Source organism: Phycisphaeraceae bacterium (genome assembly GCA_019636735.1).
In the GTDB taxonomy this organism is placed as follows: Bacteria; Planctomycetota; Phycisphaerae; order Phycisphaerales; family SM1A02; genus VGXK01.
Map to the genome: position 1 here is coordinate 288,357 of JAHBWY010000001.1, position 57,671 is coordinate 346,027.

At 65.4% G+C, this 57,671-nt stretch carries 40 protein-coding genes and 1 tRNA gene (2 of these 41 cut by a window edge); 28 read left to right on the forward strand and 13 right to left on the reverse strand.

Annotated features, from left to right (window positions below; genetic code table 11):
* The 4 genes from KF724_01125 to KF724_01140 all read left to right on the forward strand — a co-directional run.
* Nucleotides 1–529: the 3' end of a hypothetical protein gene (locus KF724_01125; protein ID MBX3354281.1), read on the forward strand. It extends 1,253 nt beyond the left edge of the window; the window shows 529 of its 1,782 coding nt (coding positions 1,254–1,782); the start codon falls outside the window, past its left edge; the stop codon is at nucleotides 527–529.
* A gap of 126 nt (nucleotides 530–655) precedes the next feature.
* Entirely contained in the window at nucleotides 656–1,582 is a 927-nt protein-coding gene (folP, locus tag KF724_01130) for a dihydropteroate synthase (protein ID MBX3354282.1), read from the forward strand.
* Between the two features lie 57 nt (nucleotides 1,583–1,639).
* Nucleotides 1,640–1,969, forward strand: coding sequence for a thioredoxin (trxA, locus tag KF724_01135; protein ID MBX3354283.1), 330 nt, complete (start codon nucleotides 1,640–1,642; stop codon nucleotides 1,967–1,969).
* A gap of 124 nt (nucleotides 1,970–2,093) precedes the next feature.
* Nucleotides 2,094–2,166: transfer RNA gene (locus KF724_01140), tRNA-Ala, on the forward strand.
* Nucleotides 2,167–2,323: 157 nt separating this feature from the next.
* Here the strand turns inward: KF724_01140 and KF724_01145 are convergent.
* Entirely contained in the window at nucleotides 2,324–4,291 is a 1,968-nt protein-coding gene (locus tag KF724_01145) for a CRTAC1 family protein (GenBank protein ID MBX3354284.1), read from the reverse strand.
* 68 nt (nucleotides 4,292–4,359) lie between these two features.
* On the opposite strand from KF724_01145, the gene KF724_01150 reads away from it, so the two are divergent.
* Nucleotides 4,360–5,175 (forward strand): rhomboid family intramembrane serine protease, encoded by an 816-nt coding sequence (locus KF724_01150; protein ID MBX3354285.1) that lies wholly within the window; start codon nucleotides 4,360–4,362, stop codon nucleotides 5,173–5,175.
* 304 nt (nucleotides 5,176–5,479) lie between these two features.
* A complete protein-coding gene (locus tag KF724_01155; protein ID MBX3354286.1) occupies nucleotides 5,480–7,078 on the forward strand; it encodes an HD domain-containing protein in 1,599 nt (532 codons plus the stop codon).
* 15 nt (nucleotides 7,079–7,093) lie between these two features.
* Here the strand turns inward: KF724_01155 and KF724_01160 are convergent, their stop codons facing one another.
* Nucleotides 7,094–8,197 carry an AI-2E family transporter gene (locus KF724_01160; GenBank protein MBX3354287.1) on the reverse strand — a complete coding sequence of 368 codons (1,104 nt, stop codon included), beginning with the start codon at nucleotides 8,195–8,197 and terminating at the stop codon, nucleotides 7,094–7,096.
* A gap of 120 nt (nucleotides 8,198–8,317) precedes the next feature.
* On the opposite strand from KF724_01160, the gene KF724_01165 reads away from it, so the two are divergent.
* A complete protein-coding gene (locus tag KF724_01165; protein ID MBX3354288.1) occupies nucleotides 8,318–9,622 on the forward strand; it encodes a PQQ-dependent sugar dehydrogenase in 1,305 nt (434 codons plus the stop codon).
* 363 nt (nucleotides 9,623–9,985) lie between these two features.
* On the opposite strand, the gene KF724_01170 is transcribed toward KF724_01165, so the two are convergent.
* Together KF724_01170 and KF724_01175 are read right to left on the reverse strand one after the other, a co-directional pair.
* The gene (locus KF724_01170) at nucleotides 9,986–10,261 is read right to left on the reverse strand and encodes a hypothetical protein (protein ID MBX3354289.1); all 276 of its coding nucleotides are present in this window, start codon (nucleotides 10,259–10,261) and stop codon (nucleotides 9,986–9,988) included.
* A gap of 275 nt (nucleotides 10,262–10,536) precedes the next feature.
* Nucleotides 10,537–11,142 (reverse strand): metallophosphoesterase, encoded by a 606-nt coding sequence (locus tag KF724_01175; protein MBX3354290.1) that lies wholly within the window; start codon nucleotides 11,140–11,142, stop codon nucleotides 10,537–10,539.
* Nucleotides 11,143–11,259: 117 nt separating this feature from the next.
* Here KF724_01175 and KF724_01180 point away from each other — a divergent pair, with 117 nt between their 5' ends.
* The 14 genes from KF724_01180 (at nucleotide 11,260) to KF724_01245 (ending at nucleotide 33,031) form a co-directional block, all read left to right on the forward strand.
* Complete coding sequence (locus tag KF724_01180) at nucleotides 11,260–13,293, forward strand: hypothetical protein (protein ID MBX3354291.1); 2,034 nt, start codon at nucleotides 11,260–11,262, stop codon at nucleotides 13,291–13,293.
* Nucleotides 13,290–14,237: an aspartate carbamoyltransferase catalytic subunit gene (locus KF724_01185; protein MBX3354292.1), complete on the forward strand. Its 948-nt coding sequence runs from the start codon at nucleotides 13,290–13,292 to the stop codon at nucleotides 14,235–14,237. Before KF724_01180 ends, KF724_01185 begins: the two co-directional genes overlap by 4 nt.
* A gap of 84 nt (nucleotides 14,238–14,321) precedes the next feature.
* The gene (locus tag KF724_01190) at nucleotides 14,322–16,091 is read left to right on the forward strand and encodes a polysaccharide biosynthesis/export family protein (protein MBX3354293.1); all 1,770 of its coding nucleotides are present in this window, start codon (nucleotides 14,322–14,324) and stop codon (nucleotides 16,089–16,091) included.
* Nucleotides 16,092–16,209: 118 nt separating this feature from the next.
* Nucleotides 16,210–17,163, forward strand: a complete 954-nt coding sequence (locus KF724_01195; GenBank protein ID MBX3354294.1) for an exosortase/archaeosortase family protein — start codon at nucleotides 16,210–16,212, stop codon at nucleotides 17,161–17,163.
* A complete protein-coding gene (locus tag KF724_01200) occupies nucleotides 17,153–18,004 on the forward strand; it encodes an exosortase-associated EpsI family protein (GenBank protein ID MBX3354295.1) in 852 nt (283 codons plus the stop codon). Before KF724_01195 ends, KF724_01200 begins: the two co-directional genes overlap by 11 nt.
* Before the next feature lie 11 nt (nucleotides 18,005–18,015).
* On the forward strand, nucleotides 18,016–22,785 hold the full coding sequence (locus KF724_01205) for a tetratricopeptide repeat protein (GenBank protein MBX3354296.1): 4,770 nt from the start codon (nucleotides 18,016–18,018) through the stop codon (nucleotides 22,783–22,785).
* 19 nt (nucleotides 22,786–22,804) lie between these two features.
* Nucleotides 22,805–24,997, forward strand: coding sequence for a hypothetical protein (locus KF724_01210; GenBank protein MBX3354297.1), 2,193 nt, complete (start codon nucleotides 22,805–22,807; stop codon nucleotides 24,995–24,997).
* Nucleotides 24,998–25,012: 15 nt separating this feature from the next.
* On the forward strand, nucleotides 25,013–26,026 hold the full coding sequence (locus KF724_01215) for an NAD-dependent epimerase/dehydratase family protein (protein MBX3354298.1): 1,014 nt from the start codon (nucleotides 25,013–25,015) through the stop codon (nucleotides 26,024–26,026).
* The gene (locus KF724_01220; GenBank protein ID MBX3354299.1) at nucleotides 26,023–27,417 is read left to right on the forward strand and encodes an undecaprenyl/decaprenyl-phosphate alpha-N-acetylglucosaminyl 1-phosphate transferase; all 1,395 of its coding nucleotides are present in this window, start codon (nucleotides 26,023–26,025) and stop codon (nucleotides 27,415–27,417) included. Before KF724_01215 ends, KF724_01220 begins: the two co-directional genes overlap by 4 nt.
* Nucleotides 27,414–28,334, forward strand: a complete 921-nt coding sequence (gene rsmH, locus KF724_01225; protein ID MBX3354300.1) for a 16S rRNA (cytosine(1402)-N(4))-methyltransferase RsmH — start codon at nucleotides 27,414–27,416, stop codon at nucleotides 28,332–28,334. The genes KF724_01220 and rsmH overlap by 4 nt, the downstream gene beginning before the upstream one ends.
* A gap of 77 nt (nucleotides 28,335–28,411) precedes the next feature.
* Entirely contained in the window at nucleotides 28,412–29,233 is an 822-nt protein-coding gene (locus KF724_01230; GenBank protein ID MBX3354301.1) for a LysM peptidoglycan-binding domain-containing protein, read from the forward strand.
* A 32-nt stretch (nucleotides 29,234–29,265) separates the two neighbouring features.
* On the forward strand, nucleotides 29,266–29,604 hold the full coding sequence (locus KF724_01235) for a hypothetical protein (GenBank protein ID MBX3354302.1): 339 nt from the start codon (nucleotides 29,266–29,268) through the stop codon (nucleotides 29,602–29,604).
* On the forward strand, nucleotides 29,601–31,445 hold the full coding sequence (locus KF724_01240) for a penicillin-binding protein 2 (protein MBX3354303.1): 1,845 nt from the start codon (nucleotides 29,601–29,603) through the stop codon (nucleotides 31,443–31,445). Before KF724_01235 ends, KF724_01240 begins: the two co-directional genes overlap by 4 nt.
* A gap of 5 nt (nucleotides 31,446–31,450) precedes the next feature.
* The gene (locus tag KF724_01245; GenBank protein ID MBX3354304.1) at nucleotides 31,451–33,031 is read left to right on the forward strand and encodes a DASS family sodium-coupled anion symporter; all 1,581 of its coding nucleotides are present in this window, start codon (nucleotides 31,451–31,453) and stop codon (nucleotides 33,029–33,031) included.
* Nucleotides 33,032–33,147: 116 nt separating this feature from the next.
* Here the strand turns inward: KF724_01245 and KF724_01250 are convergent, their stop codons facing one another.
* The 4 genes from KF724_01250 to KF724_01265 all read right to left on the reverse strand — a co-directional run bounded on the left by KF724_01250 (nucleotide 33,148) and on the right by KF724_01265 (nucleotide 40,170).
* Complete coding sequence (locus tag KF724_01250; protein ID MBX3354305.1) at nucleotides 33,148–33,849, reverse strand: DUF1579 domain-containing protein; 702 nt, start codon at nucleotides 33,847–33,849, stop codon at nucleotides 33,148–33,150.
* Between the two features lie 133 nt (nucleotides 33,850–33,982).
* On the reverse strand, nucleotides 33,983–35,722 hold the full coding sequence (locus KF724_01255; GenBank protein MBX3354306.1) for a diguanylate cyclase: 1,740 nt from the start codon (nucleotides 35,720–35,722) through the stop codon (nucleotides 33,983–33,985).
* 169 nt (nucleotides 35,723–35,891) lie between these two features.
* Nucleotides 35,892–37,169 carry a 2-oxoglutarate dehydrogenase complex dihydrolipoyllysine-residue succinyltransferase gene (gene odhB, locus KF724_01260; GenBank protein ID MBX3354307.1) on the reverse strand — a complete coding sequence of 426 codons (1,278 nt, stop codon included), beginning with the start codon at nucleotides 37,167–37,169 and terminating at the stop codon, nucleotides 35,892–35,894.
* A 67-nt stretch (nucleotides 37,170–37,236) separates the two neighbouring features.
* Entirely contained in the window at nucleotides 37,237–40,170 is a 2,934-nt protein-coding gene (locus KF724_01265) for a 2-oxoglutarate dehydrogenase E1 component (GenBank protein MBX3354308.1), read from the reverse strand.
* A 265-nt stretch (nucleotides 40,171–40,435) separates the two neighbouring features.
* Between KF724_01265 and KF724_01270 the strand changes: the two genes are divergently transcribed.
* The 3 genes from KF724_01270 to KF724_01280 all read left to right on the forward strand — a co-directional run bounded on the left by KF724_01270 (nucleotide 40,436) and on the right by KF724_01280 (nucleotide 43,417).
* Entirely contained in the window at nucleotides 40,436–41,884 is a 1,449-nt protein-coding gene (locus KF724_01270) for an MBL fold metallo-hydrolase (GenBank protein MBX3354309.1), read from the forward strand.
* Nucleotides 41,885–41,904: 20 nt separating this feature from the next.
* Nucleotides 41,905–42,471, forward strand: a complete 567-nt coding sequence (locus KF724_01275; protein ID MBX3354310.1) for an N-acetyltransferase — start codon at nucleotides 41,905–41,907, stop codon at nucleotides 42,469–42,471.
* 310 nt (nucleotides 42,472–42,781) lie between these two features.
* Nucleotides 42,782–43,417 (forward strand): hypothetical protein, encoded by a 636-nt coding sequence (locus KF724_01280; GenBank protein MBX3354311.1) that lies wholly within the window; start codon nucleotides 42,782–42,784, stop codon nucleotides 43,415–43,417.
* Nucleotides 43,418–43,730: 313 nt separating this feature from the next.
* Here the strand turns inward: KF724_01280 and KF724_01285 are convergent, their stop codons facing one another.
* The gene (locus tag KF724_01285) at nucleotides 43,731–44,954 is read right to left on the reverse strand and encodes a hypothetical protein (GenBank protein ID MBX3354312.1); all 1,224 of its coding nucleotides are present in this window, start codon (nucleotides 44,952–44,954) and stop codon (nucleotides 43,731–43,733) included.
* 355 nt (nucleotides 44,955–45,309) lie between these two features.
* On the opposite strand from KF724_01285, the gene KF724_01290 reads away from it, so the two are divergent.
* The gene (locus KF724_01290) at nucleotides 45,310–47,115 is read left to right on the forward strand and encodes a hypothetical protein (GenBank protein MBX3354313.1); all 1,806 of its coding nucleotides are present in this window, start codon (nucleotides 45,310–45,312) and stop codon (nucleotides 47,113–47,115) included.
* A 256-nt stretch (nucleotides 47,116–47,371) separates the two neighbouring features.
* On the opposite strand, the gene priA is transcribed toward KF724_01290, so the two are convergent.
* Both priA and carA read right to left on the reverse strand, forming a co-directional pair.
* Entirely contained in the window at nucleotides 47,372–49,807 is a 2,436-nt protein-coding gene (gene priA / locus KF724_01295; protein ID MBX3354314.1) for a primosomal protein N', read from the reverse strand.
* 15 nt (nucleotides 49,808–49,822) lie between these two features.
* Nucleotides 49,823–51,055 (reverse strand): glutamine-hydrolyzing carbamoyl-phosphate synthase small subunit, encoded by a 1,233-nt coding sequence (gene carA / locus KF724_01300; protein ID MBX3354315.1) that lies wholly within the window; start codon nucleotides 51,053–51,055, stop codon nucleotides 49,823–49,825.
* Between the two features lie 237 nt (nucleotides 51,056–51,292).
* Between carA and KF724_01305 the strand changes: the two genes are divergently transcribed.
* From KF724_01305 to KF724_01315, 3 genes are read left to right on the forward strand one after another with little or no spacing between them, the layout of a single operon-like run.
* Nucleotides 51,293–54,262: a hypothetical protein gene (locus KF724_01305; protein MBX3354316.1), complete on the forward strand. Its 2,970-nt coding sequence runs from the start codon at nucleotides 51,293–51,295 to the stop codon at nucleotides 54,260–54,262.
* A gap of 37 nt (nucleotides 54,263–54,299) precedes the next feature.
* The gene (locus KF724_01310) at nucleotides 54,300–54,659 is read left to right on the forward strand and encodes an STAS domain-containing protein (protein ID MBX3354317.1); all 360 of its coding nucleotides are present in this window, start codon (nucleotides 54,300–54,302) and stop codon (nucleotides 54,657–54,659) included.
* Nucleotides 54,656–55,108, forward strand: a complete 453-nt coding sequence (locus tag KF724_01315; protein ID MBX3354318.1) for an ATP-binding protein — start codon at nucleotides 54,656–54,658, stop codon at nucleotides 55,106–55,108. Before KF724_01310 ends, KF724_01315 begins: the two co-directional genes overlap by 4 nt.
* 223 nt (nucleotides 55,109–55,331) lie before the next feature.
* On the opposite strand, the gene rsmA is transcribed toward KF724_01315, so the two are convergent.
* Together rsmA and KF724_01325 are read right to left on the reverse strand one after the other, a co-directional pair.
* A complete protein-coding gene (gene rsmA, locus KF724_01320) occupies nucleotides 55,332–56,306 on the reverse strand; it encodes a ribosomal RNA small subunit methyltransferase A (protein ID MBX3354319.1) in 975 nt (324 codons plus the stop codon).
* A gap of 25 nt (nucleotides 56,307–56,331) precedes the next feature.
* A protein-coding gene (locus KF724_01325) for a DUF4139 domain-containing protein (GenBank protein ID MBX3354320.1) crosses the window boundary here: on the reverse strand, nucleotides 56,332–57,671 show its 3' portion. Its footprint extends 280 nt past the window's final position; the window shows 1,340 of its 1,620 coding nt (coding positions 281–1,620); its start codon lies beyond the right edge, outside the window; its stop codon occupies nucleotides 56,332–56,334.

Here is a 57,671-nt window from a genome sequence, read left to right on the forward strand (position 1 = left end):
GAAGGCCGCCCAGGACGCCGAGGGTGCGACGGTAACCACGCGCATGGCCCAGCAGCTCATCGTGGGGCCGCGTGGCTTCCGAGGCTTCGTGCGCGTGGTTCCGGGCGGCGTGGTCATGACACTGAGCCATCGCACCGATGTGCTCGGTCGAGCCACCGATGCGGCGGCGGGCAAGGGCACCCTCGCCGAGAGCGGGACCGTTCGAGCGCTCCGACGATGGCTGCTCCCTGAAGCGGACATTGAGGGCTTTATCGGCATCGGCCCCATCGTGCGCATGGCGTACTCCGCGGCAGCGGCGTTCGGTGTGGCTCCGGCGAACATCGAGATTCCCGAGAGGCTCGAGCCCGTGGCGTTCGCGCTCTCGGTGCACGAGGGGCGCGTCGAGACGGCGGCGATGGTCCCCACGGGCGTCCTCGCCCTCATGTGGGATCAGGCCATGGCGATCAACATGCCGGGCGGCGCCGGGGCGCGTCGCGGCGCGGGGCAGGCGGCGCCGCGTCAGCAGGAGAATGGTGGCACCGAACCTTGAGGCGCGGGCGCGACGGATGATGGCCACGCGCGCGAGGTGCCGTTTCGAATCCAACGGGCGTCGTCCCTGCAAAGTCGGGCGCGCGGCCTTGAAGGCGCATGCCACGCGAGACTCGATGAGGGTGTCATGAGCGATCCGCGCCTCGTGCGATGGTCACTTGGCGCGGAGCGCTTCCTCGACCTGCGTCCCGGGGCACCGTGCCTCATGGCCATCATCAATGTGACGCCCGACAGCTTCTCCGATGGTGGGCTTGCGCTCGATCCGGCGCGGGCCATTCACCTCGCGGAAGAGGCCATTCATGAAGGCGCCGCCATCATCGACATTGGTGGTGAGAGCACGCGGCCGGGTGCTCAAGCGGTCGCCGACGATGAGCAGATCTGCCGCGTGGAGCCGGTGATCCGCGGGCTGCGGAGTCGGAGCGATGTGATCATCAGTGTCGACACCACGCAAGCGGCGGTGGCCGCTGCGGCGCTTGATGCAGGCGCCGACATCATCAATGACACGAGCGGCGGGCTGGATGACCCGATGCTCCTTCCGCTGGTGGCTGCTCGGCGCTGCGGTGTTGTCCTCATGCATCGGCGATCGGCACCGGCCCAGGAAGCGTGGAGCCACGAGCTCTTGAGCGACGCGTCGCGCGGTGCTCGGTCCATCGTCGAGCGTGTGCGACAGGCGCTCGACGGGCGCCTCCGCGCCGCGCGTGAGAAGGGCATCCACCCGGAACAGATTGTGCTCGACCCCGGACTCGGCTTCGGGAAGAGCGTGGATGAGAATCTCGAACTGCTGCATCGACTTCCTGAGTTCGCGTCGCTCGGCCGACCGCTGCTGATCGGCGCAAGTCGCAAGAGCTTCATCGGCGCCGTGACCGGTGTCGAGAAGCCATCGGAACGACGCGCGGGGTCGATTGCGGCTGCCGTGTTGGCAGCCTTGGGCGGGGCGGCGATTCTGCGAGTCCATGAGGTTGCCCCTCATCGGGAGGCCATGAGCCTGCTGCCCGGGCACGAGAAATGCAGCCGTCAGGTCGCCGCGGAGCGCGTCGGCGATCGTCCCCGATGAGGACCCGCGCACGCGTGCTACCATCTTCACCCCAAAACTGATTTTCAGGAGACCTTCATGGCCGGCACTTCGACACTGACCTTCACCGATGCGAACTTCGACAAGGAAGTTCTTCAGAGCAATGTTCCCGTTCTCGTTGACTTCTGGGCGGAGTGGTGCGGACCCTGTCGGGCCATCGCGCCGTCGATCGACGAGATCGCCCAGGAGTTCGAGGGCCGCGCGAAGGTCGGCAAGTTGGACATCGACTCGAACCAGCAGATCGCGCTGAAATTCGGCATCCAGTCGATCCCCACGCTGCTGATCTTCAAGGGCGGACAGGTCGCCCAGAAGCTGGTTGGCGGCCGGCCGAAGAAGCAGATCGCCGACGCCGTCGCCAGCGTGCTCTGAGCGCGTCGGGCGCGGCTGGTGCTGGCGCTGCCCCGTGGCACGGTTGCACCGTGGCTTTGCTGGGAAGGACCCCTGCGCGTAGACTCTCCGTCCCCGAGCGGCCGACGCCGGGCACAAGTTGACCGGGCCTGTAGCTCATTTGGGAGAGCGCTTCCATGGCATGGAAGAGGTAGTCGGTTCGAACCCGATCAGGTCCATTCGCCACGAGATGCGGTTGGGGGGACATGTGACGGCATGAGGCCGCCAAGGGGCCGTTCGGCGTCATGCCGTCATGCGACACCATGAAATGCCAGGGAAACATGAGGTGCCATGCCACGCCACGGCTTGCAAGGCCATGCGGCGCCAATTCGCGTCTCATGGCGGGTCCGGTGAGATCGTGATGGACTGACCGGCGCTTTCAATGGCGATCCATGCGTCCTGCCGAGGCGGAGTCGATGGCCATGTCACTCGAAGTTGCAGGGGGCGATCGGGCTCGAGCCCGAACACGATCAGCGCTTCCGACTGCTTCCCCGCGTGTCCGCCGGGTCCGGCGAGCTGCCGTTTCTGAAGGTGTTCGCGACCATCACCCCGAACCTGGCGCACCTCGACGATCGCGCCATGCGGAGTCGTGGCAATGCCGAGCGAAGGATCGCCCTTGAGTCGCACGATGAGTGCGCTTGGATCGATGGTGCGCGGCGACGGGAGTGCGGAGCCCGGCGCGCTTCGATCAAGCTCACGATGCTCATTCGCGCCTCCATCGCTCGGCGGTGACGCACTCTTCGCCGAACTCTCGGTGGTCATCTCATTCGAGGAACTCGCTCGATTCAGGAAGATCCGAAGCTGTGGCGTTCCTCCAGCCGCCGCGATCATCTCAGGTGTGAATCTCGTGAAGCTCTGTCCGGCCACGAGGTCGATGCGACCGTCGCCATCGAAGTCGGCCCAGGCGATCTGGCCGCAGCCCGGGTGATCGATGCCGAGTTCCGCAGTTCGGTCGATCAGGCGCCGCGGAGACTCGGCGCCTTCGTCGACATCGACCTGCATGAAGATCCGAAGCCGCTCATCGAAGGGCGGAGGATCGGGGTAGTCGCCACTGGCCAGAATGACATCAAGACGCCCGTCGAGATCGAGGTCGGCAACCTCCACGAAGAGGTCGCCCTGGTTCCAGCGTCGCGCGTCGGGCGAGTCGTTTGGAGGAATGCGATCGAGGCACCACTCAGGCTCCGCCACGAAGCGCCCGCCGAGCTGGAGCAGCGTGCGCGTGCGGTCACTCGAAGGACCCGCCCACGCATGCGTGATCTCGGCGATGACAAGATCAAACGCGCCATCACCGTCGAGGTCGCCGATGGCGGCGTCGAAGGTGTTGCCGTTGGCACGGAAGGGGAGTTCATCCTTGCGATCAAAGCGAGGATCGGTGCGAGCCCGCTCACGCAGCCACTCCGGGTAGGCGCCCGAGCGCTCTGCATCGCCATCGAGGCCGAGCGCCGGCGCTTCATCACGCCACCCCTCCGTCGAGCCCACATAGAGACGATTCCAGCGGCGTCCGTACGCGAGCATCAGGAGTTGCGGTGGCGGAGCGATCGATCGATCGAGCACTTCCGCGATCAGCACTCCATAGAGCGGTCGGCCGCCTGCATCGAGCGCTTCCGTGAACTCGGCGTCATCTTCGGGCAGTGCCGTGCGAACGAACTCAGGCGCGCCGCTCGGTGCGGCACGGTTGAGAAGCAGGTCCGCCGGGAAGGCGTCCAGCGAACTTCCATAGGCGCGATACCAGCGCCCGATCAGCACATCGGTGCGACCATCGCGATCGATGTCGCCCGCGGCCATCGCCGCCACGGTGCCAGGTCGCGCGGCTGCGATCTCGCGGGGCGCTTGGAAGCTTCCATCGCCTCGTCCCGGCTGCCACCAAGTGGCGCCCATGGAGCGCGAAGCGACGGCATCGAGCACGCCATCGCCATCGAGGTCCGCGAAGATGACCACGCCATCAGAACCGGGGTCGTCAAGACCGGACTCGACCCGCTCGAATCGAAACCCAGGCTCGTCCTCTGGCGCCGAGCGGAGCAGCCACACTTCCGTGCGCTGCACGATGAGATCGGGGCGACCGTCCCCATTGAGGTCGGCCACGGAGACGCGCGCCGCGTTGACCCCGCTCAGGCCGACCTGCCGCGAAACCTCGATGAATCGCGGTTGGGGCGCCTCATCTCGCGGCGTCGCGATGGGAGAGCCGCTCGATTCGTTGCTGGGCGAGACAGCCGACCGGGCGCTCATCGACGCGCTTGGAACGGGACTCAACGGAGCGACGAGTTGAGCGCCAAGCAGAATCGCCAGCAGTCCCGTCCATGTCATCCACGCGATGGTACTCGCGTGCATCGTGGGGTCGAGCAGGGCGCCAGGGCCTACACTCCTCACCTCGCATGAGCCCGCTCGACACCATGGAACGCTGGCTGCGTCCCGTTGCCATGCCCTACCTGGCGGCGGTGATTGCCGGTGCACAGATGGTGATGTGGCTTTGGGTGCTGATCAGCGCACCGTCGACGCCCGGCGCGCTGCTCGATCCGATCACGCTCGTGCCGTCGCAAGTGATGGCGGGGGAGTGGTGGCGCCTGCTCACCTTCCTCGCCGTACCACCGAATGTGCACCCGCTCTGGCTGGCGCTGATGTGGCTCTGCCTGGTGGCAATCGGCAGCGAACTCGAGCGTGGATGGGGCACCGCGCGCTTCAATCTCTACCTTCTCATCGGGTGGCTGGCCACCTGCGCCGCCGCCTTCGCTCGACCCGATCAGTCCACGACGAACGGCTTCATCCTGCTCTCGGTCTTCCTCGCCTACGCGACGCTCTTTCCCGAAGCGACCTTCCGGCTCTTCCTCATCATTCCGGTGAAGGCGAAGTGGATGGCGCTCTTCACTTGGATCGTGCTCGGCATTGGGTTCGTTCTGGGTGATGGCGCGGCGAAGCTGGCGATCCTTGCTTCGGTGGCGAACTGGTCGGCGTTCTTCCTTCCGATGGTCATTCGACGGACTCGCAGCCGCACGGTGCAGGCGGCGCGCCGAGCCGTGCCGAAGAAGCGCGAGCCCTTCCATCGTTGCGTTGTTTGTGGAAAGAACGATCTCTCCCATCCCGAGCTCGAGTTCCGATACTGCGACAAGTGCGAGGGGGCTCCCGGGTACTGCCTTGAGCACCTCGCGACGCATCAGCACATTCGTCGCGAGGCACCGCTTCACACGCCCTGAAATGGTGCGTCCGGGCCGCTCATGCGCGCGAGCTCGCATGGCCCCGCCCGAGTCGGATGGCCTGCCGCCTTTCGGGAACGCTCGTTGAGGGAAACACTCACGCGCTGGTGATCGGTCCATGTCAGCGGACAAGCGCGGGCCCGCATGCCGCGTCGTGGGCCGCCAAGGCATCATCGCCAGCCGTCGAGGCGGGTTGTGCGGAGTGGACCAGCACAATCTTGATGAACCCGGCCCAATGGGGTCATGACTGCGGGGGATGGGGCCGATCGGGCGTCAGGTCCGTCTTTCCGAGGAGGTTCCACCAATGAGCGACTTTTGGCTGATTCCACGAGGCGATGCAGGGGGCATGAGGCTCAAGCTCGAGCCGCCCGGACCTGTCACCATTGGTCGGGCGCCGGGGTTGACCGTCACGCTTCCCGATCGCGGGGTCAGCCGGAATCACGCCGTGCTGCAATGGAGCTATCCGTCGGGTGATCAGCCCGGACACTGGCGCCTCACGGATCTCGGCAGCCAGGGTGGCACCTTCGTCAACGGCGTTCGACTGCGCGGCGAGCGATCGCTTCGCGTCGAGTCGGGCGATGTGATTGAGATTCCGCCCTATAGCTTTGAGCTCATCGATCGCTCGGAGCGCCCGCGCAGCGATGCGACATTCGCACTCCCGGAACAGATCGACTCCACGAACTCGGTGCTCGCCGTCGAACCGGAGGGTGCCTCCGGACTTGCTCAGGATCAGCTCCTCGCCATTCTCTCGACCAGCAACACGCTGCACCAGGCTGCGGACGAGCGTTCCGTCTACGAGATCCTCGTCGATGGCGTGGTGAGCCTGACGGGCTTCCCGAATGCCGCGCTGGTGCGCCTTGAGAACGAAGGCGAGTCGGCGGAACTACTCGCCGCGAGGGGCCAGGTCGTGGATCGTTTCGGACGCCCGTCGATCAGCCGCTCGATCGTGCGACGCGCGAGCAGCGGTCCGATCGTGATTCGGGATGCAGGCTTCGAAGAGGGACCGCAGAACGGAACGATCAACACGCTCCACATCAGCCGAGCGATCTGTCTCCCCGTGGAACACGGCGCGGTTCGATTCGGCTTCCTCTATCTCGATGACCGCGACTCAGCCGACACCACACGCGACATCGCGGCCGTGGCAAATGCGGCACATGTTCTGGTCCGCCTCGCGGCGCTCAGCCTTGCGAACTTGGCGCGACTTCGCATGGAACAGCGGCTCCAGGAGGAGCAGCGCCTCATGTTCGGCGGCACCATGCATGCCCTCATCTCCGCCATCGATGCCAAGGATCGCTACACGCGCGGTCACTCCGACCGAGTGTCCGCCTTCGCAGCGCTCCTGGCCGAGCAGGCAAACCTTGGCACCGAGATGATCGAACGAGCGCGGCTCTGCGGATTGGTCCACGACATCGGCAAGATCGGCGTTCCGGAGTCGATCCTCTCCAAGCCCGGCCGCCTCACCGACGAGGAGTTCGCGGCCATCGCCGCGCATCCGCAGATCGGCTTCGACATCCTGCGCGACATTCCGCAGATGCGCGAAGTGCTCTGCGGAGTGCTCGAACACCATGAGCGCTGGGATGGCACCGGCTATCCGCAGGGCAAGAAGGGCGAAGAGATCTCGCTGCTTGGCAGGATCATCTGCCTCGCCGATTGTTTCGATGCGATGACCAGCGCCCGAACCTATCGACCCGCGCGCACCATCGACGAGGTGCTCGAAGAGATCCGTCGCTGCCTCGGCACACACTTTGATCCGAAGTTGGGCGAGGCTTTCCTGTCGATTCCAATCGAGCGCCTTCGTCCGCATGTTGCGCCGCCACCGGCGCCGGTCGACGAGGTCCCCTCGGGCGAGACGCGAGCGGTCCCCATGCCGTCGCCATCGGCAAGCCGAAGCGCGGCGGCCTGACTCATCAGTTGTCGCTCATCGCGGGATTGAGCCCGTCGCCGAGGCGGAGGTTCGTGCGCCTGCATCGGGTGCGATGATCGTCTCGGAGCCGGTGCCGAGCATGACCGCAAGCCAGCGGAACTCGCGCGTGTTCGCGAGGAGAATCTTGGCGACCATCGTCAGAGGCACGCTCAGGAACATGCCGACGGGCCCGAGCAGCCAGCCCCAGAAGACGAGGCTCAGCAGGACCACCAGCGGGCTCAGGCCGAAGCGCGATCCGAAGAGGCGCGGCTCGATCAGGCTTCCCACGATCACATTGAGGGCGACTTGGCAGACAATCATCCACATGGCCGCCATGGGTCCGCCCTGCGCCAGCGTCAGCAGCACGGCCGGCACCGCGGCGATGATGGGACCGAAGACCGGCACATAGTTCAGGAAGAAGGCGAAGATCGCGAGCGGGAGCGCGTACGGCGTTCCGAGCAGCCAGCAGGAGAACCAGACCAGCAGCGCCGCGAGGAGATTGGTGCCCGACTTGAAGGCGAGATAGCGCTGCACATCCTGCATCATGCCGCGATAGCGCGAGAGATCGGAGGCGCTTGAACCGAACGCGCGGTGCAGCTTGTCCGGGAGCGCCGCCGCTTCCGCGATGATGAAAGTCCAAGTCAGCAGCACGAAGAAGCCGGTCTTCGCCACACCCACCATCGCGGTGAGGAAGTTCCCCATGTAGGCGAGAATGCGCGACGCGTCGAGCTGCTCCTTCACCATCTCCGGTGGGATGTCGATCTCGCGCTCGCGCAGCCAGTCGACGATCTTCGAGATCTCCTGTTGCAGGATGACCTGATAGCGCGGCAGTTGCTGGGGGAAGCCGAGCAGCCCTCGCGCAAGCAACCAGCCGAAGATGACGAGAATCGCCAGGACCACCACGAGGACGACGGCGAGGCTGGCCCACTTCGGAAGGCCAGCGCGGTGGAGCGCTGCCATCGGCGGCAGCGAGATGATGGCGAGGAACACCGCGCAGAGGAAGGGGACGACCAGCTCTGCACCGGCACGCAAGCCGGCGCAGACGATCATGAACATGGCCAGCACGACCAGTGCGCGGGAGGCGGCGCCGCCGCGAGTTGAACTGGAGGAGTCGCTCATGCTCGGCGGGAAGGATAGCGGGCGACCTACGATGGCCCCATGCGAACTTCCCCCGGAGACCGCCCGCCTCTCGTCCTGCCCCGAGGCGACAGGTGCCGGCGATCTCTCTCCCTTGCCTTGATGGGTGGCCTGCTCCTCCTCGCATCCGGTGCCCACGCCGACTCGCCGGCCCTCGATCAAGTGTCGACCACCACGCCCGCCTCGTCCGCCCAGGGCGCGGCGTCACCAGCGGCGCCCCCTGCACCGACACAGGGCTCCGCGTCGGTCGAACTTCCTGCCATTCCCGAAGTCCGGGTGCGGCGCATCCTTCCATCGCTGGTTCTGAAGCGACCACTTCAAGTGGTGCAGGCGCCGGGCGATGAGTCGAGGATCCTCATTCTGGAACAGGCTGGTCGAGTTCTGCGCGTGGACCCGAGCGATCGTTCAGTGCGCCAAGGCGACATCTTCCTCGACATCCGCAAGCGCGTGAACGATCGCAACAACGAGGAGGGCCTGCTCTCGCTCGCCTTCCACCCGGAGTATGAGAAGAACAGAACCTTCTTCGTCTACTACACGGCCGAGCCGCCCAAGCGCAGCGTCTTGAGTCGCTTCCGCGCCAGCGACGACGGATCGCGTGGCATCGCCGACAGCGAAGAGATCCTGCTTGAAATCGAACAGCCCTACTGGAACCACAATGGTGGAACCGTCTGCTTCGGCCCCGATGGAATGCTCTACCTCGGTGTCGGCGACGGCGGAGCCGCGAATGATCCACTTCAGGCCGGTCAGGACCTCGGGCAGTGGCTCGGCAAGATCCTCCGGATCGATGTGAACCGCCGCGATCAGGGGCGTCGCTACGCCGTCCCGCAGGACAACCCCTTTGTCGGTGTGCGCGGCGCGCGGCCGGAGATCTGGGCCTATGGCCTGCGTAATCCATGGCGCATGGCCTTCGATCGCGAAACGGGAGAGTTGTGGACCGGCGATGTCGGCCAGAACGATTGGGAGGAGATCGACATCATCGTGCGCGGTGGCAACTACGGGTGGAATGTGCGCGAGGGCAAGCACAGCTTCCCCCGTGGCAAGCCCGGCAGTTTCGGCTCGGAGTACATCGATCCGATCATCGACTACGGCCGTCACGAGGGCATCTCCGTCACGGGCGGCGCGGTGTGGCGCTCGACGAAGTTTCCCGCGATGAACGGTGTCTACATCTATGGTGACTTCGGGAGTGGCGCGCTTTGGGGATTGCGCCACAAGGATGGCACGACGCTGGGCCCGAAGGTCTTCGTCAAGAGCGGCCGAAGCAAGTGGTCGAGCATTGACCAGATCAATGACGGCACCATTCTGCTCACCAGCATGGAGGGTGGAGAGCGAGGGCCGGGCGCGATCTTCGAGATTGTTCCGGCTCGCGGTGAGTCCGGTGGCAGCGAGCCGGCCGGCGATGAGGAGTGAGGGCGCGGGATCACGCGTGGCAATCGGTCAGCCAGTGTGATCGCGCGGGGCGCTCGAGACATGGCGCGGCAATCGGTCAGCCAGTGTGATCGCGCGGGGCGCTCGAGACATGGCGCGGCAATCGGTCAGCCAGTGTGATCGCGCGGGGCGCTCGAGACATGGCGCGGCAATCGGTCAGCCAGTGTGATCGCGCGGGGCGCTCGAGACATGGCGCGGCAATCGGTCAGCCAGTGTGATCGCGCGGGGCGTGTGAATGGATGGTCCGCTGCGGCGCTCGCGCGATGGCATCATGCAGCGCGCCACGACCGCACGCAGCTCGTCGTCGATGCATGGGCGCTCTCGTGCGCCGCCCGGGTTCGTGACTCAGCCCTGGAGATAGCCTGGCTGCGTGTACCAGGGACCCGAGGGATATGGGTAACCCGGCTGATCGAAGCTCGGGTCCTGGTTGTCGCCCTGCTCCACATTGATGTAGCTCGGAGCAGGCCAACCCATCGACTGGGATTGCACCTGCGTCGGCGCTTCCATGCCGGGGAAGAGCTCCTGCTGCTGGCATGCCGCAAGAAGAGCGGACCCCAGAAGAAGTCCCGCGGCTCGGATGATGGTGGCTCGCCGAAGTGAATCGCCTGAAGCGGAGTTCATGGCCGGAAGAATACGCCGCGATCGAGTTCTCGTCTCGCCTGCGCCCGGGCACTGACCGCGTCGGTGTCGGCGGTGGTGGCCCCGTCAGCTTCTGCGGCAGCGCGATTCAGAGTGTCATGCGACCACCAACTCTGCGTATCGCGTTCACTTGAATGATCACGGCCTCGCCGCGAACCTGATTGACGCACGACTTCCCAAGAGCGCGTGTAAACAACGACCCGGGCAACGAAGTCACGGCCCCGTGCGGGGCGCGACGATGGACCCGCGCGGATCGATCATGACATCGGGTCGAGGGGCGAGCGCGTCGGCTGGATGCGCGGCCACGCCTGGGGCACGCGAACCTCACGGGTTCGCAGGAAGTTCGCGAGTTCCGTGACTTCGATCGGCGAGAAGTCCCAGCAGTCCACGCCGACATCGGTGCTGCGATCGAGCTCGGCCACGGTGCCGTGGGTGTGCCCGTAGCCAAGCATGGCACCTTTGAACTGACCGCGCCAGACTCGCAGCGGATAGTGACAGAGGTTGAGGCGCCCGCGCGATCCGTCGCGGAGTCGGATCGAAAGCAGATCCGTCACTTCCTCAAAGAGGCGATCGAACGCCTTCACGCCCTGCGGGTCATGGTTGCCTCGCACGAGAATGATCCGTCGGCAGCGGATCTCCGCGCGGACCTCGGAGGCCCTGCGGCGGACCGATCGCTTCGACCATGCCGCAGGTCCGCAGAAGTCACCAATGTGGATGAGGGTGTCCCGGCGACCGACGCGCTCATTGATCCGCGCGACCAACGCAGAGTCCATGGCCTCGGTCGTGTCGAACGGTCTTGCAAAGAGTGAGATCGCCTCCTGGTGGCCGAAGTGGGTGTCCCCGCTGATGAAAAGTGCAGCCATCTGGAGAGATCCGAGTCGCGGTGCCGGTTGCGACCGCTGAGAGCGGAGACTACTCACTGCGATCGCTCGCCGACGCGGCGGCAAGCCGGGCGATGAGCGAGGCCTACACTGCGAACGATGAGCGAAGAGTGCATCGATCGGCGCGAGCAAGAGCGCACTCGGGAGCGCTCCCCGGTTTCGTCGATCGCCGCATCGATGCGCTTTGAGCGATGCCTTGCAGCGCTGGGGTCAACGCGCGACCTATGCCACGCGATCGTCGCATCGATGCGAGTTCTTCAATACCCGGCCGCGCTGCGACCAACGCGCGATCGACGCCTCTCGATTGCATCGATGCGCGCGTTGCAATGGGGGATCATGGTCTGCCTGTCGCTGGTTGGTGTGCTCTCGTTCACGCATCGCGCCGATGGCGCTGGCGCGCCCCCCGCGAATCCGAAGCAAGCGACTCCCTCGACTCCTGCGACGCCTGCGCCGAGTGCGACACCCGAATCGACCGGAGCGCTCCTGATCGTGCACTCGCCCTCGCTCGAGTCTGCAGCCCGCGCATGGCGTGACCACCGCGCGGCGCAAGGATGGCTCGTGCAGATCGGGGCTTCACACACCAGCGATCCTGCGGCGCTCCGATCGATCATTCGTAGCTGGGCTGCCGCTCACGCCGACGCGCCGCGAGCGGTGCTTCTGCTCGGTTCGGTTCCGCCTCGCTCGAACGATGCCGCGAAGGCTGAGACAGCACCGCCGACCAAGGCTGACGGTGTTCCCACCTTCCACTTCGTGCAGCGCGACAGGGCGATCATTGACCGGCGCGACTCCAGGTTCGCCAGCGACGCGCCCTATCAGGATCTGGATGATGACGGTGTGCCCGACCTCATGCTCGGCCGGGTACCGGCGCGCTCCGAGAGCGAGGCGCAGCGCCTGCTCGAGAAGATCCGCGTGTGGGAGGCGACTCCACCCGGCCACGGTCATCGGCGCGTTGAGATCGCCGCTGGTGAAGGTCGCTTCGGGCCCTATGACGCCCTCCTTGAACTTCTGACCTCGTCGCTCCTGATTGAGTCCGTGCCGATCACCTTCGATCTTCGCGCGAGTTACGCCAAGGCATCGAGTCCTTTCTGTCCGCCACCATCGAGCGTGCGATCCGTCGTGCGCGATCAGGCGCTCTCCGGGGCGCTCCTCTTCAACTATGTGGGGCATGGTCACGCGACGGGCCTCGATGCGCTCTGGTGGCATGGAGGCCGAGAGCGCCTGCTCGAGGTTGAGGACCTGACGCTGCCGAAGGACGAAGCTCAGAATCCCGCCGTCACACCGGGCGGCGTGGCGCTGATGATCTGCTGCTCCGTCGGCTGGTTTGATGATCCGAATCGCCCGTCGCTCGCCGAGGCGATGCTCTTTCATCCTCTCGGTCCGGTCGCCTTGATCGCGGGCAGCCGCCCCACGCATCCCTATGCGAACGCCATCGTCGAACGCGACGGCGTGCGCCTTCTGTTGCGTGACCGCGTGCCCTTGGCGGGAGAGTGGGAGTTGGGCATCGCCCGATCACTCACCTCGAACGAGCCTGAAGAACTTGACCTCATCGCGGCGCCAATCGCCTCGTTGCAGCGCTGGTCACTCTCACTGCGCGAGATGCGGCGCGATCACGCTCGCCTCTACAACCTGCTCGGGGATCCGACCACGCGCATCGTGCACCCGCCCGCATCGGCCTCAATGTCACTCACGCTCGACCAAGCGCGCCGCTTGCGAGGGACGCTGGTCAGCGATCCACCCCCCGGCGCCACCGCCGAGGTCAGCCTGCTCTCGCGTCGGCGCGCCGCGCCTCCGGGTGTGATTCCCGCTTCGGGCCCGAACGATCCGAACCTCGAGTCGATCACCGCGCGAAACTGGCCCAGGGCGAATGAGTGGGTTCTTTGGCGCACCCGGGTTCCGCTCGATGGGGGATGCTTCGAAGTCGATCTTCCCGAACTTGGCCCGCGTCGGCCGCACACCTTGGTGGTGAGCGTCACCGCGCCGAACAGGGAGGAGCGGCACCCGTTCGCCGCGGGGTCAGTGTCCGCGGCTGGTCACCAGCCCGCGGATCAGGCACGGGCTGACACGGGGCGCGAAGCTCTGGTCGCCCTCGACTGGATCGACTACGAGGCGCTGATACGCTCCGCCGCGCGATGAGCAAGGACTTCCTCCAGCTTGAAGGACTTCCCAGGGCTGAGCTCGAGGCGTTGCTTGAGGCCGCGGGCCGCAATCTCGCCATCGCCGAGCAGAAGGTGGCGCGTCGAGAGAGCCTTACGGGTCGCGTGGTCGCGAACATGTTCTTCGAGGACTCGACCCGGACCCGGTGCAGTTTCGAGACGGCGGTGCACCGGTTGGGGGGCGAGGTCTTCAATTTGGGAGAGTCGGGCTCATCCACACGGAAGGGCGAAACACTGGTCGACACCGCCCTCAATGTGGAGGCGATGGGTGTCTCAGCGATCGTCGTCCGAACCAGTGTCTCCGGGGGTGCTGCCTTGGTCGCCCGGCGGGTTCGCTGCCCTGTCATTAACGCCGGCGATGGCCGCCACGAGCATCCGACGCAGGGACTGCTCGATCTCCTGACTCTTCGAGAGGCAATTGGGTCGATCGAAGGCCGATCGATCGCGATCGTGGGTGATATCGCCAACAGTCGGGTCGCCAGGTCGGCCATTCACGGGTTGTCGACATTCGAGGCACGAATCAAGCTGGTCGGGCCGCCAACGCTCGTGGGAGAGGCCTATCGGTACATCTCCGGCAGGCCAGATCTCATCAGCATTCATCACGATCTTGACCTCATCATTCCAGAACTGGATGCGATCATGATGCTTCGTATCCAGAATGAAAGAGCGTCTGGTAACCTTGTCGCCGGCGACTATCGCCAGATGTACGGCCTGACGCCGGACCGCGCTTCTCGCCTGCCCGGACATGCGATTGTGCTTCACCCAGGGCCCGTCAATCGAGGCGTGGAAATCGACGACACCGTGGCTGACGATCTGCCTCGAAGCCGCATCCTTCGGCAGGTGACACAAGGGGTTGCTGCGCGAATGGCGGTGCTCGAACGATTGCTTGGAGTTGCGGAAACTCGAAGCCCTGTTGCAGCGTAATGCCGTTCTTTGCCGACACGAGAGCGGCCGAGTACCATTTCCCTGCACATCGTGGGGGTTCAATAACGACCTTTGGAGCCGAGCTTGACACGCGTTGCTGATGCCGTCATCCGTCGACTCTGGACCCTGGTGGCAGGGACCGTGTTCGCATCCCTTGCGCTGGTGGGGCCCGGCTGTGAGACCGACAGCTTCCTCGACCCCAGCCGTACGGGCTATTTCGGGTTTGTGCCAACCACGGTGCCGGTCCTGAAGCGGATCGATGTCATCGAGACGGCGACCTACGACAACGCGATCGTCGGGCCGCCCGAGCCCGAAGATCTGCTGCCCAACACGCACGAGTATGTCTTTGGCCCCGGCGATGTTCTGGTCGTCGAGATCTACGAACTGCTCCAGCGTGGTGACACCGAGCGCCTCGTCCGCACCATCGATCCCGACGGCTTCATTCGACTCCCGGTGCTGGGTAGTGTGCCGGCGGCGGGGCTCTCCATTCAACAGCTCGTTGACCGCATCAAGGAGCGGCTGGTCGCGCAGAACATCATTCTGCGAAACCCGATCGTCAATGTGACGCCGGAAGAGACTCGCTCCTACCAGTACAAGGTCTTCGGCTCGGTGGAGCGTGGCGGGCTCTTCGCCCTCAATCGGGTGGATCTCAAGCTGACCGACGCGCTCGCCCTCGCGCAAGGTGCGTTCCCCACGACGCAGAAGATTCGAATCATCCGATCGGTGCAGGATGTTCGCACAGCGCCGGCGGATCCGATCCTCGATGCTCAGTCGCGCCCGTCGACGGCGCCTGCCCAGCCGACAGCGCCAGCGACCACACCAAGTTCATCGACACCCAGCCCCACACCCTCCCCGGGCCAGACTCCCGACATCGACTCGCTGATCGACCAGCTCAATATTCGAGGTGGTGGTCGCGGCGCAGCTCCCGCACCGGGTGGTGCAGCGCCAGCGGCCGGTGGCCCGGCTGCCGCGCCGCCCGCAGGTGATGCGCCGGCGGGCAACGGCAATCGTTCCCAGCCCATCGACCCCATGCCCAGCCCGGGCGCCGTGCGCGATGTCGCCATCGGCGCGAGCCGCGTGTCGCTCGGACGGCAGGACGCTCTTCCGCCCATCGATATCGACTCGCTCGAGCCGGTCCGCATTTCGGACAGTCCCGTGGTTCAAGGCGCGCACCGTCAATCGGTGACGGCTGCACCACCGAGCGATGGAACGACCTTCGTCTTCGATCAGGATCGCCAGGAGTGGGTTCGCGTTCGAGCAGGCACGGTTCCGCCACCAGGGGCCGCGCCTGGAGGCGCTCGCACCGGGGCCGCTGCGGCAGCCACGCGGGTCAAAGAGCCATCGCGCTACTCAGGTCCGCCCACGCGCGTGATCGAGATTCCCTATGACCAGCTCATCAACGGCGTGCCCGGGCTCGACATTGTCATTCGGCCCGGCGACATGATCTACGCCGATGCGGGCGACCGGGGAGTCGTCTACATCGATGGTGAAGTCAACAGGCCAGGCGTCTACCAGCTTCCCGAGGGCGGTCGTCTCACCGTCAGCCGACTCATTGCCGCGGCAGGTGGACTGAACCAGATCGCCATTCCGCAGCGCTGCGACCTCATCCGCAAGGTCGGCGAGGATCGTGAAGCCGTCATCCGGATCAATGTGGCCGCGATCCGCAATCGCGGTGAACCGGACATCTACTGCAAGCCTGACGACCATGTGATCATCGGCACCAACTTCTGGGCGACCCCGCTGGCGGTCATCCGGAACGGCTTCCGCATGACCTACGGGTTCGGCTTCCTGCTCGACCGCAACTTCGGCAACGATGTCTTCGGACCTCCGCCGGTCAATGTGGTCGGAGGGTAATCGTCGGAGGATGGACGCCGAGATCACCGCCTGACGGTCCCAAGGCCACGGACCGGCCTTCAATTGCCTGAACCTGACCCCGGATTGGGTCGATGTTCATCAGAAGCCTGTCTTGGTCATGTCCACGGTCGCCACGAGTCCATCCGCACGGTTTCAGGAACCGTCCCGCGGCACCATCCAGCTCACGCCCACCATGGCGCTGGTCGGTGGCGTCGTGCTCTTCCTGATCTTCGTCTCGGTCTTCTGGCACTTCCTCTACATGCAGGTTCGCAGCGGTGTCGAGGAGCCCGCCGACTGGGGACATGTGCTGGTCATTCCATTCGTGAGCGGGTGGTTCATCTGGCTTCGGCGCGAGGAGCTGCTGCGCCAGCCCTTCAAGCCCGCGTGGAGCGGTCTGATCCTGATGGTGGTCGGGCTCCTCATCTACGCGATGACGCTTCTCGGTCCCGTGGCGCTCCAGCATCCGAACTTCCAGGGCGGCGGTGTCGTTCTGACCTTGTGCGGAATGGCTCTGCTGCTGTGCGGTTGGCGCGCCATGAAGTGGCTCTGGTTCCCGATTGTCTATTGGGGCATCTTCGGGCAGCGCATCTCCGAGCAGGCCCTCCAGGTTGTCACGCTGCGGCTTCAGGACATTGCGGCGCGCGGCGCGTACTTCCTGCTGAACGCGATTGGATTCGACACCGATATCGCCGGCAACATCCTGACGGTGCATGGCTCCGACGGCGTAGCGCACCCGCTGAATGTGGCCGAGGCGTGCTCAGGCATGCGCATGCTAGTGGCGTTCATGGCGCTCGGTGTTGCGATGGCCGTGGTGGGCCTCGACAAGTGGTGGCAGCGAGCCGCGCTCATCGTGATGGCCGCGCCAGTGGCGGTGGCTGTCAATATTCTGCGCGTGGCCACGCTCGGGCTCTTGAGCCTGCGTGATGTCAACATGGTGCAGGGCGAGTTCCATCACTTCGTGGGAATGGTCTGGCTGGTGCCAGGCTTCATCATGTTCCTCGGCGTGCAGTGGTGCCTGAAGGTTCTTGGTGAGGGGTGGCGCGTGCCGGTGGGAGGGGCCCATGCGCGTTGAATCAGGATTCCGTGCGGCCTTCGTGGTCACCTGTCTCACCCTGCTGGCGGGAGCGATTGGATTCCGCGCCTTCGCGCTCGCGGTGAACGCCTGGCTGCTCAAGGAACCGGCGCCGCTTCGAGCACCGCTCTCGACCATTCCCACCACGCTCGGACAGTGGCGCGCCGTGGGACCGGACACGCTGCTCAACGATGCCATGGTCGAGGCGCTCGGCACCAAGTTCTATCTGAACCGCAACTATGCGATCGACGGCGACCCTGCGAAGGGCTTCCTGCAACTGCACATCGCCTTCTACACGGGGCTGATCGACCGCGTGCCGCACATCCCGGAGCGCTGCTTTGTCGCGGGCGGACTCGTGCAGCGGGCGCCGCCGCAGCAACGCCCGCTCGCGATCGATCGATCGGGCTGGAGCGAGGAGGCCGGGCCGGTCAATCTCGCCACGGGCGAACGCTATCCGATGGCGACGGTGCGCGACCCCATCACCCTCGAGGAGCACGATGTGCACCTGCCGATCGGGGAGACGGCCTTCACGGTCATCGAGTTCCAGGATCCCGCGCACCCCGAGATGCGCCTTCTCGGTGGATATCTCTTCATCGCCAATGGACGCCTGACTCCGAGCGCCGGCGGAGTGCGAGGTCTCTCCTACTCCCTCTCCGAGCGCTTTGCTTACTTCGCCAAGGTGCAATTCACTGGCCAGTACCGCGGAGGTGACGGCAGCGGCGCGCAGTACGAGGCGCTGGTCGCCGACCTGTTGCGCGAATTGCTGCCCTACCTGATGCAGCGCCTGCCCGACTGGCCCGAGTACGAAGCACGCACCCGAATCCGGGGCACGAACTCCTGAGCTCACCCACCATGCCGCAGCAACTGAACACCAAGTTCATCGTCGTCGTCGTCGCATTCATCGTCGTGGCCGTCGGGTCGGTCGGCCTCTTCTGGGGCTACCGCGTCATGACCGACCCGGTGAAGAACATCGAGCGGGGCCGTGAGTTGGAGGCCGCGGGCAACTACGCGGAAGCGGTGCGGGCGTACGGTCGCGCTGTTTCAAAGCGACGCACCAACATCGAGTACCTCGACCTCATGCGCAACGCGCTCCTGAAGGTGGTTCCACCCACGGCCGAGGAGGCGCGCCAGCACTACCAGATGAACCTCGACCTGCTTCAGCAACGGGCCGCCGTCGAGCCGAGCAAGCTCGACCCATGGCTCCCGCTCCTGGATGCCCAGCGGGATCGAGCCCACTTCCTCCAGAATCCGGCTGCGTGGCGAGCACTGGCTGACACCGCGACGCGGATGCGCGAGTCGATGCCCGCTGGCAGCGAGGGCGAGCGCATCGCATTGCGTGAACTCGGCGTTGCCTCGGTGCAGCGCGACGCCCAGTTGACCGACTCGGAGCGGCGCGAGGTTGAGGCGATGTTGCGCAAGGTGCTGAGCGCTGACTCGAAGGATGAGCGCGCGTGGGACGCGCTGATGCTGCTGCTTCTGAGCGATGCCAATCGACAGTTCTTGGCGAACCAGCGACTGCAGGGCACGGAGCGCCAGCGCGAATTCGAGCAGGCCCTCGCCGAGGCAACGGCCGCGGTTCCTGACTCGGCGGCCGTCGCGCTCGCCCGTATTCGTCTCCTGCGTTCGCTGGTGGCGCGGGGCGAACTCGATGTGATTGATGCCGTGCCGCAACTTGATGAGCCGCTGACCGCGCTGGAGGCCGTGTCGAGCGGTCCTGCCGTTGATCGCTGGCAGGTCAGCACGGCCGTGAACGAGCTTCTGTCGACCAACCGCCGCGCCGACGCGGAGCGCGCGACGGCGCTGGTGGAACTGGCCCTCTCGCGGAATCCCAACGACCTCGTTCTGAAGCGACTGCTTGCGATTGCCTTGCGGCAGTACGACCTGGACCGTGCCGTGTCCGTCTCGCGGGGGCTCATTGACAGCCCCACGCCGCCCGTGAGTCTCGAGAGCGCCTTCCGAGATGAGATTCGAAGCGACGCGGCGGAGCGGGTCTTCGACATCGAGATCGCCAAGGCGCGCGTCGCCGAGGATGAGACCATCCGGCGCGGCCACATTCAGAACGCGGAGAAGATGCGCGACCTGCTGGTCGAACTCACGCGAGGCGGACCCGCGGACAATCCCCGGCTCCTCAAGTCCGAGGCCAAACTGGCGCTCCTCGCCGGTGATCTGGTGACGGCCTCCGCGCGGCTTGACCGCATTATTCGCCAGGACGCCGCCGATGCCGAGGTGTTTCTGCTGGCCGCCGATGCCGCGGCACGAAGGAACGAACTCGGGCTGGCGCTCAACCGCATCAATCAGGGCATCGAACGGGCCGGTCCGACCTATGCGTTCCTTCTGGCGAAGGCGAAGGTCGAACTTGGCCTGCGCCGTGCAGCCGAGGCGATGCGCACTGCGGAGCAGATTCTCGCCGCCCGGCCCGATGATGTCGAAGCGATGGAAGTGCGCGACGCCGCGCGCCGTATCACCCAAGCGGCGTCACCGGGCGGCAGTGCCGATCCCATCGTGCGGGATCTCCAGGAGTCGGAGCGCCTGCTGTCGGAGCGCAAGACCGATGACGCGACGGTGATCGTCAATCGCCTTCTCACCGCGCATCCCACTGATGCACGAGTGCTCACGCAGGCAGCGCGTCTCAAGATGATGAACGAGGAGATTGAGGCGGCTGTGCAACTCCTCGACCGCGCACTCGCCCAGGCGCCCAACGATCCGTTCATCATTCAGCTTCGCTCGGTGGCGGGGACGACCGACCCCGTGGATCGCATCAACAACATGGTGCAGTTGAGCGTGGCCGATGAACGGCAGCGACCGATGGCGAAGTACTCCATGCTCATGGGCGTGATTGCCGCGGTGCGTCGCGAGATTGCTGCAGGCGGCCGAACAGCCGATGGTCGAATCCGTGACATTGACGAGCTCAACGCTTCTCTCGCTCGACTCGAATCAGTCCTGCCCGAGTTCCGTCAGGCGGCCTTGGCCGCCGGAACCACCGGTCCCGCGTTCTTCACGGCGGCCTTCGACGACGCGGTCGTCGCGGCCGATTTCAAGCGTGCTGAGCAGGTCGGCGTCGAGGCGGAGAAGGCAGGCGAACGCGCCTTGGGCATCTTCCTTCAGGCTCGAGCGCTCGGCCTTCAGGGCCGTGGTGCCGAGGGTATCGCGCTGCTTGAGCGCAATCGCCAGCAGGGCATCAACAGCGTCGAAATGGCGCGGCAGCTCGGCGAGCTGCGTGAGGCCGCCGGGCAGGTCCCCGAGGCGATCGCGGCGCTCACAGAGGCCTATGAGCGGCGCCCCGGCGATCCAAGCACGCTGCGCACGCTCGCGGAGCTGCTCCGGCGAACTGGCGAGAACACGCGGGCGCTTCAGCTCTATCGTGATGCAGCCCAGTTGCCATTTGCCGATCGTTCCGTGGTGCAGACCTGGCTCCGCCTCGAAGATCAGTTCGGAGATCGCTCGACGGCGCTCTGCTGGCGTCGCAGGATCTTCGCGGAGAGCCCCGGCGACCGCGAGAATGCCCTCTCCCTTGCCGTGCTCCTGACCGATGGGCAGGGTGACTATCGCCTGCTCGTCGATGCGCAGTGCCGACCGCGATTCACCGACAGCGAGTGGGTCTCACTCGCCCCCGCTCGGCGACAGCAGGAGATTCAGACGATGATCCGCGCCAATCAGGCGGAGGGCGCGGAGGTGTTCCGCAGGCTTCTGCTTCAGCGGAATGACGACTTCGAGGCGGCTCTGTTGCATGCTCGCGCCATGGCTCGGGACGGCCGAGTGAATGACGGTGAGAAGCTGCTCCGCGAGGTGCTTGCCCGAGCCGAGGTCTCGCAGACTGGTCCCATGTGGATCGGCCTCGGCCAGTACCTCGATGGCGTCGGTCGGACCGACCAGGCGCTCGAGGCCTTCGAGCGCGCTCGGCAATTGCAGGATCCGAAGCGCCGTGAGGCGGACGCGACCATCTCTGATTACTGGTTCAACCAGAGTCAGTGGGAGCGTGCGTACACCGCGCTCGGGCTTGTGCTGGAGGGCCAGGCGTCGCCTGACCCGCGTCTCCTCCGTCGCCAGGCGGAGATCGCCCTGAAGCTTCGACGATTCGACGAGGCTGATGCGCTCGTGGAGCGATCCGTGGCGAGTGGTGGCGCCGAGTCTCGGGATGTGGTGGTGGAACTGCTCACCGCGAACATCGCGAATGGACGAGCGGAAGACCTCTGGACCGCAGGCGACAAGGCCGGCGCCGAGGCGGCGTTCTCGAAGTCCGAGGCGGCGTTGCGGCGAGCCATCCAGCTCCAGCCGGGCAGCGCGCTGCCGGTTCTCTCGCTCGCGTCACTTCAGAAGTCTCGGGCCATTCGCACCGGCAATCAGTCTGAACTCAACGCGGCGCAGGCGAGCGCCGAGCGCGGTGTCGCGATGGCCAGCGCGTTCTGGCCCGGCGTCCGATTGCTCCATGAGATCCTGCTTGAGAAGGGCGACCTGACTGGGGCGACCGCGGCCGTCGAGCGATTCCTGCCTACGGACATGGGCAATGTCGAGGCCCGTCGAGCGCTGGCGGACCTCTATCTCCGCGCGGGCAACATTCAGCGTGCGCTCGCGGTGCTTGCCGACGGTGCGACTCGCACGCCTTCCGACCCGGTCTGGCCGATTGCCATCGGCGAGATCCAGTCGCGTCGTGGGCTTCACGCCGAAGCGGTTGCGGCGTTCGATCGAGCGCTCGAGTTGTCGCCGGGACCGCAGCTTCTGACTCGTGCCGTCGAAGCGCGACAGCGCTCGTCACCCCCCGATTGGCGAGGCATTGTCGCGCTTGGACGACAGTACTCGAATGAGTTCCGCGCGAGTGGCACCCTTCGGGCCGCGCTCGGAGCATCGCTCGTCAATACCGGCGACCGCGACAGCGGCTTGCAGACGCTTCGGGAGACCGGCCGTTTCATCCGTGCCGAGATTGCCGCGCAGCGAATGCGGATGGCGGAACTCGACGCGTGGTACGCGGCACTGCGTCAGGTCTTCCCCGCACCCCGGACTCAGGAGCTCGACGCCTTCGTAAGGGAGACCTTCGCGAACGATCTCCAGGCCGACGATCTGCGCTGGCTCGCAGCCATGTGGACGGAGACCGGACCGAGCGGCATCGTCAAGGCCGAGGAGTATCTGGTTCAGGCAATCGCGGCTGCGGAAGCGTCACAGGATGCGCTCTATCGCAGTCGTGTCTGGCTCGCCGCGGGCAATGTCGCTTACTTGAAGGATGACTGCAACGAAGCGATCCGCTACTTCGAGAAGGTGGCCGAAGAGGATCCGACCAATGTCACCGCCCTCAACAATCTTGGCTACCTGCTGGCGAAGTGTCAGAACGAGACGAAGCGCGCCCTGGGTTACGCCCGGCGAGCCGTCGCGGCTTCGCCATCACAGCCCGAATTCCTCGATACGCTCGGCTTCGTCCTCCTGAAGGAGGGCGAGTACTCCGAGGCTCGTACGATGCTTGAGCGAGCCGTTCGCATCAGGCCGAACGCCGGCACTTTCGTTAAGTTGGCCGAGGCCTTCAAGGCGCTCGGACGAACCAATGACGCGGTGGGCGCTCTCGATCAGGCCGCCGCATTGAACCCGACACCTGAAACCCGCGCCGCCATCGACGAGCTGCGCCGGTCCATGTAACGATCAGAAGGACCTACCCATGACGCGAGTTCCCACCACTCCCCAGCGGCCTTCCACCGAACGAGGCGCAACCGGCGGCCGACCGGCGCGAGGCGCTCCGGTCATCACCGTCGATCCGGTGCGCGTGCTTCGTCAGAACATCTGGCTGCTCATCGGCACGATCGTGCTCGGATGCGGTCTTGGTGTGGCCGCTCACTTCGCCTTCCTGAACTTCTATCCGCTCTACCTCGGAGAAGTCCGGTTCCTGCTGAAGGCGCCGTTGCGCGACAGCATGGATGTGCTGCCGCAGGATGTCTTCAACGAGGAAACGGTGGTCCGGTTGGCGCAGACCGAGGCGGCGCGCATCGTCAGCCGCGACAACCTGCTGGCTGCCATGCGCAACCCCGATGTCCGCAACACGCAGTGGGCGCAGCGCTACCGGGACCAGAGCGGCGTCTTCGACAGCGAAGCGGCCGTCGACGATCTGATCAAGGAGGTACGCGCTGGCCATCGTCGAGGCCAGCAGATCTTCTTCGTGACCTGGCGCGCTCATGTGCCCACCGATGTGCCCGTGGTCCTGAACTCGGTGACGGACACCTATGTCGATGCGCGTCGCCGGGAGGATGAGCGCCGCTTCACGCAGAGCGCCGATGTCTTCCGCCAGCAGGAACAGCAGATCGACACGCAGATCACGAATCTGAAGCGCCAGATGGCGGAGTTCATCGGGCAGCACGGTCTGACCCAGGGCGGCGTCGAGCACGACGAGCGTCGGGCTCGGGAGCTTGAGGAACTGGGGCGCCAGATCACCTCCACGCGCAAGGATTACGATGTCATCCGCGCCCGGCGGATCCAGTTGGAGCAGCGGCTCGACGGCAGCCAGGAGTTCAATTCGGATGACATCCGCGAGGCGGAGGAAGATCCCGTGCTGCTCAACGCGCGGCGCGATCTGCACGACCTCCGCACGCAGTTGGCCTCGCTCCAGTCGAACTTCGGCCCCGATCACATGACCGTGCAACGCGTGCAGTCGCTGGTGGAGTCGGCGGAACAGAACCTTGCCACGCAGCGAGATGAGATCATTCGTCGCAATCTGCGCGCCTCGCTGAAGCGCGCCCGGGACGACACCTCCGCAGTCGAGGATGTCATGGAGCGACAGAGCGCCGACTACGCGCGCATGAGCAAGGAGCTCGAGACCGTCACCGCGCACCTGAGCGAACTCGGGAACATGCGTGATCGCCTGAAGCGCCTTGAAGATGAGCGCGAGAGCATGACTCGAAAGCGTGGCGAGATTGCCACCGTGCGTGCCCGCGAGGACGCGGCGCGCGTCGAGATCGTCCAGCGTGCGAGCATTCCTCGTGAGCTCGACTTCCCGCGGCTTGCCATCATGGTTCCCGTCACCGCGATCCTGGTGCTCGGCTTGGTGCTCGTCCTCCTCTTCGTGCGCGAGTTCATGGACCAGCGCGTCCGCTACACCAGCGACCTTGCCGGTCTTCCCGGTGGTCGACTCCTTGGCGTGATTCCCGATCTCGCGGATGATCCGTCGGGTCCGCGGAGTGCGCATGCCGTGGTGCGTGACCATCCGAACTGCGTGGTGGCCGAGGCCTATCGCCAGGCGGCGGTGCAGATTGCCAAGGGTCACGAACTTGGCCACAAGGCGATCATGATCACCACAGCGATGCCCGGCGGCGGGAATACGAGCATTGTTTGCAATCTCGCCGCCGTGGCGCGATCCATGGTCGGCAAGGTGCTGGTCATCGATGCCAACATGAGGCAGCCCGGTGTTGCCGAGGCGCTGGGAGCCCGCGAGGGCGTCCTTGGCCTCGGCGATCTCATGGCCAGCGGTGGAGCGCTCGCCTCAGCCGTGCAGAAGGCCGGAGATCTCGATGTGCTCTGCGCGGGAACCCCCGAGAGCCGCATTCCCGAGCGCCTCAACAACGCGCGATTCGAAGCCGTTCTCGACGAGGCGAGGAAGACCTACGATATTGTGCTCCTCGACACGCCACCGGCCGTCGTGGCGGGCGAGGTCATGACCATCGCGAATCGATGCGATGCGACCATTCTCGTCGTTCACGCCTGGAATGACCAGCGCGGCTTGGTGGCTCGCCTCGTGCATCAGCTCATGGATGTTCGAAGCATCTTCCTCGGCGTCCTTCTCCATCGTCCCCGTTCGACTGCGGGCGGCTACTTCAAGCGGAACGCGGAGATCATCGCGAAGTACTCCAAGGCGCGGAGCTGACCGCGAAAGGTCGTCATGCACCCCGACACCGCCGAGCGCCACGCGCTGGTGACCGGTGGCGCCGGCTTCGTCGGCAGCCACCTTGTGGAGCGATTGCTCGAGCGCGGTGACCGCGTCACGGTGATCGATGACTTCTCGACGGGTCGTGCAGCCAACCTCGAAGAGGCCCGGCGCCTCGGGAAGGAGAGGCTCAGGGTCATCGAGGGCAAGGTCAGCGAGCGCATCGGCGAGGCACCGCACGACCTCACGATGGTCGTCCACTTGGCGGCAGCGGTCGGCGTGAAGCTGGTGGTCGAACGACCTATTCACACCATCGAGAACAATGTGCTCGAGACCTCGGCGTTGCTGCGCGTGGTGACGGAGCGAGGAGTACCCACGCTGCTGGCCAGCACCAGCGAGGTGTACGGCAAGGGTGTGCGGACGCCCTTCCGCGAGGACGACGATGTGGTCTATGGTCCAACCTCGGTCACGCGCTGGAGCTACGCCTGCTCGAAGGCGATCGATGAGTACCTCGCTCTCGCGGCTCATCGCGAGCTCGGCCTGCCGGTGGTGATCGCGCGACTCTTCAACACGGTCGGGCCCCGGCAGGTGGGCGACTATGGCATGGTGCTGCCTCGCTTCGTGGAGCGGGCGCTTCGCGGCGCTCCACTCGAAGTGCATGGGGACGGGCGACAGAGTCGCTGCTTCTGTGATGTGCGAGATGTGGTGCGGGCCCTGCTCGCCCTCATGGACCGACCGACGAGTACCGGGCGCGTCTTCAATGTGGGCCGCGATGAACCGATCACGATCGAGGCACTCGCTCGTCTGGTGATTCAAACTCTGCACAGCCGTTCCGAGATCCGCTTCATCTCCTATCGCGACGCCTTCACGGTCGACTTTGATGACCTGCAGGTGCGCCAGCCCGACCTGACGCGCCTTCGAGAGGCCATCGGGTTTGTTCCGGAGATTCCCCTTGTGAAGACGATCCTCGATCTTGCCGCGGGCATGCGGCAACCGGCCGGTGCCGCGGCGGGAGGTGGAGTGCGATGACCTCACCCAGCTTCCCGGTGCAGCCGATCATGCCGCTCCGCGATCTCGATGGGATCGCGCCGACGACCAACAACATCGTGGTCGGCGGCATTGAGCTCCTCAACACCTTCGTCCCGGTCTTCCTTGTGGCGTTCGTGGTGTCGCTACTGCTGACGCCGATCATCCGACGCGTGGCGGTGAATGCCGAGATCATTGATCACCCCGATCGTGTGCGGAAGGAGCACACCTATCCGATCGCGTATCTCGGGGGGCTGGCGGTCTTCTTCGGCGTGCTTGCGGGCATTGCCGCGAGCTACACCCTGGTGCGGGGCGAGGCGGCGCTGCTGCGGCCCATTCCGATCACCATCGTGCTGGGCATGGTGGCGATTACGGTCACGGGTCTCATTGATGACATCTGGAAGCTCGACCCTCGGCTCAAGATCGCGGGGCAACTGGTCGCCGCTGCGGCGCTTGCGGCGGAAGACCTCGGCATGCAGGTGGCGCGCGGGATCTTCGGTTCATTCCTGGGCGAGCCCGAGCATGTCCTCGTTCACCTGACGATTCCGATGACCGATGCAGGCTTCGACCTGGTGAGCGGTCACTTCTACTACTGGGCGGGCGTGGCCATCATCGCCTTTCTGGTGCTCGGGGCGTGCAACTCAGCCAATCTGATTGATGGGCTCGACGGCCTCTTGAGCGGCAGTGTGGCGATCATGGCGGTCGGCTTCCTGCTGATCAGTCTGTTGATGGGCACGGTGCTTGGCGTGGATGACCCCGACACGACGCTGGTTGCGGCGCGCGTGGCGCTCTCCCTGGCGCTGCTCGGCGCCGTTCTCGGCTTCCTGCCTTACAACTTCAATCCGGCCGTGATCTTCCTGGGTGATGCCGGGAGCCTGACGCTCGGGTACCTCTGCATCACGATCATTCTCATGTTCGGCGAGCAGGGCCAGGCGAGCCTTGTCATGGCCGGTCTCATCATCTTCGCACTGCCGGTGATGGATACGACGCTGGCGATCATCCGCCGACGGCTCGCCGGGGTGCCGATGTCCGCCGCCGACGCCAATCACATTCACCATCAGCTCAAGCGCTCGCTCGGCTCGGTCCGCAAGGCGGTCCTTGCGCTGTACGCGATCACCGGATTCTTCGCGATCATGGGCGTGGCGCTCGCGGCGATGCGGCTGCTGACGGGTGTCAGGGTGCTTGCGATCTACGCGATCACCTTCGTCTTCTTCGCCTTCATCGCCGCCGTGGCGATCAAGACGGCGCGTCGCGGCGCCTGGACCCTCGCCACGGTACGCGAGGAGCGCGCGGCGCCGAGCGCCACCGCATCACCTGAGCCGACCGGCGCGGTCGAAGGCCGCGCCGCGACTGAGCCCGGTGCAGCACCCGGACCCGTGACAAGCCGACCGTGAGCACTTTTCCCGGGCGCGGCCATGTTCCTGTGCTCTTGGACGAGGTTCTCCGCAGCCTCGATCCGCAGCCGGGGGAGACCTACCTCGACTGCACCGCAGGCGCGGGGGGGCACGCCGCCGCCATCGCCAGCCGACTGGGGCCGAGCGGCCGGGTGATCCTGCTCGATGTCGATCCTGCCAATCTCGCCGCCGCCGCGTCGCGTCTCCGTGAAGTGCAGGATGCCCCTCAGGTTGAAGCCATTCAAGCGAACTTTGCGCTCGCCGAGAGCGTCGTCCGCCGGCTCGGCGTGCAGGTGAACCTGCTGCTCGCCGATCTCGGCGTGGCGAGCACGCAACTTGATGACCCCGGTCGGGGCCTCTCGTTCATGCATCCGGGCCCGCTCGACATGCGCCTCGATCCCACGCTCACAGGAACGGCCGCGGACCTCGTCAACGCGCTGCCCGAGCGACGACTCGCGACGCTGATTGCTGACCTCGGTGAAGAGCCGATGGCGAGGCGGATCGCGGCTCGCGTAGCTGAGGCGCGGGCACGCCGCTCGATCACGACAACGGAGGGCCTCGCCGAACTTGTTCGGGAAGCGTACGGGTCAAGGGCGAAGTCCTCGCGGAATCATCCCGCCACCCGCACTTTCATGGCCCTCCGCATCGCCGTGAATGACGAGTTGGGGGCCCTCGATCGCTTGCTGGAGTCGATCGGGCGCGACGGGTGGCTCGCCCCTGGCGGGCGCGCGGCGATCATCTCCTTCCACAGTCTCGAGGATCGTCGCGTCAAGCACGCCTTCCGGGCCCTGGCTCGTTCGGATCGGGCCGAGGAGCTCACTCGGAAGCCCGTTGAACCCGCTCCAGAGGAAGCGCGAAAGAATCCGCGATCTCGCTCGGCGAAGCTGCGGGTTCTCAGGCTCGTTGGCCGATGCTAGAGTGACCAAGCGACCGTCACGGCCGACGGTCGCGCGATCGGAATCGACCGGCTCATCAGCCACCGCAGGGACGCGCCATGACCCGCGAAAGCAAGCTCGCACTCATCGTCGGCTTCGGCCTAATCCTCTTCGTCGGAATCCTTGTCTCCGACCACTTCTCGTCGGGGCAGCGCCAGGAGGCGGCGCACTTGCTCGCGCAGCGCGGCGCCGCGCGGACAGGCGGTGGTCCGATCTCGATCGAACCCTTGCCGACGGCCGCGGACATGGTCCGCGTCGATCATGCCGAGCTTGCACGACGCAGCGCAGCGGAGCAGGAGCGTCGATTGAACGAGGCGGGAATCCCCGGCCTTCAGCGCGGCGATGATGAGGTCGTGCTGACGCGCCGAGTCGAGGTGCCGCAGCCGCCGGTTGAGCGCGACATGCCTCGCGGGGACACGCCCTCGGGCAGCGGCGCGGAGGCGAACATCCGTCTGTACCCGGTGAAAGAGGGCGAGACGCTCTTTTCCATCGCCGCCCAGCAGTATGGCGATGGATCGCTCTGGCAGGCGCTCGCCGAGTTCAACAAGAGTGTCGTGCCGAATCCGGCGCGCATGCGCAAGGGCGTGACCCTGCGACTTCCGCCGATCGAGGTGCTCCGCCCGGGTCGGAGCAGCAGCCCGGTGACTCCAACGCCGCCGGTGCGCGAGCAGACCATCGCGCGGCAGCCTGCGACGGAGACGGCCGGCATCTCGCGCGCCAGCCACACGGTTCAGCGAGGCGAAACGCTTTCACAGATCGCCGAGAGGCGCCTGGGCTCGCGGGCGCGGTGGCCTGAGCTCGCGCAACTCAACCGAGATGTCGTTCCCAACCCGAACGCGCTGACACCGGGGGTCGTCCTTCGACTCCCCGATCAAGGCTGACGCGCGATCGGCGCGGCTGTACCGGCTTTCACATGTTCGGCAAGCTTCTCGCCATCGTTCTGGTCCTGGCCATCATGGCCCTGGCGCTCCTTGTTGAGCGTCAGAAGCGCTATGAGACGATGCTTGAGATCTCGCGCACGCACGCTCGCATCATCGAGCAGGAGCGAGGCATCTGGCGTCTGCGCGCCGAGGTGGCGCGGCGCATTCGACCGAACGAGATGCGGCACGCGCTCGGAACCCTCGCGGTCGAGTGGCAGCCCATGCCCCATCGGCTCGACCAGCCGGCACCGCCATCGGCGCCGCGCTTGGCCGTCGATCGTCCGCACGGTCATGGCGATGAGGTCGACCCAGGGACGAGGATCGGCGGATGAGCGATGCACCCCGCCCATTCAGGCCGGCGCTCGCTTGGACGCTGCTGATCGTGGTGGGCCTGATTCTCGTGGCCAATGTCGTGCGCGTGGCGCAGCTCAAGGTGGCGCCGCACCCCGATCTTCTCCAAGCCGCGGGGCATCGTGAGAGCCATGTGCGCGAGATCGCGCTGCGAGGTGAGATCCTCGATCGGCGCGGTCGCGTCTTGGCGGTCAGCGTGGTGGGGCATCGGCTCTTCGCTGACCCGGCAATGATCTGGGAGCGAGGGTGGGAGCGCGTGCGACGCGGGCGACTCGCCGATCCCGACTCTCCGATCGAAGCCGATCCCTTTCGTGATGCATCACTGGCCATCGGCCATGCGGTCGGCATCGATCCCGACAAGCTCCTCGAGCGCTTCCGAACCAACGCCGATCGGCGCTACATGGTGGTCGTCGAGCATCTCTCCGACTGGCAACTCGACTCCATCCAATCGCTTCGAATGCAGGGTGTCGGCATTGAACCTCGATTGACGCGCGAGTATCCCGCAGGCGCGCTTGCGGCGCGGGTGGTCGGTGTCGTGGGCTTCGACCAGAGCGGGCAGAGCGGAATCGAGTTGACGCGCAATCGCCGCATGGCACCGCAGGATGGTGCGATGACCTACCTGCGCGACGCGCGGCGCCGCCCGTTGTGGATCGAGCGCGACGGCTATCGCCCGGGCGAGGCGGGGGACACGGTGCGCCTCACCATCGACTCCGTGATCCAGGAGATCGCGGAGCGTCATCTCGAGGCGTCGGTCAATCGCTTCAACGCGGCAGGCGGGCGCATCGTGGTGGTTGATGTCGAGTCCGGTGACATTCTCGCCATGGCCGATGTGATGCGTCAGCGTCCAGGCTTCCGCGAGGTGGCGCCACCCGACGCGCGGGACCTCCATCCGGCGCTCGGCAGGAATCGCTGCCTGAGTGATCCGTACGAGCCCGGTTCAACCTTCAAACCGTTCGTCTGGGCGTGGGCGACGAAGCTCGGCATCTTCAAGCCCGAGAGCATCGTCAATCTTCCCGCGGGCGGCCCGTATCAGACGAGCTTCGGTCGCCTCATTCGCGATGTGAAGTACTACGGGCCGAACACCTGGCGCTTCGTGCTCGTCAAGAGTCTGAACGCGGGCATGGCCATCGCCGCCGAGCGCATGAAGTTCGCCGACATGCAGGCCTGCGTGCGCGCCTTCGGTTTCGGCCAGAGGACGCAAGTCGGTCTGGCGGGCGAGACGGCGGGCATCATCACGCCGCCGAAGCAGTGGAAGGCCTACACGCAGACCTCGGTGTGCATGGGGCACGAAATCTCGGTGACACCGGTGCAGATGGCGCGCGCGTTCCTCGCATTCTGCCGCGACGGCACGCTCCCCCCGTTGCGATTGGAACTTCCCAGCGACGACGCTGCGGCGCTCACGCTCTCCAGCACGCCGGTTGAGGGCGTGCGCGTTCTTCCCGAGGCCATCGCCCAGCTCACGCGCGAGGTCATGGCCGAGGTGATGGCGGATGGCACCGGCCGACGAGCTCAGAGCTCGCTCTACCGGATCTTCGGCAAGACGGGAACCGCCCAGCTTCCGAGGCCCGATCGGCGCGGGTACTACGACGATCGCTATGTCTCGAACTTCGTCGGCGGGGCACCGCTTGAGCGACCGCGCATCGCCGTGGTGGCAGTGATCGACGATCCCGACAAGCGCAAGGGCCACTTCGGCGGTGAGACGGCGGCGCCGCTCGCCCGGGATGTGATCGACGAGACGCTGCAATACCTGGGTGTCGCGCCCGATCAGGATGCGAAGCGCGCGTCGGCCATCCGGAGAACGGCGGCGGCGAACGCCCAGTGAGAGCCATGGGCGCCGGATCGCTGCTGGGCAGTCACTCCGCCGGACAATCATCACAGACGCACGGCGAAGAGGTTCTTCCGCCCCGAGCGGTTCGATGGGCCGGTCTCCTTCTCGGCCCGACCCTCGCGCTGTTCACATGGATCGCCATTCGCGGCGATCAGGCCATCGTGGCTGAGTCTGCGGTGTCGGCGGTGCCTGCGTCAGCGGCCGAACTCTCGGAGCTCTCGCGCGAAGGCGCGGTGGTCCTCTCACTCATCGTGTGGATGGCGACCTGGTGGCTGACGCAGGCGGTTGAACTCTCCACAACGGCGCTCTTGCCGCTGCTGGTCCTGCCACTCGCTGGGGTGACTCGCGGCGTGGGAGAGGCCGCGGCGCCCTTTGCCAGTGAGATCATCTTCCTCTTTGCCGGGGGCTGCCTGCTGGCGACGGCGCTCGAGCGTCACGGCCTGAGTCAACGCATGGCGACCGCGATGCTGCGACTTGCCGGGCCGCGTCCCGTGCTCATCGTGGGCGTCTTCATGGTCACCGCCGCGTGCATCAGCGCGTTCGTGAGCAACACCGCGACGGTGGCGATGATGCTTCCGTTGGCGATCGCCGCGGTCGTGCATGCAGAGCAGGGCGCTCCAGATCAGCCGGATCGTGCGCGTCGGGTGATGCTCTTCGGTTCGGCGGTGCTGCTCGCAACGGCCTATGGCGCGAGCATCGGCGGTTCACTCACGCTGATCGGGAGTCCGCCCAACGCCATCGCCGCGCAGCTCTACAACGCGGGGCGGCCTGATGAGGAGCGCCTGACCTTCCTTGGCTGGCTTCGTTTCTCGGCACCGGCGGTCGCGCTCTTTCTCCCGCTGGCGTGGTTTCTTCTCGCCTTCGTGCTCGTCCCGGTGCGCTCGCTCCAGTTGTCGAAGGGATGGTTGCCATCCAGCGACGCAGCATCTCGGGAGTCGGGTCGGCAACCCTTCTCACGGGAGGCGTGGTTCACACTGGTGGTCTTCGCGATCACGGTCGCGTTGTGGGTCTCGATGCCGTGGTTGCCGGCTCGTATTGCCTCACTGCGAGACGCGGGCGTGGCCGTCCTCGCAGGCGTGCTCCTGCTTCTCGTGCCGCTCGGCAAGGATCCTGCCCGCACGGCGCTCAACTGGCGCGATGCGGCGGGGCTGCCGTGGGGGGTCTTCATTCTCTTTGGAGGTGGTCTCTCGATCGCCTCGGCCATGGAGAAGCATGGGGTGGCGCTCTGGCTCAGCCGGGCGTTTCACGGTCTCGAAGGGGCACCGGAGCTGCTTGTCATTGCAGCGGTCATCGTGGCCATCCTCTTCATGACGGAGCTCGCGTCGAACACCGCGATCGCCGCCACGGGCATTCCGGTGCTGCTTGCACTCGCACCGGCGCTGGGCATTCCAGCGGAGCGCCTCGTGGTTCCGGCGGCCTTCGCAGCGAGCTGGGCATTCATGCTGCCCGTGGGAACGCCGCCCAATGCGCTCGTCTTTGCGAGCGGACGAGTCCCAGCAATCGTGATGGCCAAGACCGGATTCATTCTGAACCTGGTCGGCGCTGCGCTCCTGAGCCTGGTGGCGATGGCGCTTCTATGAGACACGAGCGCCGAGATCCGGCGCCGCAGCGCGACGAGTGCGAAATCACCAAGTCGGGGCCGGCATGACCCCGACGCACCGCTTCACGCCGTCCACTGAGCGCGATGAATGCGAAGTCACCAGACCCGGGTCGGGGCCTCGCGCGTGTACATGAACTCGAACATCAGGGTCTCCTTGCCGTCAGGCCCCGGACCGTACATGGCAAACTTGAAGTTGTCATTGTCGATCGTGGTCTCGACCGAGCGGGTGGTCATCATCGCGCCATGGGCCGGGTCGAACATCTGGTAGGTGGCGTTGAGCGTGCGGCCGTCATCGCTTCGCTTGCCGCTTCCCACCGTCATGGTGGTGCTGCCCTCGCCCATCCAAGTCATCTGGAACTCTTCGAGGCCGTTGCTGTAGCCCGTGGTCCCGATCCCTCGGTAGGGCATCTCGCCCATCTTCATCTCCATCGACTCCTGCAGGAAGCGACCTCCGAGGATCATCGAGTAGGTGGTTGAACCGCGAACATCGATGGTCACTCCGGGGCCCATCACCATGGTGCCGGTGAAGGTCCACTTGCCCACGCGCTCGGCAAGCCACGCATGCTGCGGCCCGGGCACCATGTCCTTCATCATGGCGGGATCCATGCCTGGAATGGCTGGAAGTTCGACAGGAGGGGCACCCTCGCCCGGTGTGGGTACCGTCGGCAGTGGGGGAATGACATCGTTCGGTGGCGTGGCCCCGCCGCCCTGGAACGCCGTGGCACCCAAGGCCAGCGCGAGTGTTCCGGACACGGTCGCCGCGACGATGGCCAACGAGATTCGTGAGTGACGCTTCATGTGTGGACCTCCCAAGGGTGAGGCCACAGGATACAGCGATCGGCGCGGTGTGAAGTCCGCGCAGCACATCACCACCCGATCGTCCTTGCTCGAACGCGGTGGCCCGGGTGAATCGGATCTCGAAGACGGTGGCTCAGGCGGCCTTGGTGGCGGGGGACTCTGCCGCGTCATGAACGCCGCGATTGAGATCGCTCCGAATGGCACGAGGCGATGTCAGCGCCGGCGCGTCGCTCGGGCGCGGCTCGCGATGCTTCATGGTGAGCGCCGACTCGGAGATCGTCACTCGATTGCGTCCGGCGCCCTTGGCCGCCAGCAGCGCCGCGTCGGCCTCGTCCAAACGCTCGAAGAAGTCATCGTCCGGCTCGCAGCGGGTCACGCCGACGCTGACTGTGAAGTGCGGCACGCTGCCGGCGCCGGTTGACTCCTCGGTGGCACAGCGCACGCGATCAAGGGCGACACGAGCGGCGGCGAGATCGAGATTCGGTAGAAGAATGACGAACTCCTCGCCACCCCAGCGGGCCACCACATCACTGGGTCGCAGCGACTCCCGAACCACGCGGCTGAAGAGGCGAAGGGCCTTGTCGCCGGTTTCGTGTCCATGCGTGTCGTTCAACTGCTTGAAGCAGTCGATGTCCGCAAAGGCCACGCAGAATGGAGTGCCGCTTCGCTGAAGGCGCTGCACCTCGGCCTCGGCACTGCGGCGATTCAGGAGCCCGGTGAGCGGGTCGCGGGCCGCCTGCTGCTCCGACTGGGCAAAGGCCCGGAGGATGCCGATGCGCTCGCCCGACTTCGAGGCGAGCACCGTCAGGCGCTCGCGCGACAGGGTATCGAGGGTGTGATGAGGGGGAGTCACGGCATGGATGACGCCAACATGCTGTCCCATGACGCTCAGCGGCACGCAGGTGGCGGAGCAGGACCCACCGGGGCGACCGCGCAGGTGGGGGCAGGCATCGAAGGCGTCGCTGTCTTCGAAGCTCAACGGAACGCCGCGGCGCACGGCCGGGCAAAGCGATGGTGCGCGAACGGAGCACATGGGCTCCTCGCTTGAGGTTCCCTCGGTCGATGCCACCCGGTTGAAGTGGGCGCGGCTCGAGTCGGCCAGCAGCATCTCGGTCGGCGTGTCGGGAAGGACCGAGCTCACCACCTGTTCCATCAAGTGAAACGCGCTCTCCTCGTCGGTGGCCATGTTGAACGCGTCCGCAATGCGCGATTGGAAGTCCTGTCGGAGGCGGTCCATGCGCTGTTCGAACTCCCGACGACGAACCCGAATGGCCACCATCACGGTGAGCACCGCACCAAGGGTGATGGCGGCTGTGCCCGCGAAGAGCGTCTCCAGTACGGCGCGGTTGGCTTGCGTCTGGAGCTGTCGCGCCAGTTTCGAAATGGCGGGCGTCAGATTGCGCTCACTCAGCTGCTCAAGGATCTGGTCGGCTTCCTCGCTCTCGCGCGAAATGACCTGAAGAATCGCGAGGTCCTCGATCAGGTCTTCATGAGAGGTCCCCAGGAGTGATCGGCTTTCCACGAGCACCACCTCCGCACTCCGGCTGGCCGCGTGGCCGATCGCCCGGTGGCCGACTGAAAGGAACTCCGGATCGAAGCCACGAAGAGCCGTCTCCAGCGCGACCGTCGCATCCGAGAGCTTGCGCGCCGTGTCGAACCGGCTCGCCATATCGGTCGCGTGCTCGGCCACCAGTCGATTGGCCAGCCAGCTCGTTCGTGCAATCTGCTCATCCAGCTTCTGGACGGCCATGACCGACGGAAGACGGCTGGCCGCGAGGGCCTCGGCATCGTTGCGAAGGGCACCCAGTCGAACGGTCAGCGTCAAGCCCAGAGCGAGTCCCAGCACGCACCACAGGGCACCGAGCGCCGCCACGCGGAGATGAAGCCGATCCGACCATGAACCGCCTGATGTCGCGCGTGGAGCCAGCGACGGAGACCTTCCCATATGGAAAGAATCGGCTTCGGGGCCGCCGCACGATGGGCGCAAGACCAAATCCTGTCGAGAGCGGTTCGCTCTGGATCACCTGTGGCGACTGCGCCGCTCAGAGGTCAAAGAGCAGTCGCTCGGGCTTCTCGATGCACTCCTTGATGTGAATCAGGAAGCCCACCGCCTCGGCACCGTCGATCACGCGATGGTCATAGGACATGGCCAGATACATCATGGGACGAATCGCCACCTGCCCCGGATGCGCGGGGTCTTCGACGGCCCGCTTTTTGATGGCGTGCATGCCCAGGATGCCCGTCTGCGGCGTGTTCAGAATGGGCGTGCTCATCAGGTTGCCGTAGATGCCGCCGTTGGAGACGGTGAAAGTCCCGCCGGTCATCTCGTCGACCGTGAGCTTGCCGTCGCGCGCCTTGGTCGCAAGTTCGCGAATGGTGCGCTCGATATCGGCGAAGGAGAGGCTCTCGGCGTTGCGGATCACCGGGACCACGAGGCCGCGATCGGTCCCCACGGCAACCGCGATGTCGCAATAGTCGTGGAACTCGAACTCCTCCTCGAACATGTAGCAGTTGACCTTCGGGTACTTCCGCAGCGCGCTGACGGCCGCGCGGATGAAGAAGCTCATGAACCCAAGGCTCACCCCATGGCGCTTTTCGAAGGCATCCTTGTGATCGTTCCGGAGCCGCATGACCTCGGTCATGTCGCACTCGTTGAAGGTGGTGAGCATGGCCGCGCGGAGCTTGGCCTCCACGAGCCGTTCTGCAATGCGCTGCCGGATCTTCGGAATGCGCTCGCGTCGTGCGGTTCTCGAGCCCGGCACTGGCGCGGGCGACGCCGGCGTCGGCGCACGACTCGGAACCGCCACAGCCGTTGACTTCGCGGGGGCGGAGGTTGGCACCGCGGGTGTCGAACCGAGGTTCCGCTCGACATCCTCGCGCATGACGCGGCCGCCAGGTCCGGTGCCTTCGACGCGCGCGAGGTCCACGCCGCGATCGGCAGCGAGCTTTCGCGCAACCGGAGTCACCTTTCGATCGCCCGACGCGGCCGCCGCAGCCGTGGCTGCGGAGGTGCCGCCGTTTGAGGCCGCGACCGCCGCGCTCGACGCGGGTGCCGCGGCCGCAGCTTCACGACCGGCGGGGCGTGCGGCCTTCTCATCGACCTTGGCGACAACGGCGCCGACCCTCTGCTCCGATCCGCCTTCAACGGCGGGCTTGAAGACGCCTGAGGCCGGCGCAAGCAACTCGAGCGTCGCCTTGTCCGATTCGATCTCGCAGAGGAGGTCGTCCTTCTCGACCCAATCTCCAGCCTGCCGCTGCCACTGGCCCAGTGTGACTTCGGTGATCGACTCACCAGGGCTTGGAATGACGACATCGATCATGGTGTCTCCTCGTCTCTGTCAGGGCGTAGCGCTGAACCTACCGCGCTGAGTGAGCGCGTGCGCGGCATCAGGTCTTTCCCGCCGTCGCTTCTCGACCGGGCTTCTTTCCGCCGTCCTTGCCGGCGCCGCGCGGTGCGGCGTGCTCCTTCGAGTCCGCTGTATTGGCGGCGGAGGTGGTGCCAGTCGTGGCTGGCGGAGCACCCGGCGCGGGCACTGCTTCGGCCCAGATGCGCTCCTGCTGCTGCATGTGCATCTTCGCGCTGCCGACAGCGGGTGAAGGGGCGTTGCCGCGACCGATGAAGGGAAGATCGCGCCCCAAGCGATCGAGGAACATGCTTCGCACGAAGGGATAGGCACCCTGGTTGCGCGGCTCCTCCTGCACCCAGACGACCTCCGCGCCCGGGTATCGAGCGATCTCCGCCGCGACGAGATCCTCGGGGAATGGCGCGATCTGCTCAACGCGTGCAATGGCAATGTCCACCTTCAGGCGGTTGCGGCGCTCGATCAGTTCGTTGGCCATCTTGCCGCAGGCGAAAATGAGGCGCCGCGCCTTCGCGGGATCCACCGTGCCGTCGCCGATGACGCGCTGGAAGGAGCCCTTCACGAATGCGTCGAGGGGGCTCGCCGACATCGCACTGCGGAGCTGGCTCTTCGGCGTGAAGACGATGAGCGGCTTGCGGAAGTTGCGCTTCATCTGCCGGCGGAGCAGGTGGAAGATCTGCGCGGCGGTGGTGGGGAAGACCACCTGCATGTTGCCTGCGGCATAGAGCTGGAGGAAGCGCTCGAGACGAGCGGAACTGTGCTCTGGCCCAAGGCCCTCGTAGCCGTGCGGCAGCAGTAGCGTGAGTCCGCTCGCGCGATGCCACTTGAACTCGGCACTGCCGACGAACTGGTCGATGATGACCTGTGCCCCGTTGGCGAAGTCGCCGAACTGCGCCTCCCAGACGATGAGCATGTTCGGATCAACGAGCGAGTAGCCATATTCGAAGCCCATGCACGCAAGCTCGGTGAGCGGGCTGTTGTGGACACAGAGCTTCGCCTGATTCGGTGCGAGGTTGTTGAGCGGAAGGTACTGCTCGCCGCTCTTCTGACAGTGATTCACCGCGTGGCGATGGCTGAAGGTGCCTCGCTCGACATCCTGCCCGGTGAGGCGGATCGCATGTCCCTCGAGCAGCATCGATCCGAAGGCAAGCGCCTCGCCGAGCGCCCAATCGACACCGCTCTCCCCGCCGAGCTGTGATCGCTGCCGCAGGATCTTGGCGACGGTCTTATGCACATCGATGTGATCAGGTGTCGAGCCGATCGTGGAGGCGATGCGCTCGAGAGTCTCCATCGGCACGCCGGTCTCGACGGGCTCATCGTGGTAGTGGCCGACCATGCCGGACCACTGCGCCCGGAAGGGAACCACGGAAGGATCGACGGGGCTCGACTTCGAGCGCGTCTGCGCCTCGTCCATCTCCTTGAGGAAGTCCTTGTACATTTCCTCGAAGTCGGCGGCGTTGATCACGCCCTCCTGCTCGAGTTGGGCCCGGTACTTCTTCACCACGGGGACCTGCTTGCGAATGCGCTGATACATCAGCGGCTGCGTGAACGACGGCTCATCGGCCTCGTTGTGGCCATTGCGCCGATAGCACCACATGTCGATGATGACATCGCTCTTGAAGGTCTGGCGATACTCGACCGCCAGCCGCGCCACCCACGCGCACGCCTCGGGATCGTCGCCGTTGACATGGAAGATCGGCGCATCGGCCATCTTCGCGATCTCGGTGCAGTAGATGCCGCCAAAGCTGTCGCGCTGATCGGTGGTGAAGCCGAGCTGATTGTTGATGACGACATGAATCGTGCCGCCGATGGTGTAGCCCGCCAGGCGCGACATGTTGAAGCACTCGGCGATAATGCCCTGGCCGGCGAACGCCGCATCGCCATGCATGATGATGGGGACCACCTGCGCACGGCTCTCGGTGTCACCCTTCAGACGCTGTTTGGCGCGACAGCGCCCGAGCACCACGCTCGTCACGAACGCGAGATGGCTCGGATTGGGCGCGAGCGTCAGGTGCACCGGCTCGCCGGTCAGCGTGACATGCTCGCTTGAGTAGCCCGCGTGGTACTTCACATCGCCGCCGCCGTCGAGGAAGTCCTCCGTCCAGGTCTCCTCGAATTCGGTGAAGATCTGGTCGAAGCGCTTGTGGAGCACATTCGCGAGCACATTGAGGCGCCCGCGATGAGCCATGCCAAGCGCGAACTCCCGGATTCCGAGTGTCGGACCGTGCTCGATGATCTGGTCGAGCACGACCAGCAGGCTCTCGCCGCCCTCGACTCCGAAGCGCTTCATGCCGATGTAGCGCTTGTCGAGGAAGCTTTCGAAGGCATCGGCGGCAATCAGGCGCCGCAGCATGTGCTGCTTCTGCTCGGTGCTCCAGACCGGTCGGTTGCGCACCGCTTCCATGCGCTTGCCGAGCCAGCGTCGCTTGTCTCGATCGGCAAGGTGCATGAACTCCACGCCGATGCGACGGCAGAAGGTCTCTTCGAGAAGGTTGAGAATCTCCGACAGGGGCGCCGGGTTCTCAAGCGGCAGGCTGCCCGGGTCGAAGCCACGCTGAAGGTCGGCGTCGTTCAGGTCGAAGCGATCGAGCGTGAGCTGCTCGGGGAAGGGGCGCTGCGTGCCGAGTGGATCGAGGTCCGCAGCGAGGTGCCCGAGGTCGCGGTAGTTGTAGATGAGCGAATCGACCTTGCTCTGCCCGCCGCGCGCGTGCATGAGCGAGTGTGCAGAGGCCTCCCCGGAGGGCTTGGTGGGAGCGCCGTCGGTGGCGGCCGGCGGTCGGAGCACACCGAGGTCGAAGCCCTGGAAGAAGATGCGCCAGTGCTCCTCAACGGAGGAGGGGGCGCCCTTCCACTGCTCGTAGAGACTTTCGATGTACTCCGGCGAGAAGGCGTTGATGGCGGACGAGGTCGACGAGGCATGCGCGGCAGGTTCGCCGCGGTCGGGATGGGCAGGGGTCACGGGCGCTCTCGGGTGCGGACGGATCCGGCTTGGAATAAGCTGATTCCGGGCCATTCTACACGCCCCTCGAACTTCCCCGCATGGCTTCGGCGCGGAAGCTCGCCGACCGACGCGTTCACCGGATTCCCGGTCGAACGCGGTCGATCGAGACTCGTAGGAAGCCGCCCCGAGGTTCGCCTATCGGCCCGACGGCCGACCTCGGAGAGGTCACCCCCGGGGCGCGGCCCGGTCTCACCCGAACCCTCTTTACTGAAGCAAGGTCCCCATGCTCCTCCGACAGGTTTACGACGATGCGCTCGCCCAGGCCGCCTGGCTGATCGGTTGTCAACGCAGTGGCGAAGCGATCGTGATCGATCCGGAGCGCGACATCGATCGATATCAGGCGATCGCCGCTCGCGAAGGGCTCAGGATCGTGGCCGTTGCCGAGACCCATGTGCATGCCGACTTCCTGAGTGGGGCCCGGGAATTCGCCGAGCGCTGTGACGCCACGATCTACCTGTCCGCGGAAGGGGGTACCGAGTGGACTCCCACTTGGATCACCGAGCCGCGCAAGGCGGGTGGCCCCGTGAAGCATCGACTCCTTCGCGATGGCGACACCTTCTCAATTGGCGGCATCGAGTTCAAGGCGCTGCACACGCCCGGGCACACGCCGGAGCATCTCTGCTACCTCGTGACAGATCGGGGCGGCGGGGCCGATCAGCCGATGGGCATGCTCAGCGGGGACTTCCTCTTCGTAGGGAATCTGGGGCGACCGGACCTGCTCGAATCCGCGGTCGGACGGGAGGGTGCGGCGGTGCCATCGGCACAGCGTCTCTTTGCATCGCTCCGCAAGTTGAACGACCTTCCGGAGTGGTTGCAGGTTTGGCCAGCGCATGGCGCGGGCTCCGCGTGCGGAAAGAGCCTGGGCGCTGTGCCGCAGAGCACTCTCGGGTACGAGCGGCGCTTCAATGGCGCCATGCAGTCGGGCGGTAGTGAGGAGGCGTTCGTCGCCTCGATTCTTGATGGCCAGCCCGAGCCGCCGCTCTTCTTCGCTCGCATGAAGCGAGACAACATTCGGGGACCGCGCGTGCTCGGCGCCCTGCCGAAGCCGCAGGAACTCACCGTAGATCAACTGGTGGCGATCGACGGGGCCACAACCGCTGTGATTGACACCCGAGCGTGGGATGCCTTCCGCGCGGGACACCTGCGCAGGGCCCTCTTTCATCCGCTCGGCAAGTCCTTCGCGGTCGATGTGGGCTCCATGATGAGCGATGAAGAGCCCGTCATTCTGATCGTCGAGCGAGCCGGACTCGACGAGGCCATCCGCATGCTCGTTCGCATCGGGATCGATCGAATCGAAGGCTGGTTCGACGCGGCGCGTTGGCCAGAGGTGGTGCAAAGCGGCCACGCGTTGGCTCTGTCGCGCGAGGTGCCGATTGCGGCTGCGGCGGAGCGAGCCGGTGGCGGCGAGGCGTTCCTTCTCGATGTTCGCAGGCCCGAGGAGTTTGCCTCCGGTCACATCGAGGGGGCGACGCGCGTGGTGCACACGCGGGTGCTGGCGCACCTGCAAAGCCTGCCGAAGGAGCGAGAGATTCTCGTCGCATGCCGCAGCGGTGCTCGATCGGCGCGAGTCACCGCGCTCCTCGAGCGTCATGGCTTCCGGGTCACCAATCTCGCGGGCGGCATGCTCGCGTGGCCGAAGCCGGCACCGCAGGCCACAGCAGTTCGACGCTGACTTCGCTGCGGAGTTCCTCCATGGTCATGCGCCCCGCGATTGACGGCGACTTCGAGGCCATCGCCGCGCTGACGAATCTCTACATTCGAGAGACTGCCATCCACTTCGGCGAGGTGCCGGTGAGTGCAGATGAGCTTCTCGATCTGCGCCAGCGCGATGGAGCGCACTTTCCCTATCTGGTGGCCATTGCCGATGAGAGCGATCGCGTGCACTCAACTGTGGAGCGGCAGGTCTCACCGTCGGCCGACTTCAACACGGTCCGCGCAGGCTGCGGCGGGCAGCTGCTCGGCTATGCAAAGGCGGGACCGTGGCGCACGCGCGCGGCCTATCGATTCACGGCCGAGGTCGGCATCTATCTCTGGCCCGAGGCCCAGGGCGCGGGGCGGGGAACAGCGCTCTACGGGGCGCTGATTGCCGCATGTCGCGAGGCCGGGTTTCATGCGCTGATCGGCGGCGTGACCATTCCGAACGACTCGTCGATTCGCCTGCACGAAAGACTCGGCTTCGAGCGGATCGGGGTCTTTCCAGAGGTCGGATTCAAGTTCGGGCGCTGGCACGCCGTGGGCTTCTGGCAATTGCGGCTCTAGGCAGGCAGGCTCGGCCTGAAAGCGCCGGGGCTTCTCAAGAGCCACGGTGCGTCGGCATGGCCCGAACAACGAGGTTGCCGCCGAGCTCAACATGCAAGGCTCATCAGCGTATTAAGTCCTATAATACCTGTGCCACCGCCAGTCCTGCGCAGAATTTCCAATTGGATATTGATATGGATCAGATGTTCGGCTACATTGAGGTCTAGACCACAGCCGCTCGGCCAAGTGTGGTTCGCGTGGATTGCTCGCATCAGGGTGTTCCTGATTCAGGGCTCCGCCTGTTCGCCTAGTCCTTTGGAGGAGAAGAAGCATGATCGTGTCAGTCAAGTCAGTGTCCGCAGTCGTTGCAGCCACCATGATGGTGGTCGGCAGCGCTTCGGCGGCGTTCAGCATTACGCAGGGCTCGAGCGCGCCGACCTATGGCACGGTGCTCGACTTCGAGAATGTCAGCACGGGCTTCTACGCCGCCAACGCATGGTCGAACCTCGGGCTTGCGAGCTTCACCGATGGTGCCAGCGGCGGATTGAGTGTCGTCGATGTGAGCGGCACTTCCCCTTGGGTGACGAGCAATGTGGCGGATGGATTCGCATTCGGCCTCTATCTCACCTTCGCCGACGATGCGACTGAAGCGTCCTTCCAGCTCTGGTCGTCTGCCGGCCCGCCCGGGCCCTTCGGCGGTTTGTCGGTCGTCCTGCTCGACGGGAATGGCAACTCAATCGATGGACTCACCGTAAGCACACCGGTGTGGGTCAACAATCCCAACAACGGATGGATCAACATCACGACTTCGGGGAGCAGCACCTTCCGTGGCATCGCCATCTCATACGGCGGCTTTGGATTCCCCGCGCTCTATGCCGACAACTTCTCATGGAACCTTGTGCCGACGCCGGGCGCCCTGGCGCTCCTCGGCCTTGGCTTCATGGGCTCGCGCCGTCGACTCGCCTGAACCGAAGGGCCTGCGTTCGCAGGCCGAATGAGCTCCTGAAGGGGGGCGGACACCTGTTCGGTGGTCGCCCCCCTGTCCTTGCGCGACGAGTGACTGGGCGGGATCAGATCGCAGCGGTGGCCCAGTCCGAAGGTGTGTCACCGCGTCGATCACCACGGCTGGCTGGCGGCGGGGGACCTTCTTCGCGTCGTCAGTTGCATGACGGCCAGGCGCGCGACCACGAAGGTGGAAGTCCTCGACGGTGTCCTGAAACCACGACCTTGAGATCGGTTCTGACCGTGGCGCGCTGCGTCCGATCTTGGCGAGAGGTGGATCAGCGCGACGGCGCTTCGGGCAGCTTGAAGCGCATCAAGATCGTCGAACCAAAGGGGGGGTGGGAGAGATCGAGACGGCAAGCCTTGAAATCATTGAATGACCACCCCATGCGCTTGGCGACAAAGTGCGCGATCTCGTTGTACTGAGGGACGCTTGGAGTGGCGAGCGCCGGCGGTTTCCCGGGCAGTGGCTCGACCGACTGCGGGACCGTAATGGGCAGCAGGTCCTCTGGAACAGGGTCCTCGCTGGGATCGTGGAAGATGCCGAGGAAGGCCCGGACCTCGGGCTCGAGCACGAAGCCGAGCGACTCGTGGGCCACGAAGTCGAAGAGAAGCCGTTCCGTCGGTGTCGAGATGGTGGCACCGAACTCGCCGGTGGAGTCGAGTTCACTGCGGTACTTGGACGCCCCGGACCTGACGCAATCTCCGACGAAGCAATCGACGGCGGCGGTGTTCCCCACCGGGCCCGGGGCGAGCAGCACATTGGTGCCCGAGGCGAGGTGCCGGATTTGGACATCGCTCTCCGCGATGTTGCTGAAGTTGTGCATCAGCGGGGAGGACGCGCCTCCAGGTCCGGCCACTTCAAGAGAATGCCAGTTTCCTTGTGAGGAGACGGCCTGTCCGTGACCCCACGCTCGGAGCTGGAAGATGGGCCATTGCACCGACGAGCGCAGCCGTCGAAGCCCGATCAAACCGCGAATGACGGCGAAGTCGATCTGGTCGGGCCTCTCCGCGTTGGGCGCCATGAACACGGTCATTAGTCGGGCCTTCGCTTGAATCCCGAGCAGTCCACTATTGCCGCGATAGGCGAGCTTGCGACTGACCGCCAAGTGATCGCCGCGCTCCGGAGTGAGACCATCGATGATGAGTTCGAGCGTTGCGCGGTCACCGACATGTCGAGAGACCGTCTGGTCGAGGAGCTTGACGGCATCACGCGCCCGCTTCAGCGTGCTGGCCTCCGCGCCCTTCTTTGCGATCGAATCGAGAAGAATCGAGAACGCACTTGAACCGGGCAGGCTCGGTACTGAGGTGAGCGGATCACTGGCCGTCAGGATCCTCGACACATTCCAAGCCAGAGTCTTGTTCACCCCGAATCGCCGCGAGACCTCCTGGGGCGCCTCGATATTCGCGCCGACGCTCGAATAGAGCTCACGCAGGGCGGCTCGGACTTCGTCAATGGCGGCTCGGCACTCGGCCTCGAATGGTGAGGTATCGGTTGGCACTGCGTTGGTTATCAGGCTTTATCGGATGCCTCGATTGCATGCTGCTTGCAGCAATCTAGGCAATTCACATGAATCCCTCGCACAGAGTGAGCAACGATGGTCCATGGATTCTATCACGCATCGTTGCGTTGTGACAGAACATTCTCACGAACTTCCAAATGGAAACTTGTTTGAACGGATTGTCGGCCTAGAATCTCGTCGATTGGTCATGCGTTCCACGCCACGGGCGAAGCGTGTCGCGCCGACCACAACTCATGACCGAGTCCCAGGCCCTACCACCTTTCCAGAGGTCACGCCTCCCCGACGAAGCATTGGCGCTTCGCCTTCAGGCCTGACCGCACCCCAAGGAACATCAATGCGCGTGTTCACCTCGTTCTGTCTCACGATCCTCTCGACCGCGGCCGTTGCCCACGGTGGTGGGGCAACCTTCCAGATCATCCCCGGTGCCGCATCGGCGAACGATATGTCGCCTGACGGGCGCTTCATCGTCGGGGCCAAGACAGGCGCTGCCGGTGGCGGCGCGTACCTGCTCGACACGGTCACTGGAGTGATGACCACGCTCCCCCCGCCTGCCTATGACGCTCGGGCTGTTTCTGATGACGGCACCGTCGTCCTCGGCCAGATGAACGACGGTCAAGGGAATGATGTCGCGGCCATCTGGACCGTCGCGTCCAACTCCTGGTTGAGCTTGGGCTGGCTCCCGAGCGGCGTGGCCGGTTGCGGAAGTCGGAGTTCCGGTTACGACCTCTCTGCTGATGGGTCCGTGGCCGTTGGACTCTCCTGGGTTGATGGCTGCAAGGCGCGGGGATTCAAATGGACCGCGGCAACCGGGATGATCGAACTTGGCTTGATCGGTGACGGCAACAGCAATCGAGCATCGGTCATCAACGCGACCGGATCGATCATTGCCGGCTTCGCCCGAATGAACACCCCCGCCTTTGCCGATCGCGTGCCGGCGTCGTGGTCCGGCGTCACTCTCACAGGGTCGACGCTTGAAACCCCCGATGGCGGCGTTGGCGGCGAGGTCCAAGGGATGAATCAATCCGGATCCGTTCTTCTGGGTAACTGGAACAACAAGGCAAGCAAGTGGACCAATGGCGGCGCCACCCGCACCACCGTCGGCGCCGGGTCGATCATTCCTGGATGGACCGGCATCGCCATGGCGATCGCGGCGAATGAGACGACGATCGGTTTCGACATTTCGTTCGGGTTCCGCCGCGCATGGATCCAACTCGCAGGACAGGGACCGCTCATCGACCTTCGCGAGTACCTGATCGCGAACGGCGCGGCACTCCCCGATGACGCATTCCTCGAGGTTCCGCGTCGGATCACCACCGATGGCTCCGTCATCATTGGCCACGGCATGTTCACCGGTGCCTGGAAGGCCACGCTCGGGACAACTCCACCGGGGTGCACCGGGGACATCGCTCCTCCGGGTGGCAATGGCGTGGTCGATGGTGCCGACCTTGCCGTGGTGCTCGGAGCCTGGGGAACATCGGGTGCAGACATCAACGGCGACGGCAATACCGATGGTGCCGACATCGCGCTGATCCTCGGCAACTGGGGCCAGTGCGAGTCTGTCGCTGGAGCGTGCTGCCTTGAAGGCGGTTGTGCGCTCCTGACCGCATCGGAGTGCGCTGCAGCCGGTGGCACCTTCCTCGGCGCGAATGTGCCTTGCACGGTCGCCGGGTGCATGAACAACGACTTCTGCACTTCGGCGAAGGACATCACCGCGAACATCAATGGTCTGCCCGTGATCGGCGACAACACGCTCGCCACACCTCCATTCGGTGGTGGCGATCCCGAATTGCCCGAGGGCACACCCTCCTGCCAGTGGTCAAACCAGCCGCAGGCCGTTCACAGCACCGTCTGGTATCGCTTCACCATGCCGTCGGGTCTGCCAATCGTCTCAATCAGCTTCTGCGACGAGCAGATTCCGCTGGCGAACAATGACACGATCATCGCGATCTACAGCGGCACCTGTGGCAGTCTGGTGCAGGAGTTCTGCGACGAGGATGGTTGCGGCGGCACTTCCTTCCGAAGCGTGATCCAGTTCGCGTATGGCACGCCGGGCGAGACCTACTACCTGATGGTGGGCAATCCCGGCAGCTACTCGGGCTCGATCGCGGGTCCGTTCAGCTTCTTCATCACCTCGCCGTGAGGCATTCAACGGTCGTTGGACGCGAGCCACGCCCGACCGCGTGGTGCGGCGTCGAGCATTGGTAAGAGGCGTCGGCCTCAAGATCACACTGCTCCCCTTTGCAAGGAGTCGGCGGGTTCGCCCGTCGGCTCCTTTTTCATTGGCACGCATCGAGGTCTCACCATTTCGGCAATCAGCGCAGCGGGACTCCTCCACCACCCACCGCCAACACCGCCGGAGGCGTCGATCGAACAGCCTCGGACGATTCGGCGTGCCCTTACATGAGCACAACGGGATCGACATCCACGGCCACCAGCTCACCTGGAACGAGCGTGCCGGAGCTCCGCGCCGAAGCGAGCAGCGCCTGAAGCGGCGCCGCACCATCCGCAAGAAGCTCGATCTGAAAGCGCCAGCGATCGGCGATCCGCGCGAGAGGGCAGGGGGCCGGCTCGCGCAGCACGACGGCGTGGGCGTTGGCCTGCGGCTGGAGCGCCTTGGCGAGCGCACGAGCGTGGCTCCTCGCTCGCTCTTCATCTTGGTGCCGCACGACCACTCGAACCATGCGACGCCACGGCGGCAGGCCGAAGCGACGACGATCGGCGAGCTCGATTCGGGCAAAACCCTCGAAGTCATTCGCCGCCGCGTGCACCAGCGCCGGAGTCTCCGGCACGAAGCTCTGAATGATGGCGACGCCGGCGTCGGCACCGCGTCCGCAGCGGCCGGCGACCTGGGCGATCAACTGGAAGGTGCGCTCGGAGGCGCGGAAGTCGGGCAGGTGAATCGCGGTGTCGGCGTTGATGACCCCCACGAGGCGCACGCCCGGAAAGTCGAGGCCCTTCGCGATCATCTGGGTGCCCACGAGCAGGCGAGAGTCGCCTCGACCGAAGCGAGTCAGGGCCGCATGGAGTTCGCGGGAGCTTCGCATCGTGTCGCCATCGATGCGCTGCACGACGCCTGGCTCCGAGAGGCGCGGATGAACGAGCGACAGCTCCTCCTCCACGCGCTGGGTTCCAAGACCGAAGACCGTGACACCCTTGCCGCAAGTTGGACAGCGCTGAGGAAGCCGCTGCTCCTCCTGGCAGTGGTGACAGCGGACCCAGCGCACGCGTTGGCCATCGACGCGCTCCTGGTGGCAGATCATGCCCGCGTCGCAGTGGGCGCAGCGCATCATCCACCCGCAGCGCATGTTGGCGCAGGCCACATAGTTGCCGTAGCCGCGGCGATTCAGGAGCAGCAGCACCTGGCCGTCCTTCTCGATCGTGCTGTGCACGGCACGCTCGAGGGTGGGCCCCAAGAGCCGCACGCGACGATCGGGAAAGTGCCGTCGCTCCTCGGCAAAGTCCACCACCTGCACGCGAGGAATCGAGAGCCCGGGCGCACGCTCGGGAAGGCGATGAAGCGTGTAGGTTCCGCGCGTCGCATGAAGCCAGCTTTCAAGGCTCGGCGTGGCGCTGCCGAGAAGAACCGGGCACGCGGCAAGCTGGGCGAGACGAATGGCCACATCGCGGCCGTGATAGCGCGGTTGCTGATCCTGCTTGTAGGAAGGATCGTGCTCCTCATCGACGATGACGAGCCCGAGCGAGTCGGGTGGAATCGGCGCAAAGACCGCCGAGCGTGCGCCGAGAATCAGGTGCGCTGACCCATCGGCCACGAGCGCCCACTGCTGATGACGCTGCGCCTCGGTCAGACCCGAGTGGAGCACCGCGACGCGGACATCGGGGAAGCGGGCCATGATGCGCCCTCCGGTCTGCGGTGTCAGTGCGATCTCGGGAACCAGGAGCAGCGAGCGCTTCCCCTGGTTCAGGGTGTGGCGCATGAGGCGCATGTAGACCTCGGTCTTGCCGGACCCGGTCACGCCGAAGAGAAGATGGCGGCTGAATCCGGCGCCGATTGACTTCGACACCGCGTCGATGGCACGCTGCTGCGAAATGCTCGGTTCAGGCACGGGCGACGCTTCGAGCCGATCGGCAAGCCACTCCGCCTCGACCTGCGTCCGCTGGTGGGCGCGCAGGAGCCCCGCGCGGATCATCGCGCGAATCGGTGCGGGGGAGGAGAGCTCAGCACGGTGGGCGAGGTCGTGGATCTCGATGGGCCGATCCGCTTCATCGAGGGCGTGAAGCACATCTAGAACGCGCTGGCGCGCTGCTCCGCGCACGGCGACGCGCACCCGCCCGCCTTCCAGAGCACCCTCGGCACTCCTTTCCGAACCAAGCCCTGCAGGTCGCCCCGCAGTCCCCTCATCATTCGCCGCGCCATCGACTGGGTCGGCGGTGGGCGCGCCTTCTTCCGCTTCCGGTGACGACACTCCCGGCAGATCGACGAGTGTTCGCGTGACCCGGCCTCGACCGACCTTCACCGCCGCGGGAAGCACGCCCGCCATCGTGACCCCAAGCGGGCAGCAGTAGTAGGCGGAGATCCAGCGCGCGAGTTCAACGAGCGTGACTGGAAGCGGCGCACTTCGAAGGTCGCGCTCGAGGACGCACTTGAGCTTGCTCCGCGGAACAGAGCACTCCTCTTCGCGCAATCGCCCGACGACCCATCCGGGAGTCGGCCGATCACCTCGACCGAGCGGGACCACGACGCGCTCACCCACCTCAAGCGACGCGAGGGACTCGGGAACGAGATACGCCAATCCCTCGGGAGCGCGGTCGATGCCGCGCTCCACCGCGACCAGCACCAGCCCCACCGTGCGGTCAGCGAAGAGCCCGTTCATGGCTCACTCCGGAAGTCACGCCGGCACGGCGGCGGCGCTGCGCTGGGCGCTCTCGAAATCCTCGGCCGTCACGGGCGCCCGGGTCTCCATGATGCGAATGAAGCAATCGAAGAGATACGACGAGTCGTGCGGGCCTGGTGACGCCTCGGGGTGGTACTGCACGCAGAACAGCGGCTTCTGAAGATGGCGGAAGCCCGCGACCGTGCCGTCATTGAGATGAATGTGGGTCGGCTCGCCCCCAGCGGCTCGGAGCGACTCCTCGTCGACGCAGAACCCATGATTCTGGCTCGTGATCTCCACTCGGCCCGTCAGCAGATTCCGAACGGGCTGGTTCGCGCCGCGATGACCGAACTTGAGTTTCCAGGTCTTGGCGCCCAGAGCCAACGCGAGAAGCTGGTGACCCAGACAAATGCCGAAGGTCGGCACGCTCCCGGCCACCTTGCGGAGGGTGGCGATGGTCGCCTCAACCGCGGCGGGATCGCCTGGACCATTGGAGATGAAGAGGCCGTCGGGCTTCTGGGCGAGGATCGACTCGGCATTCGCATCGTGCGGAAGCACGATCACCTCGCAGCCTCGTTCCGCCAGGTTCCGCAAGATGTTGTGCTTGGCACCGCAGTCGATCGCCACCACTCGGTATCGGCGGCCTCCATCCCGCGGATCCGGCACGCCTCGTGGACGCCAATCACCCAAGGTCGCCTGCCAAGTCGTCGCGCTCGTGGGGCTGACTCCACACGCCAGATTCTGACCCGCCATCGAGGGACTCGAACGAGCCTTCTCGACCAGCTCGGCATCGCTCTGCTCGGTGCCGAACGCAATCACCCCGCGCATCGCGCCGCCGATTCGGAGCCGCCGCACCAGCGCGCGGGTGTCGACTCCTTCAATCGCGGGAATCCCGGCGTCACGAAGCCACGATGAGAGATCCTTGACCGCTCGATAGTTGCTGACGACGCGCGAGAGCTCGCGGATCACGAATCCGCGCACCATCGGCTTCGGGCTCTCGAGATCGTGCTCTGCGATGCCGTAATTGCCGATCTGAGAGGCGGTCATGACCAGAATCTGCCCCGAATAACTCGGATCCGTCAGGGCCTCCTGATAGCCGCACATGGCGGTGTTGAAAACGACCTCACCCGTGCTCGATTGACCCGGATCGCAGGCCCCAAAGCCGCGGCCGACGAAGACACTTCCGTCTTCGAGTGCCAGGCGAGCCTTGGTGGGCGTTCGTTGCGACGAGGTCGAGGGAGTGGTCATGGGTCGGGCAGTTTACGCGCTCTCAGATGGCGATCCGAGGCTGTGTGCCCGAAGCGCCAGAGAGCGCCGAGGGGCGGATCTCAGCGTGGTCGCCCCGATCGAGCCTTGCGACCCTCGGCGCTGGTGAGTACGCTCCCGCCCCGATGCCGGGTCGGCCGCGTTCTGCGGATCGGCCTGTCTTTGTATCGTCCGCGCAAGTTGATCGACCCCTCCCGATCTGAGTTGTCCCTGGAGTTCATGATGCAGCACTGCACCAGCGCCAAGCGACGCACGACCCTTGTTCTCTTCTCCACGCTCGTCGTCGCGGGCGCCCTTCCCGGGGTGCACCCCGCCGCCATCCAAGGCGCGTCGGCGGCACCGCTCATGCAGAGCAATGTCGATGCGGCGCGGCAGCGAGCGCGACAGGCGATGAGCGAAGGCCGATGGGTCGATGCGATCGACGCATGGACCAGCGTGCTCACCGCGGCGCCGGGTGACCCCGAAGCGCTCGCCGGCATTCGCGAAGCCCAGATGCGCCGCGACGAAGGCAGCACCATCGATCAGTTCCAGCAGGATGTCGAGCTTCGTCGTCAGAAGCTCCAAGTGGAGTTCTCCGCTGACATCGATCGAGCGCAGCAGCAGCTTCGCAACGGTGATTACGGCGGCGCGCAGCGCAGCGTGCTGACCGCCAAGGTCAAGGTCGATCGCGAGCGGGGCATCCTTCCGCAGGGCACCTTCGACAGCATGATCGATCAGGCCGATCGCCTGCTCGAGCAGATCAAGACCGCTGAAGTCGAATCGCGGCTCGCCGATCAGGCGAGTCGAACGGCGACGGCGACCCGGGCGGTGCAGGACAGCCAGCGAGCCGACCGTGAGAAGCGGCAGGCGACCATCAACGAACTCCTCATTCGAGTCCGCCAGCTCCAGGTGGAACTGAAGTATCAGGAAGCGCTCCAGGTCCTCGAGCAGATCCTCTTCATCGACCCTGGTAACCCCGCCGCCATGGCGCTCCACGACATCATCGAAACAACGATGATGTACCGGCAGTACTCGGGTGTTCAGCGGAATCGAAGCTTCGGCTACAACCGCCTCAGCTACGAGGCGCTCCGGGCCAGCGTGCCGCCGCGCGTCAACCTGAGCGGCTCCGGTGACCGCTCCGTGCAGGCGATCGTGACCTACCCCGAGGATTGGCCCTCGCTTTCGAACATGCGGAGCCGCTATGGCGCCGGCAAGTACCAGGAGCCCGAGAAGAACCAGCGCACGCTGCATGAGCTGGCCACGCGCGAGTTCAATGTCGACTTCAATCGCATCCCCTTCGATCAGGTCGTGGCGTATCTCCGCCAGGTGACCGGACTCGACTTCTATGTGGACTGGCGTTCGCTCGAGAACGAAGGTGTCCGCAAGGATGATGAAATCGACGACATCGAGTTCCCCCGCATCACCGGCAACGAGGTGCTGCGGCGCGTGCTGGAGCAGCTTGGTGGCGGTAGCTCGCAGGTCGAGTATGCCGTCGAAGATGGCCAGGTGGTCATCTCGACCAAGGCGCAGCTCAACCGTCGGACCGTGACGGTGGTCTATGACATCCGCGACCTCATCTTCGAGATCCCGTACTTCGACAACGCTCCCGACTTCAACCTGAACCAGAGCATCACCCAAGGCGGTGGTGGCGGCGGTGGCGGTGGATTCGGTGGTGGCGGCGGCGGTGGTGGTGGCGGCGGATTCGGTGGTGGTGGCGGCGGCGGTGGTGGCGGCGGTCGTTCACCCGTCGGCGACCCGACCCGCAAGGAGCTCCGCGACCCGCGTGAGCGCATCGAAGAGATCATCGAGATCATCCAGGACCTCGTTGATCCAGATGGCTGGATTCGTCGCGGCGGCACCGTCGGCGACATCCGGCAGCTCAACGACAATCTCATCATCACGACCACGCCGCGAAATCACCGGGCCATCAACGGCCTGCTTGAGCAGCTCCGCAGCGTCCGGGCCCTCCAGATCAACATCGAGGCCCGTGTCATCACCGTGACGGTCGACTGGTTCGAGCAGATCGGCATCGACTTCGACATCTACTTCAACACCAACTCGTCGATGTACAACACGGCGCGAGGCGTGGACCCCAACTTCCAGCTTCGCGACTTCTTCTTCCAGCGAGATCTTGCGTCGGCGGCTCCGAATCCGAATGTCGGCCGACTCAAGAACCCGGTCGTCTTCGACAGCTTCTCGGGAACCAACACGGGCCAGGGTCTCCCCGGCAACACCACCGCAACCGGTGCACAGATCGGCGTGCCGACGGGCGGCCCGCCACCGACGGACATCGCCTACCGCACACTGCCAGTGGGCACGCCGGTCGGCCTTCAGCCGCGTGGCTCGGAGTTCACCGACGGTCTCGGCAACCTCTACGGAACCAGCAACGGTTTCAGCCCGGTGCAGGTGCAGCAGGAAGGTCTGCCGCTCATCAACCAGCTCGCAGCGGCCGGTCTTCAGGCAGGCAGCGTCGGTGCGCTGGCGCTGGTCAACCCCGTGCTCACCGTGGGCATGACCTTCCTCGATGACATCCAGGTCGACCTGCTCATTCGTGCGACGCAGGCCGATCAGCGCAATGTGGTGCTCACGGCACCGCGACTCACGCTCTTCAATGGACAGCGCTCCTGGATCAGCGTGGCGAAGGCGATCACCTATGTCTCCAATGTCCAGCCGATCGCAGGCGACAACTCAGGTGCGTTCGCGCCGGTCATCAATGTCGTCTACGAAGGCTTCGTGCTCGACATCGAAGCGGTCTGCTCGGCCGACCGTCGCTATGTGACGATGACCGTGCAGTTCGGCCTGAACCAGAATGTGAAGTTCACCCCTGCGCAGAGCGAAGGTGCCGCGGGTGGTGGCGGTGGAACGGGCGGCGGCGGCGGCAATGCGACGCGCTTCACGGCGACCATTCAGCTCCCCGAGCTTCAGGGCACCACGATCAACACCACGGTGTCGGTGCCGGACAAGGGCACCATCCTGCTGGGCGGTCAGCGCCTCTTCAATGAAATCGAGATCGAGGTCGGCGTGCCGGTTCTTTCGAAGATTCCCTTCGTCAACCGCTTCTTCACGAACCGACTTTCGACCAAGAGCGAAACCACCCTGCTCCTGCTGATCCGTCCGGAAATCCTGATCCAGCAGGAGAACGAGGAGATTCTCTTCCCCGGACTCCAGGATCGACTGGGATCGTCGGCCGCGACCGGCTACGGTTTCTGACAACCCGCCGCCCCCGGCGGCCTGGAGGCGAATGCACATGGGAAAGGTCACCTCTCGACTCAGGGTTTCGGTTGACGGAGCTGTGACGCGCGTCGAGTTCGTCGATCGGAACATCCTCGACGAGGCGAACATCCAGCAGATCGGCGAGGAGCTGATGAAGCTGGTGGAGGCCGGTACGCGGCCGAAGCTCCTGCTCTCCTTCAAGGGCGTGGAGCATCTCTCCTCGGCGGCGCTCGGGACCCTGATCCATGTTCACAAGCGACTCGAGCAGCGCAATGGTCAGCTCCGGCTTTCGGACATCAATCCGCAGATCTTTGAAGTGTTCAAGATCACGAAGCTGAACAAGCTCTTCCAGGTCCATGACACGGCGGAAAAGGCACTGTCGAGCTTTTCGTGAACCGTCCTTCGACCCGGCCGACAACCGGTTCGAGCGCCAATCCCTTTTCCCGGAGCGTGGTGCTCGGCCAGCGTGAAGCGATCGATCCCCTTCAGGAGGAGATCGCCGCGGAGTTGGCGCGCCGTGACTATCCGGAGCAGGGGCGCTTCGCCGTGCGACTGGCGCTCGAAGAGGCGGCCGTCAACGCATTCCGGCATGGCAACCGAAATGAGCCGGGAAAGACGGTGAGTGTTCGAGCCACCATTGATGATCGCGAAGCGGTCTTCGAAGTCGAGGATCAGGGTGAGGGCTTCGACCCGGGGTGCGTGCCTGACCCGACGCTGGAAGAGAACATCGAGATTCCGTCGGGGCGGGGGATCATGCTCATTCGCGCGTACATGAGCGAGGTGGCGTACCTGCCGCCGGGCAACATCATCCGCATGGTCTATCGCAATCCCTCGGCGAAGTGACACGGCGGGCGACGCAGCAGTCAGCAGCGAATTCGGGAGGCGCGTGACCGTGGGTTCGCGTGGCGATCAACACGGCCGATGCTCCGCGGCTTCCATGTGAAGCTGACCGTCGCGGGGCTCTCGGGCTCGCGTGGTGACCTGTGCGGCCGACGCTTCGCGCATTGGGTGTGATGCCGAGCGTTGTGTCGCGTTCGGCTTCAGCGGCTCTTCTCGCCGATGAAGGTCACGCGTTCGGGGCAGGTCCCTTCGAACGCCCGGTCGCGCGGCGTTCCGTGCGCTTCACGGGGTCCGTCGCGGCGGCGGCAGGCGGCGCCTGGAGCGGCCAGAGCGCAAGCCATGTCTCAGGCGCGAGCTCCTCGGGGCGCTGCGTCGCCTCGACGCCGGGGGGAAGCTGAGCGCCGCGCCCCAGGATGGTGCCGATCTGCTTCCGCCGCTTCGAGAAGACACCGGTCACGAACGAGGCAAAGGCCTCGGCTTCAGCCGGAGTGCCGATCGAGGCGGGGCGCTGCTCACCTCGACGCGGATCGATCGCCACGATGGCGCTGGTCACCTCGGGTTCAGGCCAAAAGCATCCTGGCGCGACATCCATGACGCGCTCGACCCTGGCGAGCAGTTGTGTGGTCACCGAGAGGGCACCGTACGCGTCGCTGCGAGGCGTGGCCATGAGTCGATCGGCAACCTCTCTCTGGATGGTGGCGAAGAGGCCGGTGCACTCAGGATGATTGGCCAGCAGCGTCGCGATCAGCGGGGTCGCCGCGCCATAAGGAAGGTTGGCAACGAGTGCAAAGCGCGGGGAGTTCGCGGCCGGAGCGTCGGCGCGCGCCGCGGTGGCCAGAGCGTCAACAACGGCTGGGGCGAGTCGGCGCTTCCCCTTCAGGCAGTCGCCTTCAACGAGCGTCAAGCGACCATCGGCGCGGGGAAGAACGCGCTCCCCGATGATCGCGAGCATGTCGCGATCGATCTCGCAGGCCACCACGCGAGCCCCGCGCTCGAGCAGGACTTCGGTCAGCGTGCCTGTTCCGGGTCCGACCTCGAGGACGAGCGGCGCGGCGGCGCCAGGAGCCGGGGGCTCGATGCCCGCCGACTCCACCAACGCTGCCAGCACATGGTGATCGTGCAGGAAGTTCTGCCCGTAGCGGTGCTTCGGACGCAGCCCGCGCGAGCGGAGCAGAGATCGGATCTCAGAAAGCGTCTGCACGCGCGGAAACCTGCTGACCCCGCACTCACCAGGTGTACTGGACGGTGTAGGTCACTTCCTTCGTTTCATTGGCAGCGAGATTCACCGTGAACTCGATCGTGTTCGCATTCACCTTGGTGAAGTCCTGGCTCTGACGCGTGATGGACCAGTTGGTCCAGCGGTAGAGGTTCTCACGGATGGTGACGGTGCTCGGGGCATCCTTGCGGTTGCGGACCTCGAGCTTGATCGTCTCACTCATCTGACGACGATTGTTGTCGACGGTGAAGTCGGTGACCGTGCGCTCGCCGACGACATCGAAGGCGTTGCCGAGCTTGATCATCAGTTTCTCATCGCGCGGGGTGTGCTTGATGAGGTCTTCGCCGATGAACTCGAGTGAACCGTCGCTGTCGGCCTTGTACGCACGAACCTTGCCCGCGGGGAGCGGCATGCCCATGCGATTCTCACGCGAGTTCACCAGTCGGAAGAAGACCTGGATCTGCACCGGCTGACCTGAACCGAATCCACGATCGGTCATCGGAGCGCCCCACCCGCCGAACTCGGGTGTTCCATGCATGATGAGCACCTTCTCAACCGGCACATCAGCCACCGCGGGAAAGAGCACCAGTTGCTGCGAGCTGTTGGCGTCAATGTCGACGCGCCTCGGCAGCGTGTAGAGGTGATACTCGAAGAAGCTCTTCTCCTCGAAGCCGAGATCCATCGCCTCGGCAGCGGCGGCACCGCGCATCATCATCGATCGAGGCATCGCCTGGCGCGGTTGAATCCGCTGGACTTCACCCGCCACGAGCTTCAGACCCGCGTCCTTCCAGGATCCGCCCGCCATGTTGAGCAGCGTGACCCACGCCGAGAGGTCCGCCTTCGTTTCGTCGGGGCTGATGGTCAGGTTGTAATCGGCGCGCCAAGTGAGCCCTGCGGTCTGATACGAGAGTTGCACCTCGTGTTCGCCGGGCGTCCTCGTGAGCAGGTCCCACACCAGCGTCGGTCGTGTCAGCAACCCTCCCGGCAGTTCACTCAGTTCGATCCTGGCGCTGCCCGCGGGGAGAATCTGCACCCCCTCGGCCGACTGAAGCACGATCGATCCGCCCGTCGCAGAGAGCAGCGTGCCTGCGAAGGTTCGCGGCTGTTGGCCGTCATCAATGGTGACGCGGATGGGCTGAGAGAGGTAGCGTTCAAGCAGCTTCTGTGAGTTCACGAGATCGAACTGGTAGCTCTGGCTGCGCACCACCGTGTCGGGATGGGAGAGGTCTCGGAAGGAGACCGTCGTCGGATCAATGAACTGGGCGACATCGGTGAAGAGGACGGTCGAACCGCCATTCGGACCGGGCGGTGGAATGGTGATGCGACGCGTCTCGCGCACGACGCCGAAGC

What these genes read in the sequence shown, in the direction of transcription:
- KF724_01240 (MBX3354303.1), top strand. Translation starts at nt 29,601, where the DNA reads ATGAGCGATGCACCCCGCCCATTCAGGCCGGCGCTCGCTTGGACGCTG.
- KF724_01155 (MBX3354286.1), top strand. Translation starts at nt 5,480, where the DNA reads ATGAGCGACTTTTGGCTGATTCCACGAGGCGATGCAGGGGGCATGAGG.
- KF724_01175 (MBX3354290.1), bottom strand. Translation starts at nt 11,142, where the DNA reads ATGGCTGCACTTTTCATCAGCGGGGACACCCACTTCGGCCACCAGGAG.
- KF724_01290 (MBX3354313.1), top strand. Translation starts at nt 45,310, where the DNA reads ATGCGCGTGTTCACCTCGTTCTGTCTCACGATCCTCTCGACCGCGGCC.
- KF724_01205 (MBX3354296.1), top strand. Translation starts at nt 18,016, where the DNA reads ATGCCGCAGCAACTGAACACCAAGTTCATCGTCGTCGTCGTCGCATTC.
- KF724_01165 (MBX3354288.1), top strand. Translation starts at nt 8,318, where the DNA reads ATGGGTGGCCTGCTCCTCCTCGCATCCGGTGCCCACGCCGACTCGCCG.
- KF724_01250 (MBX3354305.1), bottom strand. Translation starts at nt 33,849, where the DNA reads ATGAAGCGTCACTCACGAATCTCGTTGGCCATCGTCGCGGCGACCGTG.
- priA (MBX3354314.1), bottom strand. Translation starts at nt 49,807, where the DNA reads ATGAACGGGCTCTTCGCTGACCGCACGGTGGGGCTGGTGCTGGTCGCG.
- KF724_01275 (MBX3354310.1), top strand. Translation starts at nt 41,905, where the DNA reads ATGGTCATGCGCCCCGCGATTGACGGCGACTTCGAGGCCATCGCCGCG.
- KF724_01220 (MBX3354299.1), top strand. Translation starts at nt 26,023, where the DNA reads ATGACCTCACCCAGCTTCCCGGTGCAGCCGATCATGCCGCTCCGCGAT.
- KF724_01235 (MBX3354302.1), top strand. Translation starts at nt 29,266, where the DNA reads ATGTTCGGCAAGCTTCTCGCCATCGTTCTGGTCCTGGCCATCATGGCC.
- KF724_01270 (MBX3354309.1), top strand. Translation starts at nt 40,436, where the DNA reads ATGCTCCTCCGACAGGTTTACGACGATGCGCTCGCCCAGGCCGCCTGG.
- KF724_01145 (MBX3354284.1), bottom strand. Translation starts at nt 4,291, where the DNA reads ATGACATGGACGGGACTGCTGGCGATTCTGCTTGGCGCTCAACTCGTC.
- carA (MBX3354315.1), bottom strand. Translation starts at nt 51,055, where the DNA reads ATGACCACTCCCTCGACCTCGTCGCAACGAACGCCCACCAAGGCTCGC.
- KF724_01215 (MBX3354298.1), top strand. Translation starts at nt 25,013, where the DNA reads ATGCACCCCGACACCGCCGAGCGCCACGCGCTGGTGACCGGTGGCGCC.
- trxA (MBX3354283.1), top strand. Translation starts at nt 1,640, where the DNA reads ATGGCCGGCACTTCGACACTGACCTTCACCGATGCGAACTTCGACAAG.
- KF724_01150 (MBX3354285.1), top strand. Translation starts at nt 4,360, where the DNA reads ATGAGCCCGCTCGACACCATGGAACGCTGGCTGCGTCCCGTTGCCATG.
- KF724_01185 (MBX3354292.1), top strand. Translation starts at nt 13,290, where the DNA reads ATGAGCAAGGACTTCCTCCAGCTTGAAGGACTTCCCAGGGCTGAGCTC.
- KF724_01245 (MBX3354304.1), top strand. Translation starts at nt 31,451, where the DNA reads ATGGGCGCCGGATCGCTGCTGGGCAGTCACTCCGCCGGACAATCATCA.
- KF724_01180 (MBX3354291.1), top strand. Translation starts at nt 11,260, where the DNA reads ATGAGCGAAGAGTGCATCGATCGGCGCGAGCAAGAGCGCACTCGGGAG.
- KF724_01230 (MBX3354301.1), top strand. Translation starts at nt 28,412, where the DNA reads ATGACCCGCGAAAGCAAGCTCGCACTCATCGTCGGCTTCGGCCTAATC.
- KF724_01170 (MBX3354289.1), bottom strand. Translation starts at nt 10,261, where the DNA reads ATGAACTCCGCTTCAGGCGATTCACTTCGGCGAGCCACCATCATCCGA.
- KF724_01280 (MBX3354311.1), top strand. Translation starts at nt 42,782, where the DNA reads ATGATCGTGTCAGTCAAGTCAGTGTCCGCAGTCGTTGCAGCCACCATG.
- folP (MBX3354282.1), top strand. Translation starts at nt 656, where the DNA reads ATGAGCGATCCGCGCCTCGTGCGATGGTCACTTGGCGCGGAGCGCTTC.
- odhB (MBX3354307.1), bottom strand. Translation starts at nt 37,169, where the DNA reads ATGATCGATGTCGTCATTCCAAGCCCTGGTGAGTCGATCACCGAAGTC.
- KF724_01200 (MBX3354295.1), top strand. Translation starts at nt 17,153, where the DNA reads ATGCGCGTTGAATCAGGATTCCGTGCGGCCTTCGTGGTCACCTGTCTC.
- KF724_01310 (MBX3354317.1), top strand. Translation starts at nt 54,300, where the DNA reads ATGGGAAAGGTCACCTCTCGACTCAGGGTTTCGGTTGACGGAGCTGTG.
- KF724_01210 (MBX3354297.1), top strand. Translation starts at nt 22,805, where the DNA reads ATGACGCGAGTTCCCACCACTCCCCAGCGGCCTTCCACCGAACGAGGC.
- KF724_01160 (MBX3354287.1), bottom strand. Translation starts at nt 8,197, where the DNA reads ATGAGCGACTCCTCCAGTTCAACTCGCGGCGGCGCCGCCTCCCGCGCA.
- KF724_01305 (MBX3354316.1), top strand. Translation starts at nt 51,293, where the DNA reads ATGATGCAGCACTGCACCAGCGCCAAGCGACGCACGACCCTTGTTCTC.
- KF724_01195 (MBX3354294.1), top strand. Translation starts at nt 16,210, where the DNA reads ATGTCCACGGTCGCCACGAGTCCATCCGCACGGTTTCAGGAACCGTCC.